The 55873-nt window shown below is 35.5% G+C and carries 70 protein-coding genes and 2 riboswitches (1 of these 72 cut by a window edge); of the genes, 46 read left to right on the top strand and 24 right to left on the bottom strand.

All coding sequences use genetic code 11. The annotated features are described in order from the left end of the window. Positions 1–163, bottom strand: partial view of an NCS2 family permease gene (locus K5S59_RS03960; protein ID WP_000676232.1) — the 5' portion only. 1127 nt of this gene lie to the left of the window's left edge; only the first 163 of its 1290 coding nucleotides appear in the window; it begins with the start codon at positions 161–163; its stop codon lies off the left edge, out of view. A 134-nt stretch (positions 164–297) separates the two neighbouring features. Then, on the bottom strand, positions 298–969 hold the full coding sequence (locus tag K5S59_RS03955) for an SIMPL domain-containing protein (RefSeq protein WP_001161443.1): 672 nt from the start codon (positions 967–969) through the stop codon (positions 298–300). 159 nt (positions 970–1128) lie between these two features. On the opposite strand from K5S59_RS03955, the gene K5S59_RS03950 reads away from it, so the two are divergent. Then, positions 1129–1548 (top strand): MarR family winged helix-turn-helix transcriptional regulator, encoded by a 420-nt coding sequence (locus tag K5S59_RS03950; protein ID WP_001003309.1) that lies wholly within the window; start codon positions 1129–1131, stop codon positions 1546–1548. 102 nt (positions 1549–1650) lie between these two features. Further along, the gene (locus tag K5S59_RS03945) at positions 1651–2196 is read left to right on the top strand and encodes a hypothetical protein (protein ID WP_000822686.1); all 546 of its coding nucleotides are present in this window, start codon (positions 1651–1653) and stop codon (positions 2194–2196) included. Between the two features lie 24 nt (positions 2197–2220). Here the strand turns inward: K5S59_RS03945 and K5S59_RS03940 are convergent, their stop codons facing one another. Genes K5S59_RS03940 through K5S59_RS03925 form a run of 4 tightly spaced genes read right to left on the bottom strand, consistent with a single transcriptional unit; the run spans position 2221 to position 5618 of the window. After that, on the bottom strand, positions 2221–3285 hold the full coding sequence (locus K5S59_RS03940; RefSeq protein WP_120450844.1) for an ABC transporter permease subunit: 1065 nt from the start codon (positions 3283–3285) through the stop codon (positions 2221–2223). 12 nt (positions 3286–3297) lie between these two features. Then, positions 3298–4362, bottom strand: a complete 1065-nt coding sequence (locus K5S59_RS03935) for an ABC transporter permease subunit (RefSeq protein ID WP_000468552.1) — start codon at positions 4360–4362, stop codon at positions 3298–3300. After that, entirely contained in the window at positions 4352–5233 is an 882-nt protein-coding gene (locus tag K5S59_RS03930) for an ABC transporter ATP-binding protein (protein WP_098110681.1), read from the bottom strand. The genes K5S59_RS03935 and K5S59_RS03930 overlap by 11 nt, the downstream gene beginning before the upstream one ends. Then, positions 5199–5618, bottom strand: coding sequence for a GntR family transcriptional regulator (locus K5S59_RS03925; RefSeq protein ID WP_000548032.1), 420 nt, complete (start codon positions 5616–5618; stop codon positions 5199–5201). Before K5S59_RS03925 ends, K5S59_RS03930 begins: the two co-directional genes overlap by 35 nt. A 166-nt stretch (positions 5619–5784) precedes the next feature. Between K5S59_RS03925 and dacF the strand changes: the two genes are divergently transcribed. The 14 genes from dacF (at position 5785) to K5S59_RS03855 (ending at position 16403) form a co-directional block, all read left to right on the top strand. Next, positions 5785–6975, top strand: coding sequence for a serine-type D-Ala-D-Ala carboxypeptidase DacF (gene dacF / locus K5S59_RS03920; RefSeq protein WP_000831998.1), 1191 nt, complete (start codon positions 5785–5787; stop codon positions 6973–6975). Between the two features lie 170 nt (positions 6976–7145). After that, entirely contained in the window at positions 7146–7496 is a 351-nt protein-coding gene (gene spoIIAA / locus K5S59_RS03915) for an anti-sigma F factor antagonist (RefSeq protein ID WP_000059133.1), read from the top strand. Beyond that, a complete protein-coding gene (gene spoIIAB / locus K5S59_RS03910) occupies positions 7497–7937 on the top strand; it encodes an anti-sigma F factor (RefSeq protein ID WP_001243399.1) in 441 nt (146 codons plus the stop codon). It begins immediately after the preceding gene. Between the two features lie 12 nt (positions 7938–7949). Then, positions 7950–8708, top strand: a complete 759-nt coding sequence (sigF, locus tag K5S59_RS03905) for an RNA polymerase sporulation sigma factor SigF (protein ID WP_000350734.1) — start codon at positions 7950–7952, stop codon at positions 8706–8708. A 133-nt stretch (positions 8709–8841) separates the two neighbouring features. Beyond that, positions 8842–10368: a sodium-dependent transporter gene (locus K5S59_RS03900; protein ID WP_000450078.1), complete on the top strand. Its 1527-nt coding sequence runs from the start codon at positions 8842–8844 to the stop codon at positions 10366–10368. Further along, positions 10368–10466 carry a methionine/alanine import family NSS transporter small subunit gene (locus tag K5S59_RS03895; RefSeq protein ID WP_000016829.1) on the top strand — a complete coding sequence of 33 codons (99 nt, stop codon included), beginning with the start codon at positions 10368–10370 and terminating at the stop codon, positions 10464–10466. Before K5S59_RS03900 ends, K5S59_RS03895 begins: the two co-directional genes overlap by 1 nt. A gap of 116 nt (positions 10467–10582) precedes the next feature. Then, positions 10583–11203 (top strand): stage V sporulation protein SpoVAA, encoded by a 621-nt coding sequence (gene spoVAA / locus K5S59_RS03890; protein WP_000438357.1) that lies wholly within the window; start codon positions 10583–10585, stop codon positions 11201–11203. Beyond that, complete coding sequence (gene spoVAB, locus K5S59_RS03885; protein ID WP_000572949.1) at positions 11196–11612, top strand: stage V sporulation protein SpoVAB; 417 nt, start codon at positions 11196–11198, stop codon at positions 11610–11612. The genes spoVAA and spoVAB overlap by 8 nt, the downstream gene beginning before the upstream one ends. Before the next feature lie 14 nt (positions 11613–11626). After that, complete coding sequence (gene spoVAC / locus K5S59_RS03880; protein ID WP_000147729.1) at positions 11627–12085, top strand: stage V sporulation protein AC; 459 nt, start codon at positions 11627–11629, stop codon at positions 12083–12085. Positions 12086–12098: 13 nt separating this feature from the next. Then, positions 12099–13115, top strand: coding sequence for a stage V sporulation protein AD (gene spoVAD, locus K5S59_RS03875; protein WP_098258871.1), 1017 nt, complete (start codon positions 12099–12101; stop codon positions 13113–13115). 3 nt (positions 13116–13118) lie between these two features. Then, positions 13119–13469, top strand: a complete 351-nt coding sequence (spoVAE, locus tag K5S59_RS03870; protein WP_000345910.1) for a stage V sporulation protein AE — start codon at positions 13119–13121, stop codon at positions 13467–13469. Positions 13470–13474: 5 nt separating this feature from the next. Next, positions 13475–14044 (top strand): stage V sporulation protein SpoVABEA, encoded by a 570-nt coding sequence (spoVAEA, locus tag K5S59_RS03865; protein ID WP_001254415.1) that lies wholly within the window; start codon positions 13475–13477, stop codon positions 14042–14044. Then, positions 14031–15503 (top strand): spore germination protein, encoded by a 1473-nt coding sequence (gene spoVAF, locus K5S59_RS03860; protein ID WP_212981880.1) that lies wholly within the window; start codon positions 14031–14033, stop codon positions 15501–15503. Before spoVAEA ends, spoVAF begins: the two co-directional genes overlap by 14 nt. A gap of 96 nt (positions 15504–15599) precedes the next feature. Next, the gene (locus K5S59_RS03855; protein WP_120450843.1) at positions 15600–16403 is read left to right on the top strand and encodes a Cof-type HAD-IIB family hydrolase; all 804 of its coding nucleotides are present in this window, start codon (positions 15600–15602) and stop codon (positions 16401–16403) included. Between the two features lie 30 nt (positions 16404–16433). On the opposite strand, the gene K5S59_RS03850 is transcribed toward K5S59_RS03855, so the two are convergent. Beyond that, positions 16434–17300 (bottom strand): DUF1002 domain-containing protein, encoded by an 867-nt coding sequence (locus K5S59_RS03850; protein ID WP_000850509.1) that lies wholly within the window; start codon positions 17298–17300, stop codon positions 16434–16436. Between the two features lie 187 nt (positions 17301–17487). Here K5S59_RS03850 and K5S59_RS03845 point away from each other — a divergent pair, with 187 nt between their 5' ends. From K5S59_RS03845 to ribT, 3 genes are all read left to right on the top strand, one after another. After that, positions 17488–17925, top strand: coding sequence for a peptidylprolyl isomerase (locus tag K5S59_RS03845; protein ID WP_000853785.1), 438 nt, complete (start codon positions 17488–17490; stop codon positions 17923–17925). Positions 17926–18147: 222 nt separating this feature from the next. Next, positions 18148–18330: a hypothetical protein gene (locus tag K5S59_RS30085; protein WP_002072932.1), complete on the top strand. Its 183-nt coding sequence runs from the start codon at positions 18148–18150 to the stop codon at positions 18328–18330. A 67-nt stretch (positions 18331–18397) separates the two neighbouring features. After that, a complete protein-coding gene (ribT, locus tag K5S59_RS03840; RefSeq protein ID WP_000908397.1) occupies positions 18398–18766 on the top strand; it encodes a GNAT family N-acetyltransferase RibT in 369 nt (122 codons plus the stop codon). A 20-nt stretch (positions 18767–18786) separates the two neighbouring features. Here the strand turns inward: ribT and K5S59_RS03835 are convergent, their stop codons facing one another. Further along, a complete protein-coding gene (locus K5S59_RS03835) occupies positions 18787–19305 on the bottom strand; it encodes a DUF309 domain-containing protein (RefSeq protein WP_000283573.1) in 519 nt (172 codons plus the stop codon). 97 nt (positions 19306–19402) lie between these two features. Continuing rightward, positions 19403–19498 carry a YjcZ family sporulation protein gene (locus K5S59_RS03830; RefSeq protein WP_000510194.1) on the bottom strand — a complete coding sequence of 32 codons (96 nt, stop codon included), beginning with the start codon at positions 19496–19498 and terminating at the stop codon, positions 19403–19405. 169 nt (positions 19499–19667) lie between these two features. On the opposite strand from K5S59_RS03830, the gene scpA reads away from it, so the two are divergent. The 6 genes from scpA (at position 19668) to phnF (ending at position 24929) form a co-directional block, all read left to right on the top strand. Next, positions 19668–20411 carry a segregation/condensation protein A gene (gene scpA, locus K5S59_RS03825; protein ID WP_001199768.1) on the top strand — a complete coding sequence of 248 codons (744 nt, stop codon included), beginning with the start codon at positions 19668–19670 and terminating at the stop codon, positions 20409–20411. Positions 20412–20570: 159 nt separating this feature from the next. Further along, positions 20571–21143, top strand: coding sequence for a segregation/condensation protein ScpB (scpB, locus tag K5S59_RS03820; protein WP_000373148.1), 573 nt, complete (start codon positions 20571–20573; stop codon positions 21141–21143). 78 nt (positions 21144–21221) lie between these two features. After that, a complete protein-coding gene (locus K5S59_RS03815; protein WP_001257289.1) occupies positions 21222–22124 on the top strand; it encodes a ComEC/Rec2 family competence protein in 903 nt (300 codons plus the stop codon). 208 nt (positions 22125–22332) lie between these two features. Beyond that, complete coding sequence (nagA, locus tag K5S59_RS03810) at positions 22333–23475, top strand: N-acetylglucosamine-6-phosphate deacetylase (RefSeq protein WP_033656392.1); 1143 nt, start codon at positions 22333–22335, stop codon at positions 23473–23475. A gap of 4 nt (positions 23476–23479) precedes the next feature. Continuing rightward, on the top strand, positions 23480–24268 hold the full coding sequence (nagB, locus tag K5S59_RS03805) for a glucosamine-6-phosphate deaminase (RefSeq protein ID WP_001024205.1): 789 nt from the start codon (positions 23480–23482) through the stop codon (positions 24266–24268). After that, positions 24198–24929 carry a phosphonate metabolism transcriptional regulator PhnF gene (gene phnF, locus K5S59_RS03800; RefSeq protein WP_002194085.1) on the top strand — a complete coding sequence of 244 codons (732 nt, stop codon included), beginning with the start codon at positions 24198–24200 and terminating at the stop codon, positions 24927–24929. Before nagB ends, phnF begins: the two co-directional genes overlap by 71 nt. Before the next feature lie 70 nt (positions 24930–24999). Here phnF and K5S59_RS03795 read toward each other — a convergent pair whose 3' ends face one another. Beyond that, positions 25000–25806 (bottom strand): Cof-type HAD-IIB family hydrolase, encoded by an 807-nt coding sequence (locus tag K5S59_RS03795; RefSeq protein ID WP_000594238.1) that lies wholly within the window; start codon positions 25804–25806, stop codon positions 25000–25002. A gap of 165 nt (positions 25807–25971) precedes the next feature. Here K5S59_RS03795 and glcT point away from each other — a divergent pair, with 165 nt between their 5' ends. The 4 genes from glcT (at position 25972) to ptsP (ending at position 31334) form a co-directional block, all read left to right on the top strand. After that, entirely contained in the window at positions 25972–26820 is an 849-nt protein-coding gene (gene glcT, locus K5S59_RS03790; RefSeq protein ID WP_001067319.1) for a glucose PTS transporter transcription antiterminator GlcT, read from the top strand. 339 nt (positions 26821–27159) lie between these two features. Beyond that, positions 27160–29223, top strand: coding sequence for a PTS glucose transporter subunit IIABC (gene ptsG, locus K5S59_RS03785; RefSeq protein WP_120450842.1), 2064 nt, complete (start codon positions 27160–27162; stop codon positions 29221–29223). Positions 29224–29358: 135 nt separating this feature from the next. Continuing rightward, positions 29359–29622, top strand: a complete 264-nt coding sequence (ptsH, locus tag K5S59_RS03780) for a phosphocarrier protein HPr (RefSeq protein WP_000411080.1) — start codon at positions 29359–29361, stop codon at positions 29620–29622. Further along, the gene (ptsP, locus tag K5S59_RS03775; protein WP_000174216.1) at positions 29622–31334 is read left to right on the top strand and encodes a phosphoenolpyruvate--protein phosphotransferase; all 1713 of its coding nucleotides are present in this window, start codon (positions 29622–29624) and stop codon (positions 31332–31334) included. Before ptsH ends, ptsP begins: the two co-directional genes overlap by 1 nt. Positions 31335–31431: 97 nt before the next feature. Here ptsP and K5S59_RS03770 read toward each other — a convergent pair whose 3' ends face one another. The 3 genes from K5S59_RS03770 to K5S59_RS03760 form a co-directional block, all read right to left on the bottom strand. Next, positions 31432–31800, bottom strand: coding sequence for a DUF3915 domain-containing protein (locus tag K5S59_RS03770; RefSeq protein WP_000468032.1), 369 nt, complete (start codon positions 31798–31800; stop codon positions 31432–31434). Between the two features lie 196 nt (positions 31801–31996). Further along, positions 31997–32215, bottom strand: coding sequence for a hypothetical protein (locus tag K5S59_RS03765; RefSeq protein ID WP_000100490.1), 219 nt, complete (start codon positions 32213–32215; stop codon positions 31997–31999). 291 nt (positions 32216–32506) lie between these two features. Continuing rightward, positions 32507–33124, bottom strand: a complete 618-nt coding sequence (locus tag K5S59_RS03760) for a nitroreductase family protein (protein WP_120450841.1) — start codon at positions 33122–33124, stop codon at positions 32507–32509. A gap of 331 nt (positions 33125–33455) precedes the next feature. On the opposite strand from K5S59_RS03760, the gene K5S59_RS03755 reads away from it, so the two are divergent. The 4 genes from K5S59_RS03755 to K5S59_RS03740 all read left to right on the top strand — a co-directional run bounded on the left by K5S59_RS03755 (position 33456) and on the right by K5S59_RS03740 (position 37194). Continuing rightward, positions 33456–34748, top strand: coding sequence for a GGDEF domain-containing protein (locus tag K5S59_RS03755; RefSeq protein ID WP_120450840.1), 1293 nt, complete (start codon positions 33456–33458; stop codon positions 34746–34748). 91 nt (positions 34749–34839) lie between these two features. After that, positions 34840–35973, top strand: coding sequence for a serine hydrolase domain-containing protein (locus K5S59_RS03750; RefSeq protein WP_120450839.1), 1134 nt, complete (start codon positions 34840–34842; stop codon positions 35971–35973). Between the two features lie 4 nt (positions 35974–35977). Continuing rightward, on the top strand, positions 35978–36856 hold the full coding sequence (locus K5S59_RS03745) for an NAD(P)-dependent oxidoreductase (RefSeq protein WP_120450838.1): 879 nt from the start codon (positions 35978–35980) through the stop codon (positions 36854–36856). 5 nt (positions 36857–36861) lie between these two features. Continuing rightward, positions 36862–37194: a DUF3909 family protein gene (locus K5S59_RS03740; protein WP_000365612.1), complete on the top strand. Its 333-nt coding sequence runs from the start codon at positions 36862–36864 to the stop codon at positions 37192–37194. Positions 37195–37236: 42 nt separating this feature from the next. On the opposite strand, the gene K5S59_RS03735 is transcribed toward K5S59_RS03740, so the two are convergent. The 6 genes from K5S59_RS03735 to K5S59_RS03710 form a co-directional block, all read right to left on the bottom strand. Further along, the gene (locus K5S59_RS03735) at positions 37237–37512 is read right to left on the bottom strand and encodes a hypothetical protein (RefSeq protein ID WP_000054671.1); all 276 of its coding nucleotides are present in this window, start codon (positions 37510–37512) and stop codon (positions 37237–37239) included. Positions 37513–37817: 305 nt separating this feature from the next. After that, on the bottom strand, positions 37818–38330 hold the full coding sequence (locus K5S59_RS03730; protein WP_000057318.1) for a 1,2-dihydroxy-3-keto-5-methylthiopentene dioxygenase: 513 nt from the start codon (positions 38328–38330) through the stop codon (positions 37818–37820). After that, positions 38308–38946, bottom strand: coding sequence for a methylthioribulose 1-phosphate dehydratase (locus K5S59_RS03725; RefSeq protein WP_000811325.1), 639 nt, complete (start codon positions 38944–38946; stop codon positions 38308–38310). The genes K5S59_RS03730 and K5S59_RS03725 overlap by 23 nt, the downstream gene beginning before the upstream one ends. Next, positions 38943–39602: a 2-hydroxy-3-keto-5-methylthiopentenyl-1-phosphate phosphatase gene (locus tag K5S59_RS03720; protein WP_000027481.1), complete on the bottom strand. Its 660-nt coding sequence runs from the start codon at positions 39600–39602 to the stop codon at positions 38943–38945. The genes K5S59_RS03725 and K5S59_RS03720 overlap by 4 nt, the downstream gene beginning before the upstream one ends. After that, a complete protein-coding gene (gene mtnW / locus K5S59_RS03715; RefSeq protein WP_120450837.1) occupies positions 39599–40843 on the bottom strand; it encodes a 2,3-diketo-5-methylthiopentyl-1-phosphate enolase in 1245 nt (414 codons plus the stop codon). The genes K5S59_RS03720 and mtnW overlap by 4 nt, the downstream gene beginning before the upstream one ends. A 64-nt stretch (positions 40844–40907) precedes the next feature. After that, positions 40908–41013, bottom strand: a riboswitch (SAM riboswitch). A gap of 64 nt (positions 41014–41077) precedes the next feature. Beyond that, complete coding sequence (locus tag K5S59_RS03710) at positions 41078–42256, bottom strand: pyridoxal phosphate-dependent aminotransferase (protein ID WP_000834741.1); 1179 nt, start codon at positions 42254–42256, stop codon at positions 41078–41080. Between the two features lie 14 nt (positions 42257–42270). On the opposite strand from K5S59_RS03710, the gene K5S59_RS03705 reads away from it, so the two are divergent. The 4 genes from K5S59_RS03705 (at position 42271) to K5S59_RS03690 (ending at position 45960) form a co-directional block, all read left to right on the top strand. Then, positions 42271–43134 (top strand): carbon-nitrogen family hydrolase, encoded by an 864-nt coding sequence (locus K5S59_RS03705; RefSeq protein WP_033656393.1) that lies wholly within the window; start codon positions 42271–42273, stop codon positions 43132–43134. Positions 43135–43205: 71 nt separating this feature from the next. Next, positions 43206–43348, top strand: a riboswitch (SAM riboswitch). A 90-nt stretch (positions 43349–43438) separates the two neighbouring features. Next, positions 43439–44620 (top strand): S-methyl-5-thioribose kinase, encoded by a 1182-nt coding sequence (mtnK, locus tag K5S59_RS03700; protein ID WP_000542696.1) that lies wholly within the window; start codon positions 43439–43441, stop codon positions 44618–44620. Beyond that, positions 44617–45678, top strand: coding sequence for an S-methyl-5-thioribose-1-phosphate isomerase (gene mtnA, locus K5S59_RS03695; protein ID WP_000104585.1), 1062 nt, complete (start codon positions 44617–44619; stop codon positions 45676–45678). The genes mtnK and mtnA overlap by 4 nt, the downstream gene beginning before the upstream one ends. Positions 45679–45822: 144 nt before the next feature. Then, positions 45823–45960 (top strand): YvrJ family protein, encoded by a 138-nt coding sequence (locus K5S59_RS03690; protein ID WP_000393345.1) that lies wholly within the window; start codon positions 45823–45825, stop codon positions 45958–45960. Positions 45961–46018: 58 nt separating this feature from the next. Here K5S59_RS03690 and K5S59_RS03685 read toward each other — a convergent pair whose 3' ends face one another. After that, positions 46019–46795, bottom strand: coding sequence for a 3-hydroxybutyrate dehydrogenase (locus K5S59_RS03685; RefSeq protein WP_000258435.1), 777 nt, complete (start codon positions 46793–46795; stop codon positions 46019–46021). 195 nt (positions 46796–46990) lie between these two features. Between K5S59_RS03685 and K5S59_RS03680 the strand changes: the two genes are divergently transcribed. From K5S59_RS03680 to K5S59_RS03670, 3 genes are read left to right on the top strand one after another with little or no spacing between them, the layout of a single operon-like run. Then, positions 46991–47323: a PadR family transcriptional regulator gene (locus tag K5S59_RS03680; protein WP_000107987.1), complete on the top strand. Its 333-nt coding sequence runs from the start codon at positions 46991–46993 to the stop codon at positions 47321–47323. Further along, a complete protein-coding gene (locus tag K5S59_RS03675) occupies positions 47323–48090 on the top strand; it encodes a DUF1129 domain-containing protein (protein WP_000952894.1) in 768 nt (255 codons plus the stop codon). Before K5S59_RS03680 ends, K5S59_RS03675 begins: the two co-directional genes overlap by 1 nt. 13 nt (positions 48091–48103) lie before the next feature. Further along, entirely contained in the window at positions 48104–48865 is a 762-nt protein-coding gene (locus K5S59_RS03670) for a DUF1129 domain-containing protein (RefSeq protein ID WP_001167265.1), read from the top strand. A 164-nt stretch (positions 48866–49029) separates the two neighbouring features. On the opposite strand, the gene K5S59_RS03665 is transcribed toward K5S59_RS03670, so the two are convergent. Then, the gene (locus tag K5S59_RS03665; protein WP_000371626.1) at positions 49030–49647 is read right to left on the bottom strand and encodes a hypothetical protein; all 618 of its coding nucleotides are present in this window, start codon (positions 49645–49647) and stop codon (positions 49030–49032) included. A gap of 160 nt (positions 49648–49807) precedes the next feature. Here K5S59_RS03665 and K5S59_RS03660 point away from each other — a divergent pair, with 160 nt between their 5' ends. The 3 genes from K5S59_RS03660 (at position 49808) to K5S59_RS03650 (ending at position 51976) form a co-directional block, all read left to right on the top strand. Next, complete coding sequence (locus K5S59_RS03660; RefSeq protein ID WP_000288327.1) at positions 49808–50101, top strand: DUF3928 family protein; 294 nt, start codon at positions 49808–49810, stop codon at positions 50099–50101. A gap of 110 nt (positions 50102–50211) precedes the next feature. Beyond that, complete coding sequence (locus tag K5S59_RS03655) at positions 50212–50661, top strand: NUDIX hydrolase (protein ID WP_000540530.1); 450 nt, start codon at positions 50212–50214, stop codon at positions 50659–50661. A 139-nt stretch (positions 50662–50800) separates the two neighbouring features. Beyond that, complete coding sequence (locus tag K5S59_RS03650; protein WP_098258859.1) at positions 50801–51976, top strand: acetyl-CoA C-acetyltransferase; 1176 nt, start codon at positions 50801–50803, stop codon at positions 51974–51976. 28 nt (positions 51977–52004) lie between these two features. Here K5S59_RS03650 and K5S59_RS03645 read toward each other — a convergent pair whose 3' ends face one another. Then, positions 52005–52757: an AAA family ATPase gene (locus K5S59_RS03645; protein ID WP_098258858.1), complete on the bottom strand. Its 753-nt coding sequence runs from the start codon at positions 52755–52757 to the stop codon at positions 52005–52007. Positions 52758–52767: 10 nt separating this feature from the next. Further along, a complete protein-coding gene (locus K5S59_RS03640; RefSeq protein WP_033656199.1) occupies positions 52768–53010 on the bottom strand; it encodes a hypothetical protein in 243 nt (80 codons plus the stop codon). Positions 53011–53185: 175 nt separating this feature from the next. On the opposite strand from K5S59_RS03640, the gene K5S59_RS03635 reads away from it, so the two are divergent. Continuing rightward, the gene (locus tag K5S59_RS03635; RefSeq protein ID WP_001116895.1) at positions 53186–53914 is read left to right on the top strand and encodes a DUF4184 family protein; all 729 of its coding nucleotides are present in this window, start codon (positions 53186–53188) and stop codon (positions 53912–53914) included. Between the two features lie 36 nt (positions 53915–53950). Then, complete coding sequence (locus K5S59_RS03630) at positions 53951–54715, top strand: hypothetical protein (protein WP_000973890.1); 765 nt, start codon at positions 53951–53953, stop codon at positions 54713–54715. Between the two features lie 46 nt (positions 54716–54761). On the opposite strand, the gene K5S59_RS03625 is transcribed toward K5S59_RS03630, so the two are convergent. Then, positions 54762–55193 carry a DUF3997 domain-containing protein gene (locus tag K5S59_RS03625; RefSeq protein ID WP_000758776.1) on the bottom strand — a complete coding sequence of 144 codons (432 nt, stop codon included), beginning with the start codon at positions 55191–55193 and terminating at the stop codon, positions 54762–54764. Between the two features lie 131 nt (positions 55194–55324). On the opposite strand from K5S59_RS03625, the gene K5S59_RS03620 reads away from it, so the two are divergent. Then, positions 55325–55780, top strand: coding sequence for an RDD family protein (locus tag K5S59_RS03620; RefSeq protein WP_000769077.1), 456 nt, complete (start codon positions 55325–55327; stop codon positions 55778–55780). Positions 55781–55873 lie beyond the last annotated feature (93 nt).

Here is a 55873-nt window from a genome sequence, read left to right as displayed (position 1 = left end):
AAATTCCAGCTTCAAGAGGAATGCCAGCATCGGATAAAATGGATGCATTTACAATCATAATATATACGATCGTGAAAAATGACGTAACTCCAGCTAAAACTTCTTGTTTTGGTGATGTTTCGTGTAAACCTAATTTAAATGTTCTTTCAAGTATTCCTTTCATGTTAAACCTTCTTTTTCATATCCCTCTCCCACCCGTGATATCTCTTTCGTAAGAGCTCACCGTCCTTTATTATATCAGAACATCATGTTTTTACAACAAGGAAAATGATAACGTTTACTTATAAATGAAATTATTTATAAATACGTAAAAATCGCTCGTATTGTTGAAATGATTTCTAATTCTCCCGATTGAATGGGCGGAGCTGCTTGTGCATGTAAAGTAGCAAAGGACGCAACTTCTCGTGGTAATTGAGCAGATTCTTCAACGAATGAGAGTGGAACAGGATTAATGTTTAAATTGTATGTACTCGCAATAGCACGAGCTTTTTCTACCGCTTGCTGCAGAGCTTGAATGAGAGCTTGCTCGTAATATTTATTTGGATGAGATATTCGAAAACGTAACCCTTTTGCTAAGTTTGCTCCATTTGAAACGGCTATATCATATACTTCCCCTGCTTTTTGTACATTTAAAACGGTAATTTCATACAAATGTTCCACACGGTATCCTTGTAGTAATGCTTTATCATTTACATATTCGTACTGGGGCGTAATCGTATATGAAATGGTTTCTATATTTTTGTCAGCAATCCCTAGTTGTTTTAGTGCATCTAATAATTGTTTTGATTGCACTGCATTCTCTTCTTGTGCCTGTTTTACATTTTTATGATCTGTACGAATACCAATTGTTAATATAACAACATTTGGTTTTGCTTTTACAACGCCTTCACCTTGCACTGTAATGGTAGCTTCTTTTCCAGTATTAGCTGTACGTACATTGTGTAAATAAGGGTTCATTCCACCTTGCATTTTCCATCACCATCCTTATTTATATGTATATGTGTGAACAAAAAAGAAATTTGTATGAAAAAGTTACATAAATGGGAATGTTAGAGAAAGAAAGCATATACAACGAGGGTATTTATAGATTATAATATGTGTAAATATGATAAAAAAGGGACGAGGCTAGTGAACGAAAAAAGAGAAACACTGATTTTAGAATTATCCGGATCATTTCGAAAGATGATACGTTTATTACAAAATGATATTAATACACGTTTTGCAGAACATATGCCATACAATGAATTTTCTGTATTACGCGCGTTATTTTTAAAGAGTCCACAGATGGCTTCGCAAATTGCGAGTGAAGTAAACGTAACCTCCAGTCATATTACAGCTGTTACTGATCGTCTCGTACGAAAAGGCTTTGTAGAAAGAAAGCGTTCAAATTCTGACCGTCGTATCGTGTACTTAGAAATTACAGAACACGGAAGAGAAGTAACTGAAAAACTTGAAGCTGTGCGTAAAGAATATTATAAAGAGAGATTTAAAGGTTGGAGCGACCAAGAAATAGAAATGGTGTTAGAGCTATTTGGCCGCGTATTATAATAAATGAGGATAGGAAGCGAAAGCTTTCCTATCCTTTTTCTTTTGAATAAAAATATTTTGAAACTCCAATACTTTAATTAAAAAGAATCGGAGTGAAAAATTATGAAACGTATTTCTATGCTTTTCATTATGATCGGAAGTTTTTTCTGCTTTAATCAATTCGCGGATGCCGCATCGCCTCTCCAAGTCGTTCAAAAAGAATTACAACATATTTCAAATAAGCAACCTGTTTTATATTCAAAACTATGGATTCGTTCAATGCAGAATACTATTTTATTTCATCATAGTGATGACACTCGGCATGAAGATACGATTAGTAATGTAACAAAGTCTTCTCTTGTAAAAGTAAAACAACTACCACTTCAAAAAGCATCGCAGTACATCCCGAGATTATCACAATATATTTCTAAGTTTGAGGCTGAGAATGTGCAAGTGTATTATGTTGCAGCTCGTTATGAAGTGAAAAAAGAAAATTCGTATCAGTTAAATGGCATGAATTATTTTATGCAAGTGTTTATTCAACAAGGGGGAGAATGGAGAATTGCTGAAAGTATAGTTGCTCCAACAGATCAAATCGTGGCAAATGGTGACGGATTTGGAACGAAGCAAGAAAAAGAGTATGGGAAAAGAAGAGAGAATGTGAAATAACCTCCTCATCGAGAGGAGGTTATTTTATTTAAAATTCCAAGAGACTTTCCATTTTAATATTTTAGGTAGGAAGAAATACGTAATGAAACTAGTCAATAAAAATCCGATGTAAAAGCTGGACAATGACTGCTTGTGACTTAGTATTAAACCTCCAATGATCCCACCAAAGAAAATCGCACAAGCTAAAACTACTTTTTGTAGTTTTGGATATAGTAAGTAGTTACCATTTCGCTCATTGGCTGAACGGGCATATAAATATATACCGAGTGGTAATAAAACAATGATATGTGCGATAGATCCAATCAATGTTTTTGCCGGTGGAATCTTTGTAAAGTTTGGTTCGTTATGACGCACTCCATTCTGATCGGTATAAGCGCTTTGTGGATCATAATTAAAGTCAATATAAAAATCTTCTGCTGGACTAGAAATACGTATGTTTTCCATCATATTATGTATAAGACTTTTGTCCTCATGAAATTCAGTGTTTGAGTGAACAACAATGACTCCTGAGATAAGTGATGGAAGTAAAGCTGGGAAGAATAGTATAACTGCAGTGAGAAATCCTTGCGATATAATATTCCCTGCAATGGTTCCTACACATAAGGCAAGTGTATAAATTGCGAATAATACAATTAACATGTATATAAAGTAACTATGAAAGGGGGAGAATACTTGATATTTATTATGAAAAGTCAACTTTTTCATAATAGCAAATAGTCCCCAGTTTAAAACGACAACAGCCGCGATATTACAGAGTCCAAACAACCATTTCGTTATATAAAGGTGTGAACGTTTAAATGGCATAGACCATAACAAGTCGCTATAGTTATTTTGTCTTTCCCAGCCGATTAATGTACAGGCCAGAACGATAAGTGCAGCACCTTGAAATATGACAGGTTCCATAAGTGATAAATCAAAATTGTAATGATATATAATTTTCGATTCTTTATTCATATTTAGAAAATATTGCTGTTGAATAGAAGTCATATAGTATTTATATGACAAAGTATAGAAGCTGACGAGCCAAAATAACCATACAACATATTTACTTTGTTGATATGTTCTTAGCCACAGTGCTTTTTGAAACATAGGATCTCTCCTTTAAAAAACTTTATAATTTGTTAGGCGTGATAATACAACATAAGTAATGATTCCAGCGAGAAACAAACTGATATAGTAGTTAGGTAAGAAATAAAATTGATTTATTTTATAGCCACCTAGTAATGCAAAGTAAATGGTTGTCCCCCATATCCATATTTTTAAATGTTTTTGGAAAATAAATATCTTTTGACTATTTTCATTTGGTGACCGCATATATAAATATGTCCCAAGTAGTAAATAAAATATTGTATAGAAAATAGGGACTAACATTGATTTGGCTGAATAATATTTATGAGATACTGGATTTCTTAAAGTAGTTGGATCGTTGTCCTGCTTTCGGTATTCTGGATCATAGTTATAATCAATAGAAAAGCGATATATTGGTGCAACTATATTTGTTTTTTGATTGATTTCATAAAGTTGTTCATATAGCTTATAATTTTTAGGATCGGTAGCTTCTAAATGATTTATTGTAAAAGTGTAAACTAGTGGAATAAATGTAAGTCCCATTAGTAGCCACGGAATACAAAAAACAACCTGGGAAACAATGCTTCCAGTAAAAGTACCGATGCATAGTGCAGCTGTATATACTGCAACATAAGAAACAATGGCATAAAGAAAGTATCGATGAAACGGACTAAATGATTGATAATCAAAATGAATAGTTGTTCTATAAATAACATACATAAGAATCCAATTTACAAGTAATGAGCTCACAATACAAAAGGAACCGAAAGCCCATTTCGATAAGAAAACATCTTTTCTTTTAAACGGCATCGTCATAAGTAGTGTATTAGATTGGTTACTACGTTCCCAACCTATCAATAAGCAGGCTAAAGCAATGATAAGAAGAGTTAACCAAAAACTATTACCTTCTCCTGAAGAAAAGGTATAAAAATAATAATACTGTTTCCCTTTTTCTTGTAATTCGTAATATTTATCGAGTTCCATCTGAGCACTTCTATAGTATCCTAAAGATAAAAGATAAAGCGAACTAAAGAAGAATAGTAACACAGCATATTTCCCGCGTTTCCAATTCCACATCCACAACGCCTTATGAAACATACCCATCCTCCTCCAGTGTCGTAACGAAGACATCTTCAAGTGACATTGTTAATTCCTCAATGAGTATAGGTTGTTCTTTATAAAACTTCTCCAGTGTTGTAGCTACATTTCCCTCAATTAAGATTGTAAATACTTTTCCTGTTTGATTTAATATTTTAATATTGCTTAAGTTTTCTAGTTTTTGAGGTAGTGATCGTTCATAAGCTACTTGTATTTTAGCAAATCGTGATTTTGCATCGTCTAGTGATGTGATAGAAGAGATAGTATGGCCTTTTAATATAATGATTGTATCTGCAATTTGTTCCACTTCATCTAAATGGTGAGTTGAGATGAAAATGGTAATCTCTTTTTCTGCAACTTCTCCAACGAGAAACTGTAAAATCTGCCGTTTAACGATAGGATCAAGTCCGTTTGTCGGTTCATCTAAAATGATATATTCTGCTTTTGTAGAAACGGCTAAAATGATGGCAAGGAGTGCTTTCATTCCTTTTGAATAGCTACGAATTCGTTTGTTTGGTAAGTTAAAACGTTCTAAAAGTTCATAGAAATATGCTTCATCAAATGCGGTATAAACTTCTTTATAAAACTTTACAATTTCTTTTACCGTATATCCGTTCAATATGTTAGTAGAATCCGGAACATATACGATTTTTTGCTTTATTTCAGGACACTGATGAATGTTTGTATCTTCATATGTAACAGTCCCTGCATCAGGGTCTAAAATGCCGACCATCGTTCGTAATAAAGTTGTTTTCCCTGCACCGTTTCTTCCGAGTAATCCGATGATACTTCCTCTTTGTAATGTGAAAGAAACATCATCTAAAATTGTTTGATTATCAATCGTTTTCTTCAAGCTTGTCACTTTCAGCATCCGCATTTCCTCCAATCTCTTTGTAATATGAATCTATCCAATCATGAATTTTATCTTTCGTAACACCAAGATAAGAGGCTTCTAATAGTAATTGATGAAATTGCTTTTCAACCATAGCGATTTTCCTTTCGTCTAATGTTGGGGTAATCGATTGGGATACAAATGTTCCTTTTCCTCGTAATGTTTCAATAATCCCTTGTCGCTCTAACTCTTGGTACGCCTTACTCACTGTATTTGGATTTATAACGAGTAAAGAAGCAAGTTCGCGTACAGAAGGTAGTTTGTCACTTGGAGCTAACATGTTCTTCAATACGAGTTCTTTTATATTTTGAACAATTTGTTCCCATATCGGAGTGTTGCTTCTTGGATCAAGTTGAATATGCAAGAGCAATGTCTCCTTTCTGACTTGTATTAAGTGTACTACTCGGTGTAATACACTTAATACAATATAGGTGATGAATGTATTTGTCAACTGAAAATATTAGAAAAAAATGGTATTAAAAAATAAAAAATTGGAAAAAATAGGTCTGATATAGAATGGAGGGTTAGTCATGAAGCGAGTTTTTGGAATACTTGTTTGTTTCATGTTATTGCTTTCTGGTACTTCAGTTAGTTTCGCACAATCTGAGAAAACGAAGCAGGAGAAAACAGAAGAAACAACGCCGAAGTTAGCGGAACAAGCGTCGTCAGCAATTGTAATTGAACAAGATACAGGTAAAGTTTTGTTTGATAAAAATCCAAATGAGAAGTTACCACCTGCTAGTATGACGAAGATTATGACAATGCTATTAATTATGGAACAAGTTGAAAAAGGAAAACTAAAACTAACCGATAAAGTTAGAGCAAGTGAACATGCAGCTTCAATGGGTGGATCACAAATCTTTTTAGAGCCTGGTGAAGAGATGACTGTAAATGAAATGCTAAAGGGTATTGCCATTGCATCTGGAAATGATGCGTCTGTTGCAGTAGCGGAGCATATCGCTGGTTCAGAAGAAGGTTTTGTAAATATGATGAACAAAAAAGCGAAAGATTTAGGACTGAAAAACACTCATTTCCAAAATCCAACAGGTCTTCCGGCTAAAGACCATTATTCTACAGCAAATGATATGGCTATAATGGCGAGAGAATTAATGAAGTACCCACTTATTCGCAAATACACGGGTAAATATGAAGACTATTTACGTGAAGATACGGATAAGAAGTTTTGGCTCGTGAATACGAATAAGTTAGTACGTTTTTATCCTGGAGTAGATGGCGTGAAAACGGGCTTTACGACAGAAGCAAAATATTGTTTAACAGCATCGGCTGAAAAGAATGGGATGCGTGTTATTTCAGTTGTTATGGGTGCACCTACATCGAAAGAACGGAACAATCAAGTAACGAAGCTTCTTGACTATGCATTTGGTCAATATATGACAAAGAAATTGTATACACGAGGCGAAAAAATTAAGACTGTCCAAGTAGGAAAAGGAAAAAAAGAAAAAGTAGATTTAGTTGCGTCAGACAATGTGTCTCTTCTTATGAAGAAGGGCGAAAATATGGACAAAGTAAAGCAAGAAGTAATTGCTGAAAAGAAAGTGAAAGCGCCGATTAAAAAGGGCGATGCACTTGGTACACTTGTTATTAAAAAAGATAAAGATGTTTTATTAAAACAAACAATTGTAGCAAAAGAAGATGTTGCTGCGGCGAGCTGGTGGGAGTTATTTAAAAGAAGTTTTGGGATGTTTTCAACATCAAAATAGCGGCAAACATTTTGCCGCTTTTCTATTCGTATGAAAGTAAAAAATTGCTGAATGCTTTCACTTTATGGCGAAATAGTTCTTCTTTTGTCAGTAGGAAGGATTCTTATGTTGAATCACGAAAATCTTTATGTATGTAAATGAGTAAAGTTTGAGCATAAGGAGGAAATCGTGTGAGTCTTTCCATGCAATTAGAAGTAAAACGTGACGTCCTATGTGTGAGACTAGCGGGTGAATTAGATCATCATACTGCTGAAGAGTTGCGAACGAAAGTAACAGATATGATTGAGACACATGGTGTTCATCATATTGTTTTGAGCCTAGAGAACTTATCGTTTATGGATAGTTCTGGTTTAGGTGTTATATTAGGCCGATATAAGCATGTAAAGGGATTAGGTGGAGAAATGGTTGTTTGTGCAATTTCACCGCCTGTTAAACGTTTATTTGAAATGTCGGGCTTATTTAAAATTGTTCGCTTAGAAGAAAGTGAAGCGCATGCGCTCGCGACGTTGGGGGTGGCATAAATGAGAAATGAAATGAACCTTCAATTTTCAGCATTAAGTCAAAATGAATCGTTTGCTCGCGTTACAGTAGCTGCTTTTATTGCGCAACTAGACCCAACGATGGAAGAACTTACGGAGATTAAAACAGTTGTGTCAGAAGCAGTTACAAATGCAATTATTCATGGGTACGAAGGAAATGCAGAAGGTGTTGTTTATATTTCTGTAATTTTGGAAGAAGCAATGGTGAAACTCACGATTCGAGATGAAGGGATTGGCATCTTTGATTTAGATGAAGCAAGACAACCCCTTTTTACAACTAAACCTGAATTAGAGCGTTCCGGAATGGGATTTACTATCATGGAAAATTTTATGGATGAAGTAGAAGTTATTTCAAACGAATCTTTCGGGACAACAATCCATTTGACAAAATACTTATCAAATAGTAACGCTCTATGCAATTAAGGAGAATAGCCTATGGACATAGAGGTCAAAAATGAGAAGAAGAAACCTCAGTTAAAGGACCACGAGCTAAAAGCGTTAATTCAACAAAGTCAAGATGGAGATCAACAAGCGAGAGATACAATCGTTCAAAGTAATATGCGTCTCGTATGGTCGGTTGTGCAGCGTTTTCTTAATCGAGGATACGAACCAGACGATTTATTTCAAATTGGATGTATTGGGCTCTTAAAATCGGTAGATAAATTTGATTTATCTTTCGACGTGAAATTTTCAACATATGCAGTTCCAATGATTATTGGAGAAATACAACGATTTTTACGTGATGATGGATCAGTGAAAGTAAGCAGGTCTTTAAAAGAAACAGGAAATAAAATTCGAAAGATGAGAGACGAGCTTTCGAAAGAATTCGGAAGGGCCCCAACGATTAATGAAGTAGCCGAAGCGTTAGAACTAACGCCAGAGGAAGTGGTTCTGGCGCAAGAAGCGAGTCGAGCTCCTTCATCTATACATGAAACGGTGTATGAAAACGACGGGGACCCAATTACTATTTTAGATCAAATTGCAGATCAATCTGAAACGAAATGGTTTGATAAAATTGCTTTAAAAGAAGCAATTAGAGAATTAGATGAGCGAGAACGTTTAATCGTGTATTTACGCTACTATAAAGATCAAACCCAATCAGAAGTAGCAGAGCGCATAGGCATTTCGCAAGTACAAGTTTCAAGACTTGAAAAGAAAATATTAAAACAGATGAAAGATCGAATAGATGAATAGCTATTCGATCTTTTTTTATGCCTTTACTAGGAGGAGATTGTAAACTTTCGTAAAAGTTTACAGAATTTATTGATAATTTAGTAAATTTAAAATATAATCCAAGTATGAACTTGTCACAAAGGGGGAAGGAAATATGGAAACGAGGCAACAATGGGGAACGAGGGCTGGATTTATTTTCGCAGCGGTCGGCTCTGCCGTTGGATTAGGAAACATATGGCGTTTTCCTTATACAGCGTATGAAAATGGAGGAGGCGCATTCTTTTTACCGTACTTATTCGCATTATTAACGACTGGTATTTCATTATTGGCGTTTGAATTTGCTCTTGGGCATCGTCACCGTGGTTCAGCGCCGCTTACGTTCTTCCGTATTCATCGGCGTGCTGAATTCATTGGATGGTGGCAAATGTGTGTAACGTTTATCGTTTCAACATATTATGCAGTAATTATTGCTTGGTCTATTTCATATACGTACTTTGCAATTACTGGAGCATGGGGGAAAGACACGCAATCATTTTTATTTAAAGAGTACTTACATGTTGCAGATAAGCCAGGGCAGTTTGGGGGGCTTGTGCCGGAAGTATTAATTCCATTAGCTCTCGTTTGGATTATTGTGCTCGGCGTTGCATTCAAAGGAGTAAAAAAGGGAATTGAAGTGGTTAACCGTATTTTCATTCCTTTACTAGTTGTTATGTTCCTTATTATCGTAGTTCGTGCAGTGACGATGGAGGGTGCGATGCAAGGGTTAGATGCATTCTTCAAACCAGATTGGAGTCGTATTTTTGATGGGAAGGTATGGCTTGCTGCTTATGGTCAAATTTTCTTTAGCTTATCTTTAGCATTTGGAATTATGATTACGTATTCTAGTTATTTACCGAAAAACTCAGATACAACAAATAATGCCTTTATTACTGGTTTTGCAAACTCAGGATTTGAATTGTTAGCAGGAATTGGGGTCTTTGCAGCTCTTGGATTTATGGCAAACAATATGGGAGTACCAGTTGATAAAGTAGCAAGTGCTGGTGTAGGACTTGCATTCGTAGTATTCCCGCAAATTATTAATGAATTACCGATGTCACCGTTATTTGGCGTATTATTTTTCTTATCATTAACGGTTGCCGGAATTACATCTCTCATTTCGCTTGCGGAAGTATGTTTTGCGGCCGTATCTGAAAAGTTCAGCTTAAGCCGCCAAAAAACAATTGGAATTATGGGGACGCTTCTCGTACTAGTTTCTCTTGTTTTTGCAACACGTGGCGGGCTTATGTTCCTAGATGTTGTTGATTATTTCGCTAATAACTTCGGATTAATTTCAATTGCATTAGCAGAAGTAGTTACGATAGGACTCATTTTACGCCGTTTACCAGTTTATCAAAATCACGCAAATTTCGTATCTGATATTAAGTTAGGGACATTTTGGAGAGTGAGTTTACTCGTTATTACCCCGCTTATGCTAGGGTACATGTTAATTGATGGTACAATCCAAAATATTAAAAAGAACTACGGAGATTATCCAACGGAGTTTGTCGTAACATATGGTTGGTCAATTGCAGCAGCGTTCCTTATCGTTGCACTAATCATTAGTATAAAGAAATGGAATGCACAAATACATTCAGATTCTGCTAAGCTTGAAAAAGAATGGAAAGATCGGGGTGTTTCATAATGAGCGGATCAGCGATTATGATGATGGTTATTGGTATGGTAGTCATTTGGGGAGGACTCGCATTAAGTATTGCAAATTTATTTAAGAAAAAGGCATAAAATAAAAAACATCTGTACCGAAACGGTACAGATGTTTTTTTATGAAAAAATTGTATTAGAAAAAAATTCAATAACCATACTACAACTACGAGGAAGAGTGAAGAGGTGAATGGAAATTGGAACAAACAATTTATATTAAAATGCGTAATCGATTAAAAGTTTCGCCTACGTATGAAGTGAAGCTGGGTGATGTTGCTCAACTTGCGGGAGATGCTCTGGTAGTTCAGTCGTTACAAGATGAGGTAATTTACAAAATAACAGCGCATGATAAGACGCATGTCGTAATTGATATTATGAAAATAATTGAGGTTATTAGGCGAAAAGCGGCTCATATACAAATTAATTTACTCGGTTCTGGACAAACTCTTGTTGAAATTATATATGAAAAAAAGAAAGTACACCCAATTTTCTTTGGACTTGTATGGTTGTTACTTTTCATTGGAGCGGCCCTTGCGATCATTTATTTCCATGAAGATGTAAGCATGCAACAAGTGCACCAACGGTTATATTACATGATTACGGGAGAATTTAAGGCACAACCACTTTTATTTCAAATTCCTTATTCATTAGGTCTTGGATTAGGTATGGTCTTATTTTTTAATCATGTATTTCAAAAGCGAATTAATGAAGAGCCGAGTCCGTTAGAAGTGGAGATGTTCCAATATCAGCAGTCACTTGACCAATATGTAATTGTTCATGAAAACAAGGACAACATGAAACAACTTGCCGATGATTGAGTCTGGGCTTGTTATTTTAATTGGTTTAGCGGGAGGGATTGCGGTAGGTAGCGGATATGTCGCATTTTTAGCTGTACTTGGTATAATCCCTCGTCTAGCTCAATTAACGAGAAGTGGAAAGCACATTCAATATTTTGAGTGGGCAGTTATTGCAGGTACGTTAACAGGGGCTTGGTGTAGCTTGAAAAACATTACATTTCAAACATCGCAATATTGGCTTGTTATATTAGGTATATTTTGTGGCACATTCGTTGGAATGCTTGCAGCCGCATTAACAGAAGTGTTAAATGTTTTACCTATTTTAGCGAAACGGGTAGGGGTAGAGGGGAAAATTGTTGTTTTACTCGTTGCTCTTGTACTTGGGAAAGTAATAGGCTCGTTGTTTCACTGGATTTATTTCGTAAAGTAGGAGGCAATATATAAATGACAGGGCGAAAACTAAAGGATGATTACATAAATAAGGTGAAGGAGTACCATCCGAAACCAAATTATTTCATAAATTGTGTTAAGGCATTTCTTGTAGGTGGACTCATTTGTACTGTCGGAGAAGTATTGATGAAATTTTATATACATTATTTTCATTTCAGTGAACAAGAGGCAGGAAATCCGACAGTTGCAACGCTTGTATTGTTATCGGCGATTTTAACAGGTTGTGGTGTATATGATAAAATCGGTCAATTTGCTGGAGCGGGATCGGCAGTACCTGTTACGGGATTTGCGAATTCTATGGCGAGCGCTGCGCTAGAACATAAGAGTGAAGGAATTGTGCTTGGGGTTGCTACAAATATGTTTAAGCTGGCGGGAAGTGTTATCGTTTTTGGGGTCGTTGGGGCATACATTATTGGGTTAATAAGATATACATTTAACATTTTAATGTCTTAAAGGAGGGGCTAGTATGAGGTTGACTGGAAAACAAACGTGGGTATTTCAAAATGATATTTATGTGAATGCAACCGGTACTGCTGTCGGTCCGAAAGAAGCTGAAGGCCCTCTTGGAAAGGATTTTGATATTTCATACGATGATTTACATTGCGGAGAGGAAAACTGGGAACTTGCGGAACGAAGATTAATGTCAGATTCAATTCAGCAAGTTGTGCAAAAGGGAAATGTAAAAACATCACAAATTGATTTCTTTTTAGCGGGTGATTTATTAAATCAAACAGTGACAGCCAATTATGTTGCGCGTAAGTGGGGAATTCCCTTTTTAGGGATGTTTAGCGCTTGTGCGACCTCGATGGAGACTTTAGCGGTTGGTTCAGCCTTTATAGACGGTGGATTCGCAAATCGTGTTTTAGCGACGGTAAGTAGTCATAATGCAACGGCTGAAAGACAGTTTCGTTATCCAACAGAGTATGGGGGACAAAAACCAGGAACGGCAAACTCCACTGTTACAGGTGCTGGATCCATATTAATTAGTAAAGAAAAAAGTGCCATTAAAATTACGGCAGCTACGATTGGAAAAGTGCAAGATTTAGGAATTGCGAATCCTTTAGATATGGGATCGGCGATGGCGCCGGCTGCTGCTCATACAATTCAACAACATTTTGAAGATTTGAAGAGAAGCGCAGCAGATTATGATTTGATTGTTACCGGTGATTTATCAGCTGTTGGGACACCAATTGCGAAACAGCTTTTACTGGAAGAAGGTTATGATATTGGGCATATATATAATGATTGCGGATTAATGATCTATGATTCTGGTCAAGAAGAAGTATTTGCAGGTGGTAGTGGCTGTGCTTGTTCGGCTGTTGTCACATATGGTCATTTATTAAGCGAGATGCAAAAAGGGAATTTACAACGAATTTTTGTCGTTGCTACTGGTGCGTTATTAAGTCCGATGATGATGCAGCAGAAAGAAACCATTCCAACAATTGCACATGGTGTTGTATTTGAGAGAGTGAAGGGAGAGTGAATTGTGGATTTTATATATGCATTTCTTGTAGGAGGCGCCATTTGTGTAATTGGACAGGTATTGTTAGATTTCGCAAAGCTAACACCAGCCCATTTAATGGCTACCTTTGTAGTACTAGGGGCAGTTTTAGATGGATTCGGATTGTACGATAAGCTTATAAAGTTTGCTGGTGCTGGTGCGACAGTTCCTATTACAAGTTTTGGACATTCCCTATTACACGGGGCAATGCATGCGGCAGAAAAACACGGATATATTGGGATTGGTATGGGTATGTTTAGTTTAACGTCTGCAGGCATTTCTGCAGCGATATTATTTTCATTTTTTGTAGCACTTATATGTAAACCGAAAGGATAAATCAAATGAGACGAAGGGTTGTTTTGGTCACAGATGGAGATGAATATGCAAAGCGAACAATTGAGCTTTTAACGAAGGAATTTGGGGGAAGGTGTATTTCAGCATCACAAAGTAATCCAACCAAATTGACAGGGAAGAAAGTTGTTGAGCTTATTATGCAAACGCCATATGACCCTGTATTTGTCATGTTTGATGACAGTGGATTTATTGGAGAAGGATCTGGTGAAAAGGCTTTAAAATATGTAGCCACACATAAACAAATTGATGTACTGGGGATTTTGGCAGTAGCGTCTAATACACATCATTGGGAATGGGCACGTGTAGATGTAAGTGTAGATCGAAACGGGAATTTAACCGAATACGGTGTTGATAAATTTGGACTTCCAGATGGTGAAATTGGCAGAATTAGCGGCGATACAATTTATTGTTTAGATGATCTGAATGTTCCTGTCATTGTGGGAGTTGGTGATATTGGTAAGATGTGTGGCAATGACGAATGGGAGAGAGGATCACCAATTACTAAAAAAGCAATTCAATTAATTTTGGAAAGGAGTGGATTTTATGACGAAGCCTAAAAAAGTGAATATCCCTATTTCATCTTTTTTGAGTGATAATGAAAATTATTTAAAGCAAACAGTTGGACTAGGGGTTACATATGATGTTGGCATACGTAAATTTCAAATTTTAAATAAAGAAATTGGTGTGTTGTTTGTAAATGGACTTTGTGATACGAATTATATTATTCCTATTTTAGAAGAAGCGGTAGATACAAATGAAATAAGGGATGTAGAAGAAGATACAGTGAAGCTTTTAGAAAATCGTTTAATTCATCAACAAGTAAGTAAAGTGAAAACGATGGACGAGGTAATGCTCCAAGTATTATCAGGACTCATCATTATATTTGTGGAAGGTGAAACGGAAGCGTTCGCAATAGATGTTCGTAGTTATCCGGGCCGGACGCCGACAGAACCAGATACAGAAAAGGTAGTACGTGGTGCAAGGGATGGATTTGTTGAAAATATCGTTGTAAATACAGCGTTAATCCGTAGAAGGATACGTGACCCGCGTCTTCGAAATGAAATGATTCGAGTAGGAGATAGATCGCAAACGGATATTTGTATTACATATGTACAAGATGTTGCAAATCCGGATTTAGTTAAGATTATAAAACAAGAATTAAATAACATCGATGTCGATGGAATTACGATGGCGGATAAAACAGTGGAAGAATTTGTTGTAAAGCAAAGCTATAATCCATTCCCACTTATTCGGTATACAGAAAGACCGGATGTCGCAGCGAATCATATATTAGAAGGACATGTGTTAGTACTAGTTGATACATCACCAAGTGCTATGATTACTCCAACAACATATTTCCACCATTTACAGCATGCAGAAGAGTTTAGACAAAATCCGGCTGTAGGTACATTTTTACGTTGGGTACGTTTTTTAGGTGTCTTATTTTCCTTGTTTTTACTACCATTTTGGTTAGTATTTGTATTTGATCCAACTCTTTTACCAGAAAACCTTGCTTTTATTGGACCGACTAAGATGACACATTTACCAATTCTATTACAGGTGTTAATGGCAGAGGTCGGACTTGAGTTTTTAAGGATGGCAGCCATTCATACTCCAACGCCGTTATCGTCTGCAGCAGGACTAATTTCCGCCATATTAATTGGTCAAATAGCAATAGATGTAGGTTTGTTTGTACCAGAAGTTATTTTGTATGTAGCAGTTTCTGTGATCGGTGCATATGCAACACCAAGTTATGAATTAGGACTTGGAAATAAGATTGGAAAATTATTTGTTATTATTTTAACCGGTCTCTTCCATGAGATGGGATTTGTAATAGGTATGACGATATTACTTTTATTTTTAACATCTATAAAGAGTTTACAAACACCATACTTATGGCCATTTCTACCATTTGATTGGGGAGCTTTAACAAAGATTCTAATACGCCCAACAATGTCTAGTTTAAAAGTGCGCCCAAGTATTGTAAGGCCTCAAAATGTAAGAAGGCAAAAATAAGCAGGATTAACCTCCTGCTTATTTTTTTATCGAAAATTTATTGTTTTTTAACAAAAATCAAACATTTTTTGTGTACACTTAGAGTAGATATTGTGTATGGAAGGGGAAGAGGACATGATTAAATTATTTGTAAGTGATTTAGATGATACGCTCGTTTACAATGTGAATCATATGCAAAAAGAAGATGAACGTGCAATTAGTTGGTTAGCTGAAAAAGGGACAAATATTTGTTTTGCCTCTGGCCGCTTTACTCATCGAATTGATGAAGTCGTAAATAGGTTTGCATTCCCGTATTACACAACGAGTTTAAATGGAGCGACGATGCTACTGCCGGATGGACAAATATTTCATGAATCAAGTTTTGAAGATGGGATTGCCCAGGAAATATATCGATATATCCAGAAAAAGGGACTAGCAGATATTGTTTGTGCAAATGAGCAACGGTATACAAAAAGAAAGAATGAACATCATCACACTTTTGAAACGTATATGGGCGTGCATATTGCTGAGATAGAAGCATTAGAAGAGGAATTTGGTAAGACTGTACATCCTGCGAAATTGTTTGTTTTTGGGGAAGAAGAGACAATTGCAGCATTAGATCAAGAGTTACGAGATACATTTCAGAGCGAAGCAGAAGTTTTTATGTCTGGTAAACGCTATGTTGACATTATGCCAAGGGGAGTAAATAAAGGAAGTGCTTTAAGGCGATTAATGGAACATTTACAAATTGAAGCAAATGAAGTTGCATGCATTGGAGATTCTTTCAATGATATTTCTATGTTTGAAGTAACCCCGCATTCATTTACTCTCCATCATGCTCATCCATATGTGAAGGAGAAGGCAAATTATATTGTTCGTTCGGTTGAAGAAGCTGTTATGAAATTGCCGTTACTTGTATAAAAAAGAAGCTCGTCACTGACGAGCTTCTTTTTACTTGAATAATGATTTAACAAAATCAATGATACTTGAGAAGAAATCTTTAACTTTATCTAGGAAACCTTGCCCTTCTTCAGATCCTAAAAAGGCAGAAACGTGTTCTTTTGCTTTATTTAACTGACTGCCAACTTGATTCCAATCGATATTAAGATTTTTCATTTTATCAAATAGAGCAACTAAGTTATCTAACTGTTCATCCGTTAATGTAATACCAAGTTGATCCGCAATTTTTTTTATTAATGAACGTAAATCTTCAGTCGTTTTTGGCTGTTCTTTGGCAATTTCTTCTTTAATTTTTGCAACAAGTTGAACTGCTTTTTCTTCACCAATTTTATCGCCGAGCTGGGCTGTTTGCACCATTTCTTCATTGGCTACTTTTTTTACTTCCTCAGGAATTGCTTTGTTCGATGTTGTTTCGTAGGCTTTCATTAAACCGGTTAAAGCAGCAGTTCCTGAAACTTTAAATGGTGCAGTAATTTGAATTTCTGCATCTTTCACACCTGCTGTAATAAGTGCGTTTGTGTACATTGCATCTGTTATCGAATTAATGTTTTTTGAACGTACAATGAGACCAGATCCTGGCTTTGTGTATGTAATCATAGAAGAGGAAATTGCTCTCGTACCAATTTGCGCTTTTGGAACAATCCCTTCTAGAAATTTATGTTCTTCCGCATTAGACACAGTAATGATTGTAGCATCTTTTGGTGCTTTCATTTCTTTTAACAGATCTTGTTTTTGTTGTTCAGACAAGTTTTCTCCTAGTGTAACAATTGATTCTCCTTCGATGATGTCTGCAAACGAAGCTGTTGGCATCATAAATACCGTTACAGCTAATAGCAGAGCTAGTAATTTCGTTTTCACGAAAAATCGCTCCCTTTCTCTTTCTAAAATTTTCGGGCAACACAGTTATTATAGTATATATTTCTTATTTGTCACCTAGCTTTTTCCACATTTCAAAAAAGAAGTATGTAGATTGTCGGATTCTTTTTGTTTCTAGTCATGAATGTGGTAATATAGTGCTGAGATAGTTGAAAGGAGACATATACATATGAAAACTTTAGGATACATATTAATGGAAAATGGTGAAAAAATCGATTTAGAATTTTTCCCAGAAGAGGCACCAAAAACAGTAGAAAACTTTAAAAAACTAGCAGAGCAAGGATTTTATGATGGTGTGACATTCCACCGCGTTATTCCTGGCTTCGTAAGCCAAGGTGGAGATCCAACAGGAACAGGTGCAGGTGGCCCAGGTTACTCTATCCCATGTGAAACTGATGGAAATCCTCATAGACACCTTGTAGGATCACTTTCTATGGCTCATGCTGGCCGTAACACAGGCGGTAGCCAATTCTTTGTTGTTCATGAGCCACAACCGCATTTAGATGGTGTACATACTGTATTTGGTAAAGCAACAAGCGGTATTGAAACAGTATTAAACATGCGTCAAGGCGATGTAATGAAAGAAGTTAAAGTTTGGGAAGAATAAGTTAATGGGAAAAGAGAGCTATGGCTCTCTTTTTTGTTTTTTTTTAATAGGAATGGGGATTTCGTTTGCGGTACATGATACAAGTAGTACTGTTATTGTAGTGAAAATATGGCGCTTATGAGAACAAAATTTTAACAAATTACATAGAATACATTAGGTTACATGTTTTAATAAATATTTTTTATTACATTCATTTCGCTAGAATTCATTTGCTCTCAGGTGATGGATATTGAAGTGATAATGAGTGGTGGATGTTTCTTTTCGCTTTCATATAACAACGTTTCACCTTCTATCTACTTAGAAAAAATAGTACTGAAACATATATTTGACTTTCTTCTTTTCGCTTTGTATGATTATCAAGTTGTTTTAAGCCCTTCTCACTCTGTTGAAAATATTGTAAAATGAATATGATATGAAAAGAGTGGTTGAGGGGATTAATAGTTTGTAACTTTTGTAAGAAGGGATAAGGGTTATGTTAATTCGTTTTAAAAAAAGTTATGAAAAGATTGCAATGGGGCTTCTTTCATTTATGCCAACGGAAAAAGATGTGAAAACATTACAATTGACTATGAAAGATTATGAAGCAAAGGATGATTGGCAATTGTATTTGTGGAAACAAAACGAAGATTTTGTTGGGATAATGGGGATTGTAAAAAAAGAGAATCAAGTTTTGGAAATTCAGCATTTGAGTGTGAACCCATCTCACCGTCATATGGGTATTGGGACGAAGATGGTACAAGAGTTAAAGAGCAAATTTCTTGAGTTTACAATTTGCGGAAATGAGCAGACAGCAAGTTTTTGCAAAAAGTGTAAAGGGCTTGAACAAAATATACATTCGTGAAAGCAGAGATAAGTAGTTTATTATCTCTGTTTTCTTTTTTGTAATTGTTCGTTTCGTTCAGTAATGACTTCTGTTCGATCACGTAATCTGTGCTTATGTACTATATATTCATTAGAAGAAGCATTCACGTCTTTCCAAGGGAGGTTTTGTTTCTGACATAATTCCATGCAATGCTTTTCTAATGCTGTATCTGATAATGGTAAAAATAACGGTGTGAAATTTTCTTCTTTCTGTATAGATTGCAATCTATCCTTGAGTAAGAATAGAAGTTGTGAGGCATTTATTCCTAAACGTAGTAAAGGTGCACTGTTTTTTTCTAAAATCGTTATGGCGCTTTTCATCATCTTTTCTGCGCCATTCCAGTTAGAGCGTCTTTGATGGTATAAAGAAACTGCAATTTGAATGAGACCAACTAAATAATAATCACGATCTCCTCTTGGTTTTTCTTTCCAATATTCTTCTAGTATTTCATGGCATTCAAAATAATCATAATCTCCGTGAAAATGAATTAAAAATTGTATGTATTCGGTAGGATACATGTTCTTCACCCCTGTTTAACGGTTATAAATACAAGTGTATCATAGAAATATGAACAATAAACGACTAGGGAATTTTCCCTAGCCGTTATTGTTCATATTAGCAGAAGCAAGCTGCCCCTACAATAATCAGTAAAATAAACAATACAACAAGTAATGCGAACCCACCGCTAAAACCGCAATCAACGTGACCCATAGTTTTTTGACCTCCTACATTGTTCTTACTACACTGTTATCATATGAAGCGATGGGCATGATGATATAGGCATCGGTCTATTTTTAATTAAATTTCTTAAAAAGGTTGGATAGAACATGAGTATGCTCTATACTTATGTTGTTATAGAAAAAATGTGGTGGGATGCTTTGTGCAGTATAATTTTAAAGTAGAGGCTTTTGAAGGGCCTTTAGATTTATTGTTACATTTACTACATCGTTATGAAATTGACATATATAATATTCCTGTAGCGGAAATTACAGAGCAATATTTATCTTATGTTCATACGATGAAAGAATTACAATTAGATGTTGCAAGTGAGTATTTAGTAATGGCTGCGACTTTATTACAAATTAAAAGTAAAATGTTGTTGCCGAAACATGAAGAAGATGTACTTGATAACGGTGATGACTTTATAGATGATCCTCGTCAAGAATTGATGGAGAGGTTAATTGAATATAAGAAATATAAGCAAGTTGCTACTGAACTAAAAGAAAGAGAACTAGAAAGAGCACAGCTATATACACGTCCGCCAATTGATTTTACATCATTGCAACAAGAAGAGGAGACAAACTTACCTCTTGATGTTACGTTATATGATATGCTAGCGGCATTTCAAAAATTAATGCGCCGTAAAAAAGCAAAGAAACCTGTAACAACACGTATTACTCGTCAAGAGATACCAATTTCACAGCGCATGACTGATATTTTAAAGCAGTTAGAAATACAAGGTGGTCGTCAAAGTTTTTATGATTTGTTTGTTGATGATGAACGGGAAATAATGGTTGTAACATTTTTAGCGGTTCTTGAGCTTATGAAAAATCAACAAATTATAATTGAACAAGAACATAATTTTGATGAAATTTTCGTATCAAGCTCTACTAAATCTGCATAGAGTTAGTATGGTAAATGAGATAGAAATAGTTATATCTCATGCTAGGTTTGAATGTATCGTTTGGAACAAGAGAAAAAATATTGAACCGAACGCATGAAGTGTGATTCGGTTTTTTGATGTGTATTTTTATGGAGAAAATAGGAGGAAGGAGCTCGTAAAATGGATAGAGCAGAACAGAAATCAATCATTGAAGGGCTTTTATTTGTGTCTGGTGATGAAGGAATTTATCCAGAACAAATAGCGAAAGTCCTTGAAATTGAAGGAAATGAAGTAATCGATATTTTAGAAGAAATGCAAAAAGAATGTGAAGGTGCACACCGCGGTTTGCAAATTGTACAGTATGCAAAAGTATATCGTTTTGCTACAAAGAAAGAACATGCTTCGTACTATCAAAAATTAATAGATATCCCAACAGCTGCTTCACTCTCTCAGGCTGCTCTAGAAACGTTAGCGATTGTGGCATATCGTCAACCGATTACAAGGACTGAAATGGAAGAGATTAGAGGCGTAAAAACTGATAAGGCGTTACAAACGTTAGTTTCACACTTACTTATAAAGGAAATGGGAAGAGCAGAAGGGCCAGGGCGTCCTATTTTATATGGAACAACGAAAGAATTTTTGGATACATTTGGACTGAAAACATTAGATGATTTACCGGCACTTTCTGAAGAGAATGAACAAATGAATGAAGCAGATTTATTCTTTGGTTCTTTACAGGAGATATCGAAATAAAAGCTTAGCATTTTGCTAAGCTTTTTTTGTATATCAATTATATACCGTGCCATACTAATTGAAAAAAGGAGACGAGTTATGAGAAGTATGCGAAGTATTTTATTGTTAATTTCTGTTTTGTTATGCTTTTCTTTAAATAGTACATCGGCCAAAAGATATATGATGTCTATTCATACCGCGTCTCCTTTACATACGCAGCGGCAACATTTTGGTAAAATGAAAGTGAGTTTTTTAAAAGTTGGCCAAGGTGATGCAACACTTATTACATTGCCAAATGGACAAACGATGTTAATTGATGGGGGACCTTATGAAGCCGGTGAGGTTATTATTCAAAAACTAATCGAAAAAGGGATTAACCATTTAGATGTTATCGTCAGTACGCATCCTGATATGGATCACATTGGGGGATTGATTCCGATTGTAGAGCAAATGCCGGTATCACTTATATTAGATAGTGGAAAAACGTATAGTTCTTTTACGTATCACACATACCGGAATCATATTAAAAAAAGAGGAATTCCTTTCGTTTCAGTAAAAGAGGGACAATACATACCACTAGATCCGCATGTTTCCATACAAGTATTAAATAATGGGAAATCAAAAGATGAAAATAATGAATCTTCAATTGTGTTAAAGGTACGGTACGGAAAAGCGGATTTTTTACTAATGGGTGACGCTGATGTGCGGACGGAAACTGAAATATTAAAGCAATTTGATGTACATGCAGATGTGTTAAAGGTGGGACATCATGGCTCATATACTTCAACAAGTGAAATGTTTCTAAAGAAAGTAGAGCCACAGTTTGCAATTCTTTCATATGGAAGCAGAAATCCGTATGGGCATCCGCACCAAAGTGTAGTGAGACGCTTAAAACAGCATGGTATAATGATATATGGAACAAATAAACGTACGGTAGAAATGGAAACAGATGGGGAGCATATAACAATAGGAACTAGTGGATTAATGCCACTACTTAAATGAGTAATAGGATACGAGGATATTCCCCCTTTTTGGAAAACTGAATAACATATACTATAATTGCGAGAGATGCAATAAGTGTCCTTTTTGTTAAACAAAAAGGAAATTTCATTCGAATGTCTAGACAACTACTCGTGCATATATTAAGATGGAATTAGGCGAATAAGGTAATAATAACAAGTAGGTATTTCATGGGAAAGGATCGATGAAAATGAAAACGCAAGTTGTCATCAATGCCAAAATTTATACAGGTCAAGAAGTAGTGGAAAACGGATTTATTCGTTACGCAGAAACAATTAAAGAAATTGGTTTGATGGCTCAATATGTATCACAAGAAAATGAAACAGTTTTAGATGCAGCAGGGAAAATTGTGATTCCAGGTATGATCGATGTTCATATTCATGGTGGATACGATATTGATGCGATGGATGCAAATAGCGATGGATTAGTAACTCTAGGTAAAGAAATGTTAAAAGAAGGAGTTACAACTTACTTCCCAACAACAATGACACAAGCTCCAGAAGCAATCGAAGCAGCATTACATGCTGCGAAGGAAGCGAAAGAAAAAGGAGCACATTTCGAATATATTCACTTAGAAGGACCGTATGTTTCAAAAAAACGTGCAGGTGCACAACCACTTGAACATATTGTTCCTGCGAATATTGAACAATTTGAACAATGGCAGGAAGCAAGCGGGAATCTAATTAAATTAGTAACATATGCACCTGAAGAAGAAGGGGCATTAGAGTTTGAGCAGTATCTTGCTGAAACTGGTGTTGTTGGCACAATGGGACATACAGATGCAATTGATGCGCAACTAAAAAATAGAAACATTACACATGCAACGCATTTATACAATCAAATGCGTGGATTACATCACCGTGAACCAGGAGTTGTTGGTCATGTGTTATTAAATCCAGATGTAATGGTTGAAGTAATTACAGATGGTATTCACATTCACCCTGATATGGTGAAATTAGCATATAAATTAAAAGGACCGAAAAAAGTAAGTGTTATTACTGACGCAATGCGTGCAAAAGGTCTTGAAGATGGGTTATATGAGCTTGGCGGACAGCCAGTACATGTAAAAGATGGTAGTGCTCGATTAGAAGATGGAACGTTAGCTGGTAGTATTCTAAAAATGGATCAAGCTTTCCGAAATGTAATTGAATTTACAGGTTGTTCGATCGAAGATGCAGTACTAATGACATCAGTTAACCAAGCAGAAGAGTTTGGATTAAATCATAAAGGTGCATTAGCGGTAGGAAAAGATGCAGACTTTGTTGTGATGAATGAAGATTTACATGTATATGATACGGTTCGTTTAGGAATTCATATGAAGGAAGGGAAGTAATTAAATGAATATTCTTGTTGTAAAAACTCCAGAAGAACTAGCAGAAGCAGGTTATAAATTAATTGAAGAAGTTGTAAAAACAAAAGAAAATCCAACATTAGGAATGGCTACAGGAAGCTCTCCATTAGGTATTTATGCAGAAATGCGAAAAAATAAACTTGATACAAGCCGTGTAACCACTGTAAACTTAGATGAGTACGTAAATTTACCACATGAAGATAAAAACAGCTATCACTATTTTATGCAAGAACAGTTGTTTGATCATCTTCCATTTAAACAAACTTATGTACCAAACGGGATGGCAAGTGATTTAGAGGAAGAGTGCAAACGTTACGAGGGCATTCTAGCTGCTAACCCAGTTGACCTACAGATTCTTGGAATCGGTGAAAACGGTCACATCGGATTTAACGAACCAGGAACACTGTTTAATTCTCCAACAAACATTGTTGAATTAACAGAATCTACACGCCAAGCAAACCTTCGCTTCTTCGAAAAAGAAGAAGATGTGCCAACTCATGCGATTACAATGGGAATTGGAAGCATTATGAAAGCGAAACAAATTCTACTTGTTGCTATGGGTTCTAAAAAGGCAGAAGCTGTTAAAGAATTATTGCAAGGTGAATATAGTGAAGCGTGTCCTGCTACAGTTTTACAACGTCATCCGAATGTAACCGTAATCGCTGATCAAGAAGCTCTATCTTTATGCAGTGAGGCGATTGCTGATGAACATCGACAAGTATTCACCATTTCCGATCTATTATCAGATTCAAGAGTGGGTGAAACAGCTAATTGAGGACGGCGAATGGAAGCCGGGAGATAAAATCCCATCTGAGAATGAACTTTGCGATAAGTTCGAAGTGAGTCGTATGACAATCAGACAGGCGATTAATAATTTAGTGGAACAAGGTTATTTATATCGGAAACGTGGAATCGGTACGTTTGTCCAACTTCCGAAAGTGGAACAAAAATTGCAAGGAATGACGGGATTCACAGAAGATATGATTTCTCGTGGGATGAACCCAAGTAGTCAATTACTTAGTTTCCGCCTAGTTCCAGCTACTGCGAAAATAGCAGACCGGTTGAGAATACAGGAGGGAGAGTCGGTTTATGAAGTGAGGCGTATTCGCTTAGCTGATGATGAACCGATTGCTTTTGAGACGACATATTTGTCGCCAGCTCTTGTAAAAGATATTAACGAAGAAATATTGCAACAATCTTTATATGAACATTTAGAGAAAAAACTGGGCTTTAAACTTGTTAGCGCTACTCAATCAATTGAAGCTTCAATTGCAACGGATAATGAAGCTGAACATCTGCATATTCCTAAAAAGGCGCCAGTGCTTGTAATGCGTCAATGGTCATATTCAGAAGGTGAAGTTCCGTTAGAGTATGTGAAATGTATTTATCGTGGGGATCGTTATAAGTTTATTACAAACATCGCACGTAACAAATAGTATATTTCAGTTTGTGAAGTACAGTTAATGTCAAATTGTTAAACATGTAAAGAAAAAATACGACTCATCCTTACAAGGAGTGAGTCGTATTTTTATTATGAGCAATTACGTGGTTAACAGCATCTTTAACTGTATTTACTACATAGTGAGCGTGTTCTTTTACTGCTTCATCTGCTTGAGACATAGCAAAACTGTGAGGAGTTAAAGAAAACATTGGGATATCATTATAAGAATCCCCTATGCAAGCAACTTCCTCTGGTTGTATTTGAAACTCTTTTAATAAAACAGAAATAGCAGCCCCTTTACTAATATTAGGTGGCATTACATCTAAACATTGTTCTGCTGAAATGAATGTACTAACTTTTCCGTGGAATTTTTCATCAATTTTTTTCTGAAGGAGTTGTAAGCTTTCCTTTGTTCCACCGACAGAGATTTTATTTGGGAAAATTGTATCATCAATTTTCTGTAATAGATGCGGTTCTTCAACAGAAGTCATCGTGACTTGTTGTTCGAGCTCATGAATAAACGGTGTTTTCTCTTCAATGTAATAATTATGCTCATCACTTACATAACGAAAATAAGGATCTTCATTTGTCATTGCTAACAGATCAGGTAAAATACTCGAATCGAATGTTGCGGATAATAGTTGCTCGTTTTCATGTGTGTACACGAAAACACCATTTACACTAATGCGATGGAAATTTGTATTTACAGCTTTCATTAAGTCTGCAATTTCATTATCAAGTCGGCCAGAAGCGAAACAAAGAATAACATTTTGCTCAGCAAGACTACGAAGTGCTACAAGATCCTGTTCGTCAATTAATCCTCCGTGTTGCATCATTGTACCATCGATATCACTTACAAACATTTTAATCATGTTGTTATCCCCTTTCTATGTACAGTTGCTCTTACATTATACGCATCATATATAAACATGTCTAAAAAATGAATTTTTATGAAATGGTAGATGTTTTACATTGACGACAAAGAAGAATGTTCTGTAACATAAAAGCAGGCTATTTAAGTACGAGGGTGGTGTTATATGAATAATTATCTAGAAATTAAAAAAGTCTTAAATAATAATGTCATCATTGCTAGCCATCCTGAACACGAGGAAGTAGTAGTGATTGGTAAAGGAATTGGATTTGGGAAAAAAGCGAAAGACGTATTGGAGCAAGAACAAATTGAGAAAATGTTTGTTTTAAAAAATGAACGTGATCGTGAACAATACAAACTGTTAGTGCCGCATGTGAGTGAAAAATTAATTGAATTAATGAATGATATTATGTTCTACATTCAAGAAAAAGCAAAATCACCATTGAATGAACATATTCATATCGCTTTAACAGATCATATTTCTTTTGCAATTAAGAGATTAAAACAAGGACTTACAATTGATAATCCTTTTTTAGTTGAAACGAAAATGCTCTATCCAGAGGAATATGAAATTGCTGAAGGTGTTGTAGACCTTTTAAATTCTCGTTTGCAAATTATATTGCCAGAAGGAGAAATTGGGTTCATTGCACTCCATATTTACAGTTCACTTACAAATTCAGATTTATCTTCAGTTAATCAAAACTCCCGTCTTATTGCACAGCTTGTATCTTTAATTGAGACAAACTTACAAATTACATTAGACCAAGAAAGTATCCATTACTTACGCCTTATCCGTCATTTACAATATGCTATTGAACGGGTGAAAAAAGGGGAGAAAGTAGAGGAATCACAAAGCTTTGCTGATTTATTAAAGGCGGAATATCCCGTCTGTTATAATTTAGCTTGGAAGCTAGTAAAGGTCATGCAAAAAGAATTGCAACTTCCTGTGTATGAAGCAGAGAGTATATATTTAACGATGCACCTGCAGCGCTTAGTGAAAGCAGAGCATGTGTAAAAAGACATATATTTTTGTCTAAAATGAAAACGTTAAAAAAAATCATTGAATCGCTTACAATAGTTATGTATAATAACTAATGCAAAGTTATACAAATTTCGACAAACACATTAAGGTAAGTAACGAAAACGTTTGCCTTAATTATAGTGAACTTATAAGTAATCCTATTTTTGACACGTGTTACTGATTCGATCAGGCATGAGTGGAGAAAAGTAAGGAATGTAAGCTTGAGAAAGGGATATACTACCCTTTGTATAGCTATCGTTCTATCTTTTTTTCCACATGTCTTTTTGGCGTTTGTCGGAAGGTATCAATATAGATAAGAGAGGAAGGGTTTCCATGTTTAAGAAGATCTTTGGTGTTCTTCAAAAAGTCGGAAAAGCGTTAATGCTTCCAGTAGCGATTTTACCGGCAGCAGGTATTTTACTTGGATTTGGTAATGCATTTCAAAATCCACAGTTAACAAATGTTATTCCTGCTTTAAAAGCAGACTGGTTCGTAATGGTAGCAAAAATTATGGAACAATCTGGTGATATTATTTTCGCTAACCTTGCATTATTATTCGCAGTTGGGGTAGCAATTGGTTTAGCTGGTGGAGACGGAGTAGCTGGATTAGCAGCATTCGTCGGCTACTTAATTATGAACAAAACGATGAGTGTGTTCTTAGAAGTAGATAAGTTAGTGAAAGTAACAAGTTCTGGAGCAGATCCAGTAAAAATTGGATTTACTGATCCAGCATATGCAAACGTATTAGGAATTCCAACGCTACAAACGGGAGTATTTGGTGGTATTATCGTCGGTATAGTAGCGGCATATTGCTACAATAAATACTTCAACATTGAATTACCATCATACTTAGGTTTCTTCGCAGGTAAGCGTTTCGTACCAATCGCAACTGCAACATTCTCTTTAGTAGTAGGTATTATCATGTGTTTCGTTTGGCCATACATTCAAGGTGGCTTAAATACGTTCTCACATCAAATGATTGATGCAAATAGAACATTAGCAGCATTCATATTCGGTTTAATTGAACGTTCATTAATTCCATTTGGATTACATCACATTTTCTACTCCCCGTTCTGGTTCGAATTCGGTCAGTACACAAATGCAGCTGGCGAATTAATCCGTGGTGACCAAAAAATCTTTATGGCACAGTTAAAAGACGGTGTAGAATTAACAGCAGGTACATTTACAACTGGTAAGTATCCGTTCATGATGTTCGGTCTTCCAGCAGCAGCATTAGCAATGTACCATGAAGCACGTCCAGAAAATAAAAAATTAGCAGCTGGTATTTTAGGCTCTGCTGCATTAACATCTTTCTTAACAGGTATTACAGAACCACTTGAATTTTCATTCTTATTCGTAGCACCAGTACTATTCGGAATTCACGCAGTATTCGCTGGTCTATCATTTATGACAATGCAAATTTTAGGTGTTAAAATTGGTATGACATTCTCTGGTGGTTTAATCGACTTTATGTTATTCGGTGTACTACCAGGCCGTACAGCATGGTGGTGGGTAATTATTGTTGGTCTTGTACTAGCAGTTATTTACTACTTCGGATTCCGCTTTGCAATCCGTAAATGGGATTTAAAAACACCTGGTCGTGAAGTAGCAAATGCGAATGACGGTGCAGGAAAAACTGAAGCGGGTGAACTTCCTCGTGAAGTATTAGTGGCACTTGGTGGTAAAGAAAACATTGCTTCTTTAGATGCTTGTATTACTCGTTTACGTGTTCAAGTTAACGAACAAAAGAATGTAAACAAAGATCGCTTAAAAGAGCTTGGAGCAGCTGGTGTACTTGAAGTAGGAAATAACATTCAAGCTATTTTCGGACCGAAATCTGACACATTAAAATCACAAATTCATGATATTATGTCAGGTCGTACACCTCATGTTGAAAAAGAAGAGCCTGTAAAAGTAGAAGAAGCTCCTCAACAAGTGGATGAAAACGAAACAATCGTTTCACCAATTGAAGGGAAAATATTACCGATTACAGAAGTACCTGATCAAGTATTCTCAGGAAAAATGATGGGAGACGGATTTGCAATCGAGCCAATAGAAGGAACAGTAGTTTCTCCAGTTAACGGTGAGATCGTTAATGTATTCCCTACAAAGCATGCGATTGGCATTCAATCTGAAGGCGGAAAAGAAATTTTAATCCACTTCGGTATTGATACTGTAAAATTAAATGGTGAAGGTTTTGAAGCACTTGTAGCACAAGGCGACAAAGTGAAACAAGGACAGCCATTATTAAAAGTAGATCTTGCATTTGTAAAAGAAAATGCACCATCTATCATTACACCAATTGTCTTTACGAATTTACAACAAGGACAACAAGTCGAATTGAAAAAAGATGGAAATGTTAAAAAGGGCGAAAACGCAATTATTGACATTCAGTAGGAATTTGACGCAAAATGTTTATAATTATAATAGGCGATGTGGTTGACCGAACATCGCCTATTATATACAATAGATGATGTAGTACTCACGTCTATACAACTAAAAAATACTGTAATTTAAAGGAGATAAATTATCATGGAAAAAATCTTTAAAGTAACTAGCGACTCAGGAATTCATGCTCGTCCAGCAACTCTACTTGTAAACACTGCAAGCAAATTTGGTTCTGACATTAACTTAGAGTATAACGGAAAGAACGTTAACTTAAAATCAATCATGGGCGTTATGTCTTTAGGCATTCAACAAAACGCAGAAATTAAAATCACTGCAAATGGTGATGATGCAGCTCAAGCACTAGCAGCTATCGAAGAAACTATGAAAAACGAAGGATTAGGAGAATAATGACTCTTAACATTCAAGGGATCGCTGCATCAAGTGGGATTGCTATTGCAAAGGCTTTCAGACTTGAGAATCCTGAATTTAACATTGAAAAGAAATCAATCACAAACGAAGCTGCTGAAATTGCACGCTTAGACGCTGCGCTTGAGAAAGCAAAAACTGAATTAGAAGCTATTAAGGACCACGCTTTTGCTGAGCTGGGTGCTGATAAAGCTGCGATCTTTGAAGCACATTTATTAGTGTTAAATGATCCAGAACTAGTAAACCCAGTAAAAGATAAAGTAAATAGCGAAAAAGTAAATGCTGAATTTGCAATGGATGAAGTTGCATCCATGTTTATTTCTATGTTTGAAAACATGGATAACGAATATATGAAAGAACGTGCTGCGGACATTCGTGACGTAACAAAACGCGTTCTTGCACATTTACTAGGAATTAACTTCTCAAACCCTGGTACAATTTCTGAAGAAGTAATCATCATTGCTGAAGATTTAACACCATCTGATACAGCTCAGTTAAACCGTAAGTATGCAAAAGGTTTTACAACTGATATCGGTGGACGTACATCTCACTCTGCAATTATGGCTCGTTCTATGGAAATTCCAGCTGTGGTTGGTACGAAAGTTGTTATGGAGAAAATCCAAAACGGCGATATCGTAATCATCGACGGTTTAGATGGAGAAGTAATTGTTAATCCATCAGAAGAAACTCTTCGTTCTTTTGAAGAAAAGAAAGCGAAATTTGAAGAGCAAAAAACTGAATGGGCAAAATTAAAAGACCAAGCTACAGTAACAAGTGATGGGCATCACGTTGAGCTTGTTGCAAATATCGGAACACCAAATGATGTACAAGGTATTATCGATAATGGCGGAGAAGGCGTTGGTTTATACCGTACAGAATTCTTATACATGGGCCGTGACAATCTTCCAACAGAAGAAGAGCAGTTCGAAGCGTATAAAGCAGTTCTTGAAGGTGTAAAAGAAGGTCAACCTGTTGTTGTTCGTACACTTGATATCGGTGGAGATAAAGAGCTTCCATACTTACATTTACCAAAAGAAATGAACCCATTCTTAGGATACCGTGCAATTCGCTTATGTCTTGATGAGCAAGATGTGTTCCGTACACAACTTCGTGCATTACTTCGTGCTAGCGTATACGGTAACTTAAAAATTATGTTCCCAATGATTGCAACTCTTGATGAGTTCCGTCAAGCGAAAGCAATCTTATTAGAAGAGAAAGCGAAACTTGTAGAAGCGGGTACAACTGTTTCTGATTCTATTGAAGTTGGTATGATGGTTGAAATCCCAGCTTCAGCAGTATTAGCAGATCAATTCGCAAAAGAAGTTGATTTCTTCTCTATCGGAACAAATGACTTAATCCAATACACAATGGCTGCAGACCGTATGAACGAACAAGTATCATACTTATACCAACCATATAACCCATCTATTTTACGTCTTGTAAAAATGGTTATCGATGCTGCTCATAAAGAAGGAAAATGGGCTGGTATGTGTGGTGAGATGGCGGGAGATTCACTTGCTATCCCATTATTATTAGGATTAGGTTTAGATGAATTCAGTATGAGTGCAACATCTATTCTTCCTGCAAGAACACAACTAAGCAAGTTGTCGAAAGCAGAAATGGAAACATTAGCAGAAAAAGCATTAATGATGTCAACTGCTGAAGAAGTTGTTGAACTAGTTAAAAGCATATAATCAATAAAAAAACCTGAGTCGATTTGAAATCGGTCTCAGGTTTTTTCTATGAGAAAAGTAAATCTTATTTTCTTACTATAGAGGATAAGGAACAGAATTAGATAGCGATAGCAACGATATCAGTTGGGCATACACGTAAAATACCAGTAAAAGTATTTCGGTTTTGATTGTTCTTATCGTCTTTATTGTTATCTTTGTTATCTTTGTCGTTATTACGAGCTAAAGCAGAGAAAAGAGCAACACCGTTAGCGAAACCTTCAAAAATTACATTGTTGAATGTGCCGTTACCTCTAATGCTTAAAAGAGAAAGCTCTGTTCCAACTGAAATGCTAGCAAGTACGTTACATACAGCTGGTTGTTGTGGTTTTACCTCTCTCTCTTTCTCGCGATGGTCACGATGGTCACACTCTCTTTCACGATGATGACAGTCTCTAAAGTTATCACAGCATCCAAATGATCCAAACATAATCCTCATCACCCCCTTCACACTTATAATCTATGTAAGTTCGGTAGTGAGTGACTGGACAGAGAGTGGAATTTTTTCTAGGGGATTTTCTCATTTTAAATGACTAGCTGGGTGTTTATTACGGGATGATGTTTAAAATAGGATAGATATCACAAAAAAGTGTAAGGACCACCGAAATGAATGAAATAGGTAGCCTTTACACTTTTTTGCTTTTATATAAAACGATGATGTATACAGGAAGAGCTAAGAGTAGTGGTGCGATGGATCTTGCAGTATGTTTTTCTGCTTCTAATTGGAACGCTTCTTCTTTTGGGAATTGTAACACTGATATGTTTGCAGCATCGCCAATAAAATATAACAGCAGTACAGTTACTATGTAACTTAAAAGTGCGATAAAGCTTCCGTATGAACTCAATGAAAATCCCTCTCTTGTTATCTATTTGTTATCATTGTATCATAATTGTAACAAAAACACACGGTTATATTTCAGTGTTTAAACAAATTTCGACACAAAACGCCATTTGTATTTATAGGAATAGCATAAAATTTACTATTTTTTTATGTGTAGATGTCGAATTATACAATGTAATATTACGGATGTGTGACAGACAAAAAAGAAACGAAGGTAATGAAATTACCTTCGTTTCTTTTTGTCCCGTATTAACAGGCAGTAAGCCCCTAATATGGATTAAGGGTTCACTCTTTATTATTTTGCCCATTCACTCACTTGCTCTACGCTCATTCGTGGTGCAGGGTGGCCTTTTAAAGTTGATTCACCAATTGTAATAAGCATAATTGGTACGTAGCGAGATGAAACATTGAATTCTTCTGTAAGTGCTTGTGGATTGAAACCACCAATAGCACAAGTATCCCAACCAGTTGCTTTAGCTGCAAGCATAAGTTGCATTGCTGCTAAAGATGCATTTGAAAAGGCTGCATCTCTTGGGAATTGCTCACGAGCATATGCAGACTCAATATTTTTAGCTAAGCGCTCTTTTGCTTCCTCTTTCATAAATCCTTGTTCTACAATTGGACCATAAACTGGTTCAACGTTTTTATAAGCTTCTAAATCACCTAAAATAGCGACTACAGCAGAAGCATCAAGAATTTGTTGCTGGCTATAAGCAATTGGATGTAATCGTTTCTGTACATCTTCACCTTGGAATACAAGGAATTTCCAGTGTTGCAAGTTCCAAGCAGAAGGTGCTTGAGCAGCGCCCTTTAAAATCTCGTGTAACTCTGTAGATGAAATTTCTTTCTCAGGGTTGAATGCACGTGTAGATGTGCGTTCATATAGAACATTAAAAAAGTTATCGTTTGTCATTATATATCCTCCAAATTACATATCAAATTATGAAAAAATACATGTAATATATTCTACTTACATTTTGTAAGTTGTCGAATTTAAGAATATAATATCTTTATTTTAATTGTCAAGTTTTAAAGTGGAAGCTAGGGCATTCATACAAACGATACAATTCCGATAATCATACACTAAAAAAGGAATTTATAGAGTGAAAAAGAAAAGAGAACATTCTCAATTAGCTTGTTAATATGTATCCCTCACTCATTAAAATTTTTTGAGAGCAACTTTTTATAAAATATTTGTGAGGAATTCAGTAGAACAAGATATATGAAGTGAGTGAAGACTAGTGATGAACATACTACATTTTTTATTAGAGAATACGGTTTTCCAAAATGTATTACAAGATCTTCAGTTAAATGTCCTTTATATAGAAAATGGATGTACACATCAACAAACGATAGAAAATATTCATCCAAAATGTATGTTTATAGCAAATAGTTTTGAAGAAGGAGAATTATTGTTTCAGAGGACTAAACCACATATTGTAATTATGTATGTAACAGATTTTTCTCAAATAAAATATATAAAGAATATGTATAATCCACAGAGTACATTTATTGTCATTTGGGATCAACAGATAACAAGCGAGTTTGCAGAGGTGCTTACGTTAGGAATACGTAATATTGTGATAGCCCCTGTGACTCCACAAATGGTGTTAGAGGAAGTTAATAAGAGTTTGTATCAACTTTCTTTAGTACGGCAAGTAAGTTTGCAACAAGAACTACTTCAAACGATGTTTGATTTTCAAAATGATCTATTATTTATAGTAGAAGACGATGAGATTGTTGATTGTAATACAAACTTTTTAGAGTTTTTCGGATATGAAAATTTGTTTGCCTATCGTGAGCAACATTTAGTATTTGCTGAACATTTTATTAGAGAAAATGGATACTATTCAACAACCCATGATATAACATGGTTAGATGATACATTATCATATGATAGAAGAATTAAGATGTCCAATTATGAAGGAGAAGTATCGACTTTTTTATTGCGTGCGACACCACTGCCAGAAGATTTATCAAGATTTATTGTGAAGTGCACAGAGATTACAGAATTAGATGAAATCTATCAAGAACAAGAAAGGCTTGCGATGATAGATTCGTTAACAGAGATTTATAATCGTTTGAAGTTCCAACAAATACTAGAGGCAGAATGGGATACTGCAATGCGTAACGATGAAAAAATAGCGCTCATTTTATTTGATATAGATAATTTTAAAACAGTAAATGACACGTATGGTCATGATTTTGGTGATTTAGCGTTAATTCAGCTTGCAGAGCTTATGAAATCTAAAGTGGAGCAGCAACATGTATTTGCAAGGTGGGGAGGAGAAGAATTTATTATATTAGTAACGGATACAGTAGAAAAAGAGGCATTTCAGGTTGCGGAATCATTGCGATTTTTCATTGAAACAAAGCATTTCTCAGGAATTTCGAAATTAACAGCTAGTTTTGGAGTTGCATTATATGAACAAGGGATTACAAGGGAAGAATTAATGCAGCGAGCGGATATTGCATTGTATGAAGCGAAAAAAAATGGGAAAAATCAAGTGTGCGTATATAGAAAAGAAAAAAAGTGATTTTTCGCAACAAATTGTTGCGATTTTTTTTTATTGTTTGATAATAGAATGTGGGGGGGGATTTTGGACGAAGGAATTATGGAGGAACAACATGATAAAAAAAATAATGACGATGGCTGCGCTGTCTGCTGTAGTTTGTGGTGGAGTAAACTATTTTCTCTATAATCCCAATATAAAGGAAAGCACTGTATTAACAACTAAGGTGAATCCTACTATTGTATCAGAAGTACAAGAGAATATAGAAGAAAAAGAAGAACAAATTGATTATGCTAGTATATCTCAAAAATTAGATCAATATTTAATAGGAAAGCAATTTAATGGAACAGTTTTAGTGACAGATAAAGAGCATGTTATATTGAATAAAGGATATGGGTATGCTGATGTTCAAAATAAGATAGAAAATACGCCTCAAACAAAATATCGTATCGGTTCTATTACGAAAACAGTCGTGGCCACATCTATTTTACAGCTACAGGAACAAGGGAAGTTAAATATTCAAGACAATGTAAATAAATATATTCCCTCTTTTCCAGTAGATAAAAATATCACCTTATATCATTTGTTAACACACACATCAGGTTTACCAGAAAGCGGAAAAGGGAAAGTGAATGCCGCTTCTCGTATAAACTTAGTAAATTGGATTGGAAGTCAAAAATTAGAATTTCCGCCAGGCACAGGTTGGAGATATACAGATTATAATTATATGGTGCTAGCCTATATTGTAGAAAGTATATCAAAAAAAACTTTAGGAGATTACATAAAAGAAAATATATTTACTAAAGCAGGAATGCATGAATCTGGTATGGGAAATATGGCTAAGGGAGATCAGCATTTTACTAAAGGATATGTAAAGAAAGAGAATGTACTTGAACCTGCACAACAATTGTTAATGGAGTGGTTATATGGATGCGGTGAGATGTATACGACAGTTGGGGATATGAAGAAGTTAGATGAAGCGATAATAAATGGGAAACTTCTTTCTAAACAAAGTATACAAGCGATGTTTTCACCTTCAGCAGAAAAAAAATACGCATTTAGTTTTTATATATATCCTGATTATTTTCATAATCATGGTGTAATATCTGGGTGGAACACTTTCAATAATTTTAATAAAGAAAAAGGGACTTTTGTTATTTTATTTTCAAATGTGAAAAATAATATAGATGATGATTTTAATAAAGAGTTTCGAAAGATGGTAAGTGATTTATTAGAACAAAGGGGATGAGAAAATGGAACATAAAAATGTATCAATTGGTTTCATCGGTATTGGTGTAATGGGAAAAAGTATGGTCCGTCATTTAATGCAAGACGGTTATAAAGTATATGTATATAATAGAACAAAAGCGAAGACAGACTCTTTAGTGCGAGGTGGTGCAAATTGGTGTGATACACCGAAAGAGTTAGTAAAGCAAGTTGATGTTGTAATGACTATGGTTGGATATCCACATGATGTAGAAGAAGTATACTTTGGGATAGATGGAATTTTGGAGAATGCAAATGAAGGCATGATAGCAATTGATTTCACGACATCTACACCAACATTGGCAAAACGTATTAATGAAGCTGGTAAAAGTAAGAATGTATATACGTTAGATGCACCTGTATCTGGAGGAGACATTGGTGCGAAAGAAGCAAGGCTCGCAATTATGGTCGGTGGCGAAAAAGAAATATATGAAAAATGTTTACCGTTATTTGAAAAATTAGGGACAAATATTCAGTTGCAAGGACCAGCTGGAAGTGGACAACATACAAAAATGTGCAATCAAATTGCGATTGCTTCTAACATGATTGGAGTATGTGAAGCTGTTGCTTATGCGAAAAAAGCTGGACTAAATCCGGATAAAGTATTAGAGAGTATTTCAACGGGAGCAGCAGGTAGTTGGTCATTGAGTAACTTAGCTCCTCGAATGTTAAAGGGAGATTTTGAACCAGGGTTTTATGTAAAACATTTTATGAAAGATATGAAGATTGCTTTAGATGAGGCCGAAAAATTGCAATTACCAGTACCAGGTTTAAATTTGGCGAAGGAATTGTATGAAGAGTTAATGAAAGATGGGGAAGAGAATAGCGGAACACAAGTGTTATACAAAAAGTACATAAGGGGGTAAATGGGATGGATCTTCAAAAATTTGATGAGATGATTGATACTGTACAACGAGCGACTTGTATACAAATTAATGAAAAACAAAAAGAAGCTTTTAAACAAAAATATGATTTTGAACCGAAATTTGAATATGGAAGAGATGAGAGAGGGCATTATGTTATTCGAACTTCAAAAAAGATGCTAGAAGAAATGGAATTTTATTTGGCATTGAAATATGATCGAGATGGAGTTGATCTATATATGCAAGCAGAGATTGACGGTATATGTCACGTATCTATTAGCTATAGTGAAGATGCCCTACATTTACAAGAATTGTTTCAATTTCTAGAAGAAAATAAATAAAAGTCCTCATTTGAGGACTTTTATTTATTTTTAATTTTATAATTATAAGCTAGAAGCCCGGCGGCATCGTTCGATTGGGAATGGAATAACTTGTGCGATATGATTAGGACCGAATTGTTTTGCACGAGCATGGCGTACTATATAAAATGCACACAGAATTGAAACAGGAATAGCACCGAACAAGCCAAAAAATAAAGCGCTTACACAAGATGCAACAAAACCTAAAACGCCAACTTCCAACTCTTCCATAATAGCTCCTAGAATAACAGGAAGTGCTCCACACGTAACCCCTAGTATAAGTGCGATAAGTAAACTCATGATTATCCCCCTCTGTTTGCGATATTCTTTTCCTTCTTATTTAATTGTAGTATATCATATACAAAACAGAATTTTCAGAATAAATTCAAAAAAAGTTCAATAAATGTTCAAAAAGTGTTAAAAAATTCACTTAAAAAATAGAAGGAGAGATTGTTTTGGAATAGAAGGACTCATATGTTTGAGAAAATAAAAAATCAGGCTTATTTCATTTTTGAAATAAGCCTGTTCCATAGGAGGATGTATATATGTAGAGTGAATAAAAGGTTGGAAAAGGGGATCCAAGTCCTTTTACTCAACTAACTACCTTAATAAATTGGAACCCAGCCTTCAGTTGTAACAAAAATACGAATTGCTACAACTTGACGATCATCTTGCAAAGTAAAATAATGTCTTGCATTTTCAGGAACAGATATGAGATCGCCTGGCTCAAGTTCAACGTCAAAGAACTTTCTATCTTTTCCTTCAATGGCAAAGATGCCATGACCACTAACAATAAAGCGAACTTCATCATCAGTATGATGGTGTTCTTTTTGGAAATTAATTAATAATTCGTCAAGGTTAGGTGTGCTATTTGAAAGTGAAATTACATCATGTGCTTTATAACCTCGGCGCGCTGAAACATCAGCGATTTCTTTTGAGAACACAGCTAATATTTCAGCCTTGTTTTCATCAGTTAAAGAATAATTTTCATTTAAATGAGTAGGAAGCTTAGAGATGTTCCATTTCTCATATAAAACGCCTTCCTCTTGTAGAAATTTAGATACTTCCACTTCATTTTCAATGCGAGTATTTACTTCATGAATACGAATTTGCGCCATTAGAAACGCCTCCTTGAATTGATAATAGTTTTATATGAAATTGGAATAAAAACTCATAAGCTTCTAATCTTTTCTTTGCATCAAAGCTATCTCGGCCCCATACGGTAATACCGTGGTTACGGATTAATATTGCTCCCGAATCACCTTGTATATGCTTTCGGAAGTTTTCTCCAAGCGTTGGGATATGGGCATGGTTTTCGATAATAGGAATGTGAATTGTTGCACCTTCTTCCCAAATATCGAGAGCTTTAATAATTTCTTGATTTTGAAGGATGACTGCATCATTATATAAATTTGTGATGACATTGTTATCAGTTGTATGAACATGAAGTACGCACCCGGCATTTGTATTGTTATAAATATGTGTATGCAATATTGTTTCTGCTGACGGGCGTAATTCAGTCTCTAATACGGGAACTCCTAGATGATCTACTAATAGAAAATCATCGGGAGTCGTTTTTGTTTTATCTTTACCACTTGCTGTAATGAGAAAAGTGAGCGGTTCATGACTAACCTTTATAGAAATATTACCACTCGTTGCTGGAAACCAATTTCGTGTTGTTAATTCTTTTTTTATCTCGCTTAAGTCATACCATTGACGAAAAAGTTGTTTCATGATTTCACCTCCAACAAATGTTTTAATTCATTTTGAATATCATGGAATGTTTCAAACGGTGTATAAGCAATATAATTCTCTTCACACTTTGTAATAAGGAAGTCACGAGCAAATACTTTATCTGCTTGTTTCGCAGCTTGTAAATCGGTAATTGAATCTCCAATCACAATATGGAGGTCATTCGTATCACTTAATTTACGGATTAAAGATGATTTGCATAATCCGCAATGATTTTGACAATGATGATCACAAGGATGAGGCCACTTAACGGTAATGAATTCACTGGAAAAGTCTGTTTCATTACAGTAGATTTTCTCTTTTGGAATGATTCCTTGTAAGAGTGGATAGACGAAGAAATCCATTCCGCCTGATATTACGTAAAAAGAAATGTTATTTTCATTTACAAATTGTATAAATTCATGAAAACCATTACGTATTTCAGCAGTTTCTATTAAAAATTGAATCATATCATCGTGTAGACTAGTAGGTATTAATTGAAATAATTGAGAAACACCTTCTTGAATAGACAGCTCTTGTGATAAAATTCTGTTCTTTACTTCTTCAGCTTCTGGTGGTGCAAATTTTTCCATAATGGACATAATGTTATCATTATTTGTAATCGTGCCATCGAAATCACAAAATACTTGAATACTCATAATTTCACCCCATTAGAGGGATTTCCCCATATTTGTAGTGCACTATGCAAATTTATGTCATCTACTTCATGGAGTGGTGTATTTTGCAAAGTGGCATCAATTGCAGTACGGAAAGCTTTACCGCCGCCTTGCGCCCCGCTCGGATGTCCATGTATCCCGCCGCCAGCATTAATAACAACATCTTTACCGAAATCTCGTAAAATAAAGGGAACGAAACCAGGGTGAATACCAGCAGATGGAACAGAAAAACTCTTTTTGAAAAATGCATCGTCTTCAGTTAAATATTTTGAGATGGCAAGAGCCTCTTCTTTTTCTAGCGCAACACTTCCGTATGGAGATGGGAATAATGAAAAGTCAGCCCCAGCATAACGTAGTAGCTTTCCAAGTAATAATGGAGATGAAACTCCATATAACTTGGATGCTGAGTAAGCGCCACTTACAGCAGGGTGTGCCATAATAGGAACAGGGATTTCATCATCTTCTGCTAGTGATTGTAGTACATCTAGTCCGTAAGCAAATACGTTAAATAATAGAATATCAGCGCCAGCGTGCACTGCGCGTTTCGCATTTTCTTTTAAATCAAAAGTCCGTCCTGTTAAATTTACGGCATATAACGTTTTATGGCCGTATGTTTCATATACGGATTGTAAAACTTCTTTTCCAGATACAATGCGTTTCGTAAGAGGTGTTAATGTATTCTCAAATAATATTTCATCATCCTTTACGATATCTACACTACCAATTGCTTGATCGCGTAATTGCGTTTTTAAATACCCAATATTTCGTCCAATCATTCCTTTAAAAATGCTCATTAAAAGGGGACGTTCATGCACTTGTAAAAGATTTCGAATACCATCTATCCCAAACTTTGGACCAGGGAAATACTTTTTTAACTCGTCTGAAAATGTTAAGTCAATTAATTTCACTTCGCCATCAAGTGATAGCTTTCCGAATGTAGTTGTTAAAATTGCTGGTAAGTCTGGACTGAAGTTTAATAACGGATATTCAATTTTAATAATCCCGCGTTTTACTTTTTTACGTAAATACGAATTGGTATGTTCTTGTTCAGCTAATTCCTCAACGTGAATGACGTTGCCTTTATGCTGTTTTAATTGTTCTTGCAATAAGTGTGGCAAATGAGTCCAAGAGCCAATTGTTAAACCGAGTGCAATTTGCTCGGCCTTTTTTTCTAAGTTATGTGAATCATCATGGATTAAATACGTCGCTATAATTCCGCTCATTGTTAAAACCTCCTAGTTAAATAAAAAAACCTCTCAGCTAAGGAGAGGTTTTTTTACAACCAGCTCCTTATCTGTCAGCATAATGCTGCGAGAATTAGCACCGTGTCTACGATTGTAGATCGGTTGCCGGGTTTCGTCGGGCTCGTCCCTCCACCTGCTCTTGATAAGAAGTATTTAGAAATGTTTAAATTTTTAAGATAACTGAATTTTGTCAGATATTTTTCATGTTGTCAATTACTTTTTGAAAAAATTTAATTTATCAATTCGATTAATGGCTTCTCGTAATCTATCTTCTGTATGCAAGAGACCAACACGGACATACCCTTCGCCATGTTCACCAAATCCAACACCAGGAGCAACTGCAACGTGTGCTTTTTCTAGTAAAATATTAGAAAATTGCTCAGATGTATATCCTTTCGGAACAGGAAGCCATGCAAAAAATGACCCTGTTGGAATATCTACATTCCAACCAATTGAGTGACAAGCTGAAACAAGAGCGTTTCTTCGAGATTCGTAACTATTTACAAGTTCTATTACGCAAGACTGTGAACTTAATAGTGCTTCGCGGGCAGCATCTTGAACTGCACCAAAAATACTAACGTACATATGATCTTGTAATAAGTTTATTGTCTCAATCACACTTTCATTTCCCACGGCAAAAGCAATGCGCCATCCAGCCATATTGAAAGTTTTCGATAGAGTGTAAATTTCAATACCTGTATCTTTAGCACCGTCTGCTTGCAAGAAACTAACAGGTTTTTGACCATCGAATCCAATTGCACCGTAAGCAAAATCATGAACGACTAGTATATTATGTTCATTAGCAAAATGAATCGTTTCATCAAAGAAATCTTTTGATGCAGTAGCACCGGTAGGATTATTTGGATAGTTTAAAAACATTAGCTTTGCACGCTCGGCAATAGAGTCATCAATTTTCGTATAATCTGGTAAAAAATTATTTTCTGCAAGTAGCGGCATTGTTTCAAATTGTGCTTTTGCTAAAGCAACACCTGATAAATAATCTGGGTAGCCTGGATCTGGAACGAGAATAGTATCACCAGGGTTTGTAAAACAAACTGGTAATTCTACTAATCCAGCCTTTCCGCCAAACAAAATAGCAACTTCTGTTTTGGGATTTACTACTACATCATATTCACGTTGATAGAATGTTGCCACGGCTTCTTTTAAACTTTCATGTCCGCGAAATGGCGGATATTTATGATGAATGGTATTTTCTGCAGCATCTTGTAAAGCTTTTACGATATGCTGCGGTGTTGGTTGATCTGGATTACCTTGACCTAGATTAATAACATCGTGACCAGCTGCTACGACTTTGTTAACTTTTGCAACAAGTGAAGCGAAAAATTGTGTTGGCAATGATGTTACTATCTCAGAAGGTTGAAATGATTTCATACTTTCCACCTCTTTTGAAAGTTGTTACAATTCTAGTGACAAATGATATAATCTTTCCAGTATTTTGTAAAGAAAAAATTATGAATGGGGCTGACAAAATGAAAGTCGCATGTATTCAAATGGACATTGTCTTTGGAGATGTAGAAAAAAATATTGAGAATGCTAAAAATAAAATAAGCGAAGCGATGAAGGAAAGACCAGATGTTATTGTTTTACCAGAACTATGGACAACAGGATATGATTTAACGAGACTCTCTGAAATTGCAGATAGGGATGGATTGGAAACGAAAGAAAAGCTGAAAGAGTGGTCGAAACAATATGGTGTACATATTGTCGGTGGTTCTATAGCGAAGCAAACAGATCAAGGTGTTACAAATACAATGTATGTTGTAACTAATAAAGGCCAGCTAGTCAATGAATATAGTAAAGTGCATTTATTTCAGCTCATGGATGAACATAAATATTTAATCGCTGGAAATAGTACAGGCGAATTTAAGTTAGATAATATAGAGTGCGCTGGTACAATTTGTTATGATATTCGTTTTCCGGAGTGGATGCGTGTTCATACTGCGAAAGGTGCAACAGTTTTATTTGTTGTAGCAGAGTGGCCATTAGTTCGTTTAGCACATTGGCGTTTGTTATTGCAAGCAAGAGCAGTTGAAAATCAATGTTATGTTGTTGCATGTAATAGGGCAGGAAAGGATCCGAATAATGAGTTTGCGGGTCATTCTTTAATTATCGATCCTTGGGGGGAAGTTGTTGTAGAAGCGAATGAAGAAGAATCAATTTTATTTGGAGAGCTCACATTCGAGAAAATTAACGAGGTACGCAAAGGAATTCCAGTTTTTGCAGATCGCCGTCCAGAATTATACAAATAAAATGTTGACAAGTGATTTTTATTCTTGGTATAGTCTTCAACATAAAGTTAAAAATTCAAAAAATTATACAACTCTTATCAAGAGCAGGTGGAGGGATTTGGCCCGATGAAGCCCAGCAACCGACCGTAATACCATTGTGAAATGGGGCGTTTATTTACGCCAAAAGGCACGGTGCTAATTCCAGCAGAAAGTAAAACTTTCTGGCAGATAAGAGGGGAGAAGATAAACTTCAAACCTCTTTCTTTGTGGAAAGGGGTTTTTCTATTTTAGAAAAACCTCTGAATATAAAAAGGGGGAGAAGACGATGGGATATTATTCATTAACTGAAACGACAGCTATACAATATGCGAAAGAACACGGTTATTTTGAAAAGAAAGCAAATGTAGTTTGTCATGAAATTGGAGATGGAAATTTAAATTACGTGTTCAAATTAGGTGATGGAGAGAAGTCTATTATACTAAAACAAGCATTGCCATATGCAAAAGTAGTTGGTGAGAGCTGGCCGTTATCTATAAAAAGAGCGACGATTGAAAGTAAAGCATTACAAATTTTCGCGAAGTATGTGCCGGAATATGTGCCGGTAGTGTACAGTCATGATGAAGAGTTAGCGGTAACGGTCATAGAAGATTTATCAAGATTAACAATTGCAAGAAAAGGATTAATAGATGGAGAGGAGTACCCACTTTTATCCCAACATATTGGTCGTTTTCTAGCATATGTGTTGTTTTACACTTCAGATTTCGGATTAGAGTCAGAAGAGAAAAGGGTACTAGAAGGTGCATTTGTAAACCCAGACCTTTGTAAAATTACAGAAGATTTAGTGTTTACAGATCCGTTCGGTCATTACGATACGAATGATTATGAACCAGAGTTGCAGCTAGCTGTAGATGAACTATGGAGTGACAAAACTGTCAAACTAAAAGTGGCACAGTATAAATATAAATTTTTAACGAGAAAAGAAGCACTTATTCATGGAGATTTACATACGGGAAGTATTTTTTCATCACCTTCTGAAACGAAAGTGATTGATCCAGAATTTGCAACATATGGTCCATTTGGATTCGATCTTGGTCAATTTATTGCAAATTTATTATTAAATGCGTTATCACGTGAAGAGGAAAAAAGAAGTGTGCTATTTTTCCATATTGAGAAAACATGGAGTTATTTTGTAGAAACTTTTACGAAGTTATGGATTGGAGAAGGTGTAGAAGCATATACGAAAGAGAAACAATGGTTGCCAATTATTTTGCAAAATATTTTTACGGATGCCGTTGGATTTGCCGGATGTGAGCTTATCCGTAGAACAATTGGCTTAGCGCATGTAGCTGATTTAGATGAAATAGCAAATAAAGAAACGAGAATTCAAGCTAAGAAACAGGCGTTATTCTTAGGTAGAGAACTAATAAAATATGAATCTAAGAGCGCTGATATTCAACTGTTCCGAACACTATTCCAACAGACAGTTTCTGGAGGGGTAAAAGCATGAGTACAATTGTTACTATTCCGAGGTCTGTTAGTTGGAAAGGGGATGCCATTGCAGTATTAAATCAAACAAAGTTGCCGCATAGTACAGAATACAAAACATTAACGACGATTGAAGATGTATGGAAAAGTATTGTCATGCTAGAAGTAAGAGGGGCACCTGCAATTGGAATTGTAGCCGCATTTGGCTTGGCGCTTGCATCCAAAAAATATACCACTGTACATATTGAAGAATTTCAAAAGAAGTTTAATAGAGATTGTAATTATTTAGGAACGTCACGCCCGACAGCAGTCAATTTATTTTGGGCAATCGATCGTATGAGAGAATCCATTCGGGAAATTACTACAATAAAAGAAGCGCAAAAAAAATTAGAAGAAGAAGCGCTTCTCATTCAGCAAGAAGATGAAGCAGTATGCCGGAGTATTGGAGAACATGCATTAACATGTTTTAAAGATGATGATAACATTTTAACAATTTGTAACGCTGGCAGTATTGCAACTGCTAGATATGGTACTGCATTAGCACCGTTTTATATTGGGAAAGAAAAGGGTGTACGTTTACATGCGTATGCGTGTGAAACGAGACCGGTTTTACAAGGTGGGCGTTTAACAACCTGGGAATTAAAACAGGCAAATATTGATGTAACACTTATTACAGATAATACGGCAGCTCATGCTATTCAAACGAAAGAAATAAACGCGATTATAGTAGGAGCGGACCGAATTGTCGCAAATGGAGATACAGCAAATAAAATCGGAACAATGAATTTAGCTATATTAGCAAAGTATTTTGATATCCCGTTCTATGTTGCAGCTCCGCTATCGACATTTGATATTACGAAACAAACAGGTGCTGAAATTGTTATTGAAGAAAGAGATGAAACAGAAGTTACGAAAATTTTTGGAAAACAAGTGGCACCAATTGGAACTGATGTTTATAATCCTGCATTTGACGTAACGCCGAATGAATTAATTACAGGTATTATTACCGAGAAAGGTATTATACGAGGAGATTATGAACAGGAAATTGCATCATTATTTGAAAGACAAGCTAATACATAATAGCTTGTCTTTTTATGCCGCTTTAATGGGCAGTAAGACCCCCACATCAGTCAGGGATGAAGCAAACCCCCACTGATTAAGGTTTCACTTTATGCCTAAATGTTTTCTTTTCTCTTATTTATATAATGAAAGGAGGAGAGAAAGATGGAAGAGTGGATCAGGATGGTAGGTAATGTAGGCTTTCCGATTGTTGTAACATTATATTTACTCCATCGTATTGAAAGTAAATTAGATGGGGTAATTGTGGCAATCGAGAAACTCCCTAAACAATTACTAAAGTAGGAGGTCCTCGCGATAGAAAGTAAAATAAAGTTTGCTCTTCGTGAGCAAACTTTATTTTTTATTGAGCAGTATAACCACCATCGATAACGACAGCTTGACCAGTTATACCTTTCGCTTTTTCGCTCGCTAAAAACATAGCATAATCAGAGATTTCTTGTACTTGTAATAGGCGTTTTTGTGGTACAAGTGGATAAATGACATCCTCTAAAACATTTTCAAGTGGTACATTTCGTGTAGTAGCTAAATCTTGTAGTTGATTACGTACAAGAGGGGTATCGACATAACCAGGACAAAGCGCATTAACGGTAATTCCGTGAGTAGCGCCTTCTAAAGCGGCAACTTTTGTTAATCCAATTACGCCATGCTTCGCGCTATTGTAGGCAGATTTTCCTGCAAATCCAACGAGGCCATTAATGGAGGCTACATTAATAATTCGGCCATACTTTTGTTTTTTCATGATTGGGAAGGCATGCTTAATTGCGATAAAAGGAGCGATTTGCATAATTTTAATAAGTTGTTCAAACTTTTCGGTTGGAAAATCTTCAATTGGTGAAACATGCTGCATTCCTGCGTTATTAATTAATATATGTAATGAACCGAAATGATTAACCGTTTGAGAAATTGCAGCTGTAATTTCTTCTTCAGATGTAACATCACATTTTAAACCGATAGCTTGATAGCCTTCTTTTTGTAATTGTTCAGCAGCTTCTTTTGCACGGTCTTCAAGACGATCGGTAATAACAACTTTTGCACCCTCTTTTGCAAAAGCGTTTCCCATTTCATAACCAATACCACTTGCAGCACCTGTTAAAAAAACAACTCGATTTGTAACCATGATGAAAAACATCCCTTCGTAATAAAGTTCTCATATTGCTCTATTTAGAGAGTGGATAATAAAAATCCTGCAAAGATTTGGAAAAATATTGTTAGCTATCTTGTTTTGCAAAATAGTCTCTGCTATACTATTTTGTAAAGCAAGATACTTACGCTTATCTATCTTGTAAAACAAGATAGTGGGAGGATTTGAATTATGTCGACAAGTCAAATGCTGAAAGGAATTTTAGAAGGATGCTTACTTGCTATTATTTCTGAAGGTGAAATATACGGTTATGAAATGAGTGAAAAGCTAGCGAAGTATGGCTTTACAATGGCGAGTGAGGGAAGTATTTATCCGTTATTAATACGAATGCAAAAGGAAGGATTAATAACAAGTGTAATGAAGGAATCTCCATCTGGTCCAAAGCGGAAATATTATACATTAACAGAAAAAGGTGAGGAAGCACTTAATGAATTTATGGATCGCTGGGAAGCGATGCAAAGTAGTGTAGAGCGTCTTCTTGAAGGGAAGGGGAGAAAAAAATAATGCTATCAAGTGAAGCACGAAAGTTTTTATTAGAAATGAGATTGTTTTTAGCGGCAAAGGGTGTGAAAGAAAGCGATATTGAAAATTTTATTGAAGATGCAGAACTTCATTTAATCGAGGGTGAGAGCGATGGAAAAAGTATAAAAGATATTTTCGGAAGCTCACCGAAAGAATATGCAAATGAGCTTGTAAAAGTGATGGAAAAGGATAGACAGGAAACGTGGAAGCAAATTGGTTTTACAGTAATGAATATCGTATCGTTTTGGATTATTGCTTCTATCTTAATAGTGAATAACGGAATGTTACAGATTTCCCTTATTCAGTGCGTTGGGTATAGTTTGTCATTGGTTTTAGTTGTTATGGGTCCTAATTATCTACTGCGCAAAATGACCTTCGTAACAAGCTTTACAAAAACGTGGTTTTCTACGTGGTTTTTAGTTATGATTGCACCAATGTTTTTAATAGGAGTTGTTACGATATTAGATGTAATATATCCTACAAAAATGCTTACATTCACTCAAACGCAAAGTTATATATTAGCTGGAGCTATTTTTATTATCACAGTAGCGATAAATATGTATTTTGAAGGATGGTTTAAAAACTTATATTTAATCATTCCACTTTCTATTATGTTACTGTTTAAAACATTTACATCGGAAGATCTCATGCTAATGTTATTTCAAATTATATGTTTATACGGAAGTTTGTTTATTTTAATTTTCCTTGAAATTATGCTGAAGACGAATAGGAGAGAAACGGTTAAATAAGGGAGGGGTTATCATGCAGATTTCTAAAGAAGGAGAAAAGTTTTTAATTGATACGAAAGTGTATTTAATAACAAAAGGAATGAAAGAAGATGATGTGGACGCTTTTATAGAGGATGCAGAACTTCATTTAATAGAAGGTGAGAAAGAGGGAAAGACAGTAAGCGATATATTCGGTGATTCACCAAAAGAATACGCAGAAGAATTAGCGAAAGAGATGGAAAAGGATAAGGGCGGGAGTATAAAGAGTATTCTTGCGATGATAATTGGTATTGGCGGTTATTGGATATTAACTCATATTTTATTTAATAATCCAAATCAGCAATTTACACTAACGAATATACAGTTAATTGGCTATCCTATCGTCTTAATCATTACGATTATTGGAACCATTGTTGCGTTTAGAATGTCTTCTTTTAAAAATAAATTTGTAGAGTTCGGGATTATTTACATTATAGTAATGGTTCCCATTTTATTATTAGTATTATTGATGTTTGTTGATAAATGGTACGGTACACCTATTTTGCAATTGTCGACAATGCAAACATATATATTAGCAGCAAGTATCTTTTTATTACTTTTCGTTGGAGAAGTGTATGTACTTGGTTGGATGGGTGTTTTGGTGTTAATTGTTCCTTTAGCGATTATGTTTATATTTAAAGAATTAGAAGAAAAAAATGTATTTTGGGGAATTGCAAAGGTATTACTTATGTATGGAAGTATATATGGATTAATGAAATGGTCTTTAAAAATTGAAGAGAGAAAAAGTATAAACTAGTAGTTCAAAAAAAGTGGCTGCTCTGGATATACAAAAAGTTATTTCCAAAGAAATACTATATATTGATTTTTAGAGAGAGTCGGTTTAGGTGCATAGTTGTATCCTTTACAGCCGTTATATCGTTTATAGATTGGAATAAGTTGTTTTAAACAGTAACAAGATTGTTACTGTTTTTTTCTTTGTAATAAAGCACTTTGTAAAGAGAGTGCTTTTTGTTCGTTCGTTAATAGTGACTGAATGTGGACATTTTCAGGGCGCGGGACTATCGGATACATAAGATTTGATGGAGAAGGATGGTGCTCCGAGCCAGTTGGGGAATGAGGATCTGCGTGAGTAAGTTTTCCATGAACACGTCTTGTAAATAAAATATGACCGACTTCGTGAGCGAGTGTATATATATTTTTCATAGGAGCAGCCGAATTTGTTAAAACGATATAACCAGTAAGTTGCTGTTGTTTTGCTAAAGAGTAAGCACAGGCAATGACGGCTGTTTCTTTAAAATAATCACTGCCAATATAACAAATGTAAAGGTCGCATTCAGGAGCTTCATTTACACACGTTTGGAAAAAGGATGCTAATTTTTCCTGACTTTGAATAGAATTTTTATAACTAATTTCACGGTCAGAAAAACGGAAAAGTTCATTTAAAATAATTACGTCTTTAATTTGAAATGTAATCGGGTGCCAAATTGATTCTGCAACTGCTAAATCTTTTGCGATACGGTCATCAGAAATATTGGCGCCTGGAGTAATGCAAATACATATATTGACGTATGGATCCATAAGGAACACCTCAACTGAAAAAATTCTTCCTATAATATATGTTGAGAAAAGACCCTATGTATGGATAAACGCCTTGTTTATTACAAGTCAAAAAAATTTCATAGTTCTATAACGTAGTGTGATCATCTTTTTGATATAGTAAAGAAAAGGGGGAGAATATATGTATACATTAAAAATCGTTTCAGACAGAGAAGCTCTTTATCAATTTGCGAGTTATGTAAGAGTTGTACAAGGGGTGGAAGATGTATATGTAGAGGTGGGAGAACCTTTATATGAACATCCATTAATGAAGTTTTATGTACATATTAAGCTGGAGGAAACATATGAGCAACATAAAGCGTTACAAGAAATAGCAAGATTAGTAGAGTTAGGGCGCTTTACATACGTGCATTATCGTAATGATGAAATTGAAGAAGCTTTTGAAGCTGTAAAATATGAAAGTTTTAAGAAATAAGAATGAAAAAAAGGAAGCGAAAGCTTCCTTTTTTTTCTTGGAAATTACATCAACAAAAGGAGAAAAATTTTGTTATGATAAGGGAGGGTGAGGAAAGGAGAGTTTACATAATGGGGTATATTGAAGAGTTACGCAAAGTCGTTGGGACAAGACCACTTATTCTCGTTGGATCAGCAATAATTATATTAAATGATAATCAAGAAGTATTACTTCAATATCGTTCAGATACATATGATTGGGGTGTACCTGGCGGCGCGATGGAACTAGGAGAAACGACGGAAGAAACTGCTCGCCGAGAATTATTCGAGGAGACGGGATTAACTGCAAAAATAATGCAATTTCTAGGTGTCTTATCAGGAAAGGAAGTATATTTCCGTTATCCTAATGGAGATGAAATTTTTAATGTCATTCATCTGTATCAGGGGCATCATGTGAGTGGAGAGTTAAGGCTTGATCATGAGGGATTGAAGCTTCAATATTTTCCGGTAGATAAGTTACCAAAATTGAATGAAACGACAGAGAAAATTTTACAAAAATTTTTATACGCATTAACAGAATAGAAGGTTAATTCCTTCTATTTTTATTATATTAAATATTTTGATTTTTTAGTATGTTTATAGTATGATAGATGTAGACATACATCTTATGGAATTTCACCTAAAAACTGACTAGGGTACATAAGAGAGGGGCAAGTGAAAAATGCATAATGTTGTTATTACAGCTGCAGTTCGTTCACCAATTGGAACTTTTGGGGGAGCGCTAAAAAATGTAACGCCAGTAGAATTAGCTGTTCCTGTACTTCAGGAAGCTGTAAAACGAGGCGGGGTAGAACCACACGAAGTTGATGAAGTAATTTTAGGTCATTGTATTCAAAGAACTGATGAAGCAAATACTGCGAGAACGGCTGCATTAGCGGCAGGATTTCCTGACACAGTTACGGGTTATACAATCCAACGCCAATGTTCTTCAGGTATGCAAGCAATTATGTCAGCTGCAATGCAAATTCAATTAGGTGTAAGTGATGTTGTTATTGCAGGTGGAGTAGAAGCAATGAGTTCAAGCCCTTATGCATTAAAACAGCACCGCTGGGGACAACGTCTACAGCACGGAGAAATTCGTGATACGGTGTGGGAAGTACTAGAAGATCCGATTCACCATATTATGATGGGTGAAACAGCTGAAAATCTAGTTGACCAATATGAAATTACAAGAGAGGAACAAGATGAAGTTGCGCTTCGTAGCCATACATTGGCACTGCAAGCAATCGAGTCTGGATACTTTGACGAGCAAATTGTTCCTATTACAATAAAAGAACGTAGAAAAGAAATAGTATTTTCGAAGGATGAGCATCCACGTGCAGATATTACAGCGGAAAAATTAGCAGGATTAAAACCAGCTTTCCGTAAAGATGGATCTGTAACGGCAGGGAATGCATCTGGCCTTAATGATGGAAGTGCGGTTCTAGTATTAATGAGCGAAGAAAAAGCGAAAGAAAAAGGCTTACAACCTTTAGCTAAAATTGTTGGATATTCAGTAGCTGGAGTAGATCCGAAAATTATGGGTATTGGACCAGCACCAGCAATTCGTAAAGGGTTAGAAAAAGTAGATTGGTCATTAGAAGATGCAGATTTACTGGAAATTAATGAAGCTTTCGCTGCACAATACCTAGCTGTAGAGAAAGAATTAGGTCTAGATCGTGAAAAAGTGAATGTAAACGGTAGTGGTGTAGGACTTGGACATCCAATCGGTTGTACAGGAGCTCGTATTACAGTAAGTTTAATTCATGAATTAAAACGACGTGGCTTAGAAAAAGGAATTGCCTCTCTATGCGTCGGCGGCGGTATTGGGGTAGCATTATTTATAGAAGCACTATAAAAAAGAAGCAGCGATTGCTGCTTCTTTTTTACGATTCAAATAGATGCTGGAATAGTCGATCACGGTTTTCAAAGAACAGTTTCATCGTTTGATAATGTTCGGTGTCTTCTAAGGCAGATTCGTGAATCCCTTCTTGCGTTAAAGAGTATATAGTGGATTCAGGATAAGCCATTAAAATAGGAGAATGCGTCGCGATAACAAATTGTGAACCTTGTTCCGCTAGTTCGTGCATTCGAATGAGCATGGAAAGTTGCCTCATTGGTGATAGAGCGGCCTCAGGCTCATCTAAAATGTATAAACCTTGTCCTGAAAAACGATTCATAAATAAGGAGAAAAATGATTCACCGTGTGATTGGTTGTGGAGTGAGGTACCACCATATGAGTCAATAATTGGATTTCCGCGTGCTTCTGGATCGGCATCCATTTCATCTATATAGGAAGCGACGTTATAAAATGATTCAGCGCGAAGAAAGAAACCGTCGCTTGGTGTATTGAAACTTTTGGAAATTCGCAGGTATTCATGTAAAGATGAATGTGAATCGTTTGTACTAAAGCGAAAATTCTTCGTTCCACCTTCTGCATTAAATCCTAAGGCAATAGCAATTGCTTCGAGTAATGTTGATTTACCGGTTCCGTTTTCTCCAATAATGAATGTTACATTTGGGTGGAAGGCAAGTGATTGTAAAGTTCGGATAGCGGGTAGACAGTAAGGATATGCGGAAAAACTAGGGATATTTTCTTTTTTTAATGTGACATTTTTTAAAAAGGGTACATCAATCAATATATAAACCTCAATTCATAACGGATTTTGATTCTAAAAAAGCAGCAAATAAAAGGGTGAGGCAACTTGCAAATAGTATTGTATATTGAAGTGCGCCAAAGCCAAGACCTTCCCAGTCGAAAGTCATTCTCTTCCATATGAAAATAAAAAGAACGCTTATAAAACCAACGAGAGCAGGCATATATTTTATAATTTTTAAGTGCTTCCACAGAAAAAAGCTGATGTATGTAAGTACAAAGAAGATAAGCAGAATGAGAAAAAAGGCAAGTGTTAATGAAACGTGAACCTCTCCTTATTTTCTGAATATTTCATGTGGATTATAACATGTAAACTATCATATTCCAATGTGAAAATAAATATTGCATCAAGATCAATTCTCTCGTTATGATAGATGGTATTCTATTGAAGATATGAAAAGGAGTTAAAACATGCCGTTTACATTTGCGCATCCAGCAGCAGTCCTTCCTTTTGTGAGAAGGCAGTCCAAATATATTTCAGTAACGGCTCTTATATTAGGGAGTATGGCGCCTGATTTTGAATATTTTTTACACTTTAGACCGTATGGTGTTATTGGGCATACATGGCTTGGGTTCTTATATTTAAATTTACCACTTGTATTTCTATTCGCATATATGTATCATTGCATTTTAAAAAAGCCGTTTATAACACATTTACCTAAACTATTTGCAGGCTACTATACATATGCAGTAGATGAGAGGTGGGTGCTTCATACATGGAAGGATTTCTTTGTATTTTGCTGTTCTGCTTTATTCGGTATGCTCACGCATGTCGTTTGGGATGCGTTTACTCATAAGACAGGCTATTTCGTTATGGAAATACCATTGTTACAAAGGGAATTACATAGTATCCCGGTGTATAAATATATGCAACACGGAAGTACATGTGTAGGTTTATTATTACTATTATACATACTATGGAAGTATAAAGATAAAACAGGGAAAGATATTATGATAGCTTCAGAAAAAAGGAAGTATTGGGTTTCGGCAATAATTGTGGCAGCCCTTATTTTTATCGTTCACGCGTTCGTAGATCCCTATTTTCATATTTTCCAAATAGGAGGTATAATAGTATCTGGACTGACAAGTTCGTTTTGTGGACTTCTCATTGTTTCTATAGTTTACAAAGCAAGGGACTAATTGATATTAATGAATGATAGTGTTAGGAGAAATTATATGATGAAAGCATGGAAAAGTATTTTTGTTTTATGTAGTTTTCTTCTTATGTTAAGTGGTTGCTTCCATCAAGAAGAAAAGAAAGCTGAACCGAAGAAGAAAGAATCTATTCCTGAAACAAAAGAATATGGTGGGCGTGAGCTGAAAAAAGTAGGACAAAAAGTGAAAGAAACAGGATGGGGTACTTTTAAATTAGAACAGATTCATTCTGTGAATCAAACATTTGAAGTAGCACCAATGAAAATTCACGTACAAGATGTGAAAGTAATCTCTTTATCGCAGATGAGTAAAGATGCAAAAAACACATTAAAAGTATATACGGCATTAACTCCTGAAGAAGTAAAGCGTAGATTAGGAGATAAAGTCAGTCAAGAAGATGCGGAGTTATATGCATCGATAAGTGGTACAGAGATTAGTGATACGATTCGTTACGTTGAAATTACATATAAGGTGGAAAATAGCGGGAATAAAAATATACAATTTTTCTCTATGAATGATGTTACGATTAATGATAAACAACATTTTAAAGTAGCAACTCAAAACTTTTTATATGATGAAGATACGCTCGTTGGTACAAAAAATGTATCAAGGGAAGACTATAAGCCTGGTGAAACAAGAGATGGTATTATCGGCTTAATACTTGATGATGGAAAAGAAAAGGTAAAAGATATAAAGTTTACAACAGATAATGTAGTCGCAGCAGATGCAGAAACGCAAGATGTCGTAAAAGAGCCACAAATTTTTAATATCCCACTTTCTGAGTAAGATGTTTTTAAAAACATGTAAGAAAAAACAGTCAGCGCTTAAAATATTATGCTGACTGTTTTTTCTGTTCTTTTATGTATGAATCTACACTTTGAAAAGGTACCTTAATTTTAAACGCATCTTTTTGTTCATTAAATTGCTTTTCATTATAAGGGCCAAACCGTTTATTATGCTTTACGTCAATAATCCAATAATGCTCACTTTTTTTATTTGCAATTGCCCCGTCAGGGTTATTCGGATCTGATTTTTCCTCAATTTGTTTTGCAATAATGTATTTATCATCCCAAGCTATGTCTGTAAGTTTTGCAGGAATGTATTGTGTGGCATATACAGCATCTTGCGATGGGAAAAGTTCAAATGCATTTCCAGAAGTACGTATGAGTTCGTATTCATCGTTAATCGTATAAGTTATATGATTTGTATTTCCAGCACAACCGGCTAATAGGAATGCGACGAATAGGATTATCCATTTTTTCAATATGGGAACCTCCTTTATAATGCTGTTGTAACACATTGTACAAGAAAAGTAAGAGAAACGCCAGTTTACAATGTTTTTTAGAAGTGGTACGATGAGACGGGTAAAGAAGGATATGAAGGAGTCGACATAAAATGAAGTTAAAGATGCATCGTCCAGCGCTTGTAATGAATCGCATAGGTGCTTCCCTAATTGACATGTTTTTAATCTCGGTTATGTATGGTGCAGTAGTAGCTATTATGACCGGAAATTATAGTGCTATTTTTAATCGCTTTAATATTAGTTTTGGTGATTATAGGTATGATCTAGCAGTAGTTTTTATATTAATGGCGATATATTTTATTTTGGTGCCCTTTATTTGGAACGGTGTTACACTTGGTAAAAAGGTAACGAGAATAAAAATGATTTCATTGAAGAGTGAAAAGTTAACATTACAAACATTAATTATAAGATTTTTTGTATTGTTATTACCGAACATATTGCTACTTGGAATTCCGATATTATGTAACGTATATATGATGTTATTCCGCAAAGATAATTGTGGTTTTCAAGATTTAATTACAAAAACAAAAGTGATAAGTCTTGTATAATAAAACAGAGACCTTTTTATACATAAAATAAGAGGGTCTTTTTTTATCCCGCTGTAATGGGCAGTAAGACCCTCACCTCAAAATTCAGCGAAA

This window comes from Bacillus sp. BML-BC051, assembly GCF_019656175.1.
GTDB lineage: Bacteria > Bacillota > Bacilli > Bacillales > Bacillaceae_G > Bacillus_A > Bacillus_A mobilis.
Note: the sequence above shows the minus strand (reverse complement) of the source record. Positions and strands in the feature narration are given on the sequence as shown.

What these genes read in the sequence shown, in the direction of transcription:
- K5S59_RS03945 (WP_000822686.1), top strand. Translation starts at nt 1,651, where the DNA reads ATGAAACGTATTTCTATGCTTTTCATTATGATCGGAAGTTTTTTCTGC.
- K5S59_RS03770 (WP_000468032.1), bottom strand. Translation starts at nt 31,800, where the DNA reads ATGTTTGGATCATTTGGATGCTGTGATAACTTTAGAGACTGTCATCAT.
- K5S59_RS03710 (WP_000834741.1), bottom strand. Translation starts at nt 42,256, where the DNA reads ATGAAATCATTTCAACCTTCTGAGATAGTAACATCATTGCCAACACAA.
- glcT (WP_001067319.1), top strand. Translation starts at nt 25,972, where the DNA reads ATGAATAATTATCTAGAAATTAAAAAAGTCTTAAATAATAATGTCATC.
- K5S59_RS03650 (WP_098258859.1), top strand. Translation starts at nt 50,801, where the DNA reads ATGCATAATGTTGTTATTACAGCTGCAGTTCGTTCACCAATTGGAACT.
- K5S59_RS03665 (WP_000371626.1), bottom strand. Translation starts at nt 49,647, where the DNA reads ATGGATCCATACGTCAATATATGTATTTGCATTACTCCAGGCGCCAAT.
- K5S59_RS03730 (WP_000057318.1), bottom strand. Translation starts at nt 38,330, where the DNA reads ATGGCGCAAATTCGTATTCATGAAGTAAATACTCGCATTGAAAATGAA.
- K5S59_RS03745 (WP_120450838.1), top strand. Translation starts at nt 35,978, where the DNA reads ATGGAACATAAAAATGTATCAATTGGTTTCATCGGTATTGGTGTAATG.
- K5S59_RS03655 (WP_000540530.1), top strand. Translation starts at nt 50,212, where the DNA reads ATGGGGTATATTGAAGAGTTACGCAAAGTCGTTGGGACAAGACCACTT.
- scpB (WP_000373148.1), top strand. Translation starts at nt 20,571, where the DNA reads ATGGATAGAGCAGAACAGAAATCAATCATTGAAGGGCTTTTATTTGTG.
- mtnA (WP_000104585.1), top strand. Translation starts at nt 44,617, where the DNA reads ATGAGTACAATTGTTACTATTCCGAGGTCTGTTAGTTGGAAAGGGGAT.
- spoVAC (WP_000147729.1), top strand. Translation starts at nt 11,627, where the DNA reads ATGACAGGGCGAAAACTAAAGGATGATTACATAAATAAGGTGAAGGAG.
- spoVAF (WP_212981880.1), top strand. Translation starts at nt 14,031, where the DNA reads ATGACGAAGCCTAAAAAAGTGAATATCCCTATTTCATCTTTTTTGAGT.
- K5S59_RS03795 (WP_000594238.1), bottom strand. Translation starts at nt 25,806, where the DNA reads ATGATTAAAATGTTTGTAAGTGATATCGATGGTACAATGATGCAACAC.
- K5S59_RS03635 (WP_001116895.1), top strand. Translation starts at nt 53,186, where the DNA reads ATGCCGTTTACATTTGCGCATCCAGCAGCAGTCCTTCCTTTTGTGAGA.
- K5S59_RS03735 (WP_000054671.1), bottom strand. Translation starts at nt 37,512, where the DNA reads ATGAGTTTACTTATCGCACTTATACTAGGGGTTACGTGTGGAGCACTT.
- spoVAB (WP_000572949.1), top strand. Translation starts at nt 11,196, where the DNA reads ATGATTGAGTCTGGGCTTGTTATTTTAATTGGTTTAGCGGGAGGGATT.
- spoVAD (WP_098258871.1), top strand. Translation starts at nt 12,099, where the DNA reads ATGAGGTTGACTGGAAAACAAACGTGGGTATTTCAAAATGATATTTAT.
- nagB (WP_001024205.1), top strand. Translation starts at nt 23,480, where the DNA reads ATGAATATTCTTGTTGTAAAAACTCCAGAAGAACTAGCAGAAGCAGGT.
- mtnW (WP_120450837.1), bottom strand. Translation starts at nt 40,843, where the DNA reads ATGAGCGGAATTATAGCGACGTATTTAATCCATGATGATTCACATAAC.
- K5S59_RS03675 (WP_000952894.1), top strand. Translation starts at nt 47,323, where the DNA reads ATGCTATCAAGTGAAGCACGAAAGTTTTTATTAGAAATGAGATTGTTT.
- spoIIAB (WP_001243399.1), top strand. Translation starts at nt 7,497, where the DNA reads ATGAGAAATGAAATGAACCTTCAATTTTCAGCATTAAGTCAAAATGAA.
- K5S59_RS30085 (WP_002072932.1), top strand. Translation starts at nt 18,148, where the DNA reads ATGGATATTGAAGTGATAATGAGTGGTGGATGTTTCTTTTCGCTTTCA.
- K5S59_RS03740 (WP_000365612.1), top strand. Translation starts at nt 36,862, where the DNA reads ATGGATCTTCAAAAATTTGATGAGATGATTGATACTGTACAACGAGCG.
- K5S59_RS03660 (WP_000288327.1), top strand. Translation starts at nt 49,808, where the DNA reads ATGTATACATTAAAAATCGTTTCAGACAGAGAAGCTCTTTATCAATTT.
- K5S59_RS03845 (WP_000853785.1), top strand. Translation starts at nt 17,488, where the DNA reads ATGAAAACTTTAGGATACATATTAATGGAAAATGGTGAAAAAATCGAT.
- spoVAEA (WP_001254415.1), top strand. Translation starts at nt 13,475, where the DNA reads ATGAGACGAAGGGTTGTTTTGGTCACAGATGGAGATGAATATGCAAAG.
- K5S59_RS03940 (WP_120450844.1), bottom strand. Translation starts at nt 3,285, where the DNA reads ATGTTTCAAAAAGCACTGTGGCTAAGAACATATCAACAAAGTAAATAT.
- K5S59_RS03620 (WP_000769077.1), top strand. Translation starts at nt 55,325, where the DNA reads ATGAAGTTAAAGATGCATCGTCCAGCGCTTGTAATGAATCGCATAGGT.
- K5S59_RS03670 (WP_001167265.1), top strand. Translation starts at nt 48,104, where the DNA reads ATGCAGATTTCTAAAGAAGGAGAAAAGTTTTTAATTGATACGAAAGTG.
- K5S59_RS03855 (WP_120450843.1), top strand. Translation starts at nt 15,600, where the DNA reads ATGGAAGGGGAAGAGGACATGATTAAATTATTTGTAAGTGATTTAGAT.
- K5S59_RS03680 (WP_000107987.1), top strand. Translation starts at nt 46,991, where the DNA reads ATGTCGACAAGTCAAATGCTGAAAGGAATTTTAGAAGGATGCTTACTT.
- K5S59_RS03760 (WP_120450841.1), bottom strand. Translation starts at nt 33,124, where the DNA reads ATGACAAACGATAACTTTTTTAATGTTCTATATGAACGCACATCTACA.
- dacF (WP_000831998.1), top strand. Translation starts at nt 5,785, where the DNA reads ATGAAGCGAGTTTTTGGAATACTTGTTTGTTTCATGTTATTGCTTTCT.
- K5S59_RS03830 (WP_000510194.1), bottom strand. Translation starts at nt 19,498, where the DNA reads ATGGGTCACGTTGATTGCGGTTTTAGCGGTGGGTTCGCATTACTTGTT.
- nagA (WP_033656392.1), top strand. Translation starts at nt 22,333, where the DNA reads ATGAAAACGCAAGTTGTCATCAATGCCAAAATTTATACAGGTCAAGAA.
- ptsH (WP_000411080.1), top strand. Translation starts at nt 29,359, where the DNA reads ATGGAAAAAATCTTTAAAGTAACTAGCGACTCAGGAATTCATGCTCGT.
- K5S59_RS03815 (WP_001257289.1), top strand. Translation starts at nt 21,222, where the DNA reads ATGAGAAGTATGCGAAGTATTTTATTGTTAATTTCTGTTTTGTTATGC.
- K5S59_RS03750 (WP_120450839.1), top strand. Translation starts at nt 34,840, where the DNA reads ATGATAAAAAAAATAATGACGATGGCTGCGCTGTCTGCTGTAGTTTGT.
- ptsP (WP_000174216.1), top strand. Translation starts at nt 29,622, where the DNA reads ATGACTCTTAACATTCAAGGGATCGCTGCATCAAGTGGGATTGCTATT.
- K5S59_RS03690 (WP_000393345.1), top strand. Translation starts at nt 45,823, where the DNA reads ATGGAAGAGTGGATCAGGATGGTAGGTAATGTAGGCTTTCCGATTGTT.
- K5S59_RS03930 (WP_098110681.1), bottom strand. Translation starts at nt 5,233, where the DNA reads ATGCTGAAAGTGACAAGCTTGAAGAAAACGATTGATAATCAAACAATT.
- K5S59_RS03935 (WP_000468552.1), bottom strand. Translation starts at nt 4,362, where the DNA reads ATGTTTCATAAGGCGTTGTGGATGTGGAATTGGAAACGCGGGAAATAT.
- K5S59_RS03685 (WP_000258435.1), bottom strand. Translation starts at nt 46,795, where the DNA reads ATGGTTACAAATCGAGTTGTTTTTTTAACAGGTGCTGCAAGTGGTATT.
- sigF (WP_000350734.1), top strand. Translation starts at nt 7,950, where the DNA reads ATGGACATAGAGGTCAAAAATGAGAAGAAGAAACCTCAGTTAAAGGAC.
- K5S59_RS03630 (WP_000973890.1), top strand. Translation starts at nt 53,951, where the DNA reads ATGATGAAAGCATGGAAAAGTATTTTTGTTTTATGTAGTTTTCTTCTT.
- ribT (WP_000908397.1), top strand. Translation starts at nt 18,398, where the DNA reads ATGTTAATTCGTTTTAAAAAAAGTTATGAAAAGATTGCAATGGGGCTT.
- K5S59_RS03835 (WP_000283573.1), bottom strand. Translation starts at nt 19,305, where the DNA reads ATGTATCCTACCGAATACATACAATTTTTAATTCATTTTCACGGAGAT.
- K5S59_RS03720 (WP_000027481.1), bottom strand. Translation starts at nt 39,602, where the DNA reads ATGAGTATTCAAGTATTTTGTGATTTCGATGGCACGATTACAAATAAT.
- K5S59_RS03725 (WP_000811325.1), bottom strand. Translation starts at nt 38,946, where the DNA reads ATGAAACAACTTTTTCGTCAATGGTATGACTTAAGCGAGATAAAAAAA.
- phnF (WP_002194085.1), top strand. Translation starts at nt 24,198, where the DNA reads ATGAACATCGACAAGTATTCACCATTTCCGATCTATTATCAGATTCAA.
- ptsG (WP_120450842.1), top strand. Translation starts at nt 27,160, where the DNA reads ATGTTTAAGAAGATCTTTGGTGTTCTTCAAAAAGTCGGAAAAGCGTTA.
- K5S59_RS03900 (WP_000450078.1), top strand. Translation starts at nt 8,842, where the DNA reads ATGGAAACGAGGCAACAATGGGGAACGAGGGCTGGATTTATTTTCGCA.
- mtnK (WP_000542696.1), top strand. Translation starts at nt 43,439, where the DNA reads ATGGGATATTATTCATTAACTGAAACGACAGCTATACAATATGCGAAA.
- K5S59_RS03755 (WP_120450840.1), top strand. Translation starts at nt 33,456, where the DNA reads ATGAACATACTACATTTTTTATTAGAGAATACGGTTTTCCAAAATGTA.
- K5S59_RS03955 (WP_001161443.1), bottom strand. Translation starts at nt 969, where the DNA reads ATGCAAGGTGGAATGAACCCTTATTTACACAATGTACGTACAGCTAAT.
- K5S59_RS03895 (WP_000016829.1), top strand. Translation starts at nt 10,368, where the DNA reads ATGAGCGGATCAGCGATTATGATGATGGTTATTGGTATGGTAGTCATT.